The sequence below is a fragment of the Paraburkholderia sp. RL18-085-BIA-A genome (assembly GCF_046027075.1).
In the GTDB taxonomy this organism is placed as follows: domain Bacteria; phylum Pseudomonadota; class Gammaproteobacteria; order Burkholderiales; family Burkholderiaceae; genus Paraburkholderia.
In genome coordinates, this window is the sequence record NZ_JARESU010000012.1 from 57034 (window position 1) to 112410 (window position 55377).

The window sequence follows — 55377 nt, forward strand, 5'->3', positions numbered from 1 at the left end:
GGTCGAGCGCGGCGACGATGACGAAGTCGCGTATCGAGAGGTGGCGAAGCATGGAGGTCGTCTGATGAGCTTGAGAGTCAGGGTTCGGCAGCGGCGGCGCGTTGTCGTCGGCGTTCCAGCGTTGCTGCGCCGCTTAGGGCTTGAGGTCTTCTTCGTGCGACGGGTATTCGTTCCAATGCAGCTTTTTGCGCAGCGTGGCGTAGTGGCTGTAGCCGACCGGATGCAGCATTGGCACCGTATGACGCGAGCGGCGCACCTCGATCGTGTCGCTCAATTCCAGCGAGGTGAACGACTGCATGTCGAAATTAACGTTCACTTCGCGCCCGGAGACGATCTGGATGCTCACCTTCGAGTCGTCCGGCAGCACGATCGGGCGGTTCGACAAAGCATGCGGCGCGATCGGCACCAGCACGATGCCTTGCAATTGCGGATGCAAAATCGGCCCTTGCGACGACAGTGCGTAAGCGGTCGAGCCGGTTGGCGTGGCGACGATCAGACCGTCCGAGCGCTGGTTGTACATAAAGCGCCCATCTACCGAGACGTGCAGTTCCGCCATCCCTGAAAAGCCGCTGCGGTTGACCACTACGTCGTTGAAGGCCAGCGCGTGGTAGATCGGATTGCCGCCGCGCATGATGCGCGCTTCGAGCAGCACGCGTTCTTCGCGCTCGAAATTGCCGGACAGCATTTGCGGCACGATCACGCTCATGTCCGAGATCGGAATGTCGGTAATGAAGCCGAGCCGCCCGTGGTTGATGCCGATGAGCGGCGTACGGTACGGCGCGAGTTGGCGGCCTATGCCGAGCATCGTGCCGTCGCCGCCCAGCACCACCGCGACGTCGGCGCGCGCGCCGATCTCGGCGGGACGCAGCGCTGGATAGTCGGTGATGCCGATTTCGGCGGCGGTGTCGGCTTCGAACACGACCTCGAAGCCGCGCTTCGCGATGCACGACGCGAGCGCGGTCAACGGCTCGCCAATGCCTGGCGTGTTGTTGCGCCCAACTAGCGCGACGGTCTTGAACTGGCTGGTCACTTGCATGCCGGCATTACACCATAGGTAGGGCCCGAAAAGAACCGCAGACAGACCCGGTAGCGGGCCGGCGCACGCGGGCCGCCAGCGCATGCGACGATTATCGTTAGAATGGTGAAGCCTTGATGACATGTGCGCCGATTAAAGTGTGGCTGAGATGTGCCGGTCGACGTGCGCTGGCTGTGGTTCGCAGGATGCCAAGGATGGTGACCAGTGAGGCGCCGGGTCGAATGCCGGGCGCCTTGCCTGCGCCAGACCATGGACCCGGCGGCGCCCCGGCAAGCGGTCGCGTATCCAACAGGGCCAGGTACTGTTAGCGCTCGCGGTAGTTCCGTCATTGAGCTAAAATTTTCCGTCATGCTAGATCCTCGCGCACAAACCCTCCTCAAAACGCTGATTGAGCGCTACATCGCCGAAGGTCAGCCGGTCGGCTCGCGCACGCTGTCACGTTATTCGGGCCTCGAACTGAGCCCGGCGACCATCCGCAACGTGATGTCCGATCTCGAGGACCTGGGGCTCGTGATCAGTCCGCATACATCCGCGGGCCGCATTCCCACGCCGCGCGGCTACCGGCTGTTCGTGGACACGATGCTGACGGTGGAATCCGCCGCGGACGAAGAAGCCGTGATGCGCACCGTCAAAACCACGCTGCAGGCGGGCGAGCCGCAGAAAATCGTCGCCGCGGCGGCCAGCGTGCTGTCCAACCTGTCGCAGTTCGCCGGCGTGGTGCTCACGCCGCGGCGCAGCCATGTGTTCAAGCAGATCGAGTTCATGCGTTTGTCGGACAAGCGCATCCTGCTGATCATCGTGACGCCTGAAGGCGACGTACAGAACCGCATCATGGCGACCCAGCGCGATTTCTCGCCGTCGCAGCTGGTCGAGGCCTCCAATTACATCAACGCGCATTTCGCGGGTCTGTCGTTCGACGAGGTGCGCCGCCGCCTGCGCGAGGAAATCGACGAGCTGCGCGGCGACATGACCACGCTGATGCATGCCGCCGTCACGGCCAGCACGGACGAATCGGACACCGGTGAGACCGTGCTGATATCCGGCGAGCGCAACCTGCTCGAAGTCGCCGACCTGTCGTCGGACATGGCGCGCCTGCGCAAGCTGTTCGATGTGTTCGACCAAAAGACCAGTCTCCTTCAATTGCTCGACGTGTCGAGTCACGCGGCGGGCGTGCAGATTTTCATCGGCGGCGAGTCGAATCTCGTGCCGATCGAGGAGATGAGCGTCGTTACCGCGCCGTACGAGGTGAATGGCAAGATCGTCGGCACGCTCGGCGTGATTGGGCCCACCCGGATGGCCTACAACCGCGTGATTCCGATTGTCGACATTACCGCTCGCCTGCTTTCGCTGACTTTGAGCCAGCAGTAACGGTCTGTCGTCCCCGCCGCGGCAGGCCATGCCGAGCATGATGCGCGAGCGCGCGCAGCTTGCCAATCGGCCGAACGGCCAGGGGTGCGTGGCGGCCCCGGCCATGGACCGCGCCGCTATAATGAATCTCCACTGATCGACTCTCCGCGTGAAGCGGTGACTCCTGCTGCCTATGCGCTTCGACCTCGAGCGGCCTTCACAGAACGCCGCGTCACACCGCGTCGCCGTGCTGCTGATCAATCTCGGCACGCCCGACGCGCCGACGCCGCGCGCGGTCCGCCGCTATCTCGCGCAGTTCCTGTCCGATCCGCGCGTGGTCGAGATTCCGGCGCTGCCCTGGCAGATCATTCTGCGTCTGTTGATCCTGCCGTTTCGCGGCCGCAGCTCCGCGAAGAAGTACGCCGCGGTCTGGATGCCCGAAGGCTCGCCGCTGCGCGTCCATACGGAAAAGCAGGTGGAAGGCTTGCGCCACCTGCTGCAATTGAACGACTACACGGTGCTGGTCGACTACGCGATGCGTTACGGCACGCCGGGCATTCCGGCCATGCTGAACCAGCTGAAGCTGGCGGGCGCCGAGCGTGTGCTGCTGATGCCCATGTACCCGCAGTACTCGTCGTCGACCACGGCCACCGCGTTCGACGACGCCTTTTCGGCGCTCAAGCGCATGCGCAATCAGCCGGAAATCCGCACGGTGCGCCAGTACGCGGATCATCCGGCGTACATTGCGGCGCTCGCTGCCCAGGTGCATCACTATTGGCATCACCACGGCCGGCCGGACTTCGCGGCGGGCGACAAGCTGGTGCTCAGTTTTCACGGCGTGCCCAAGCGCACGCTGGACCTCGGTGACCCATACCACGAGCAATGCCAGCAGACCGGCGCATTGTTGATGCAGGCGCTGGAACTGACGCCGGTGGAATGCCGGATCACCTTCCAGTCGCGCTTCGGCAAGGCCGAATGGCTGCAGCCGTACACCGCGCCCACACTGAAAGAGCTGGGCGCGGCTGGCGTGCGGCGCGCCGACGTGTTCTGTCCTGGCTTTACCGCCGACTGCCTTGAAACAATTGAAGAAATCGGTATGGAAGTGCGCGACGAATTCCTGCATGCGGGCGGCAAGGAGTTTCACCGGATTGCCTGCGTGAACGCATCGCAGCCGTGGATTGCCGCGCTCGGCGAAATCGTCGCGGAGAATCTCCAGGGCTGGCCGGTGCAGGCGGCGCCTGTGCCGCACACCACAGGAGCTTGAACAGGCTCATGAACTATCGGATCTCAACCGAAGCCGGCGCGAAATTGCGCATCGACAAATGGCTGTGGGCGGCGCGCTTCTTCAAGACGCGCTCGCTTGCGGCAGACGCGGTCGACAAAGGGCATGTGCGCATCGGCGGGGCCAGCGTCAAGCCGGCCAAGGACGTGCGGGTCGGCGACCTGGTCGAGATCGAGATCGAACGGATCGTATGGCAGGTGCAAGTGCTGGGTGTGTGCGACGTGCGCGGCCCGGCCAGCGTCGCGCAAACGCTCTATGCGGAGACCGAGGAGAGCAAGCTGAAGCGACAGGTGGAGCACGAGCGGCGCAGGACATATCGCGAGCCGGCCGCCGAATTGCACGGCCGGCCGACCAAGCGCGACCGGCGCATCATCGACAGATTTTCGGGTGGGGACTGAATAGCTGTTCCATGGTCGCGTGCACGCCGCCGTACTCGGTAGTGTGATCGTTGACCGCTCCGGACATGCAGATGGTCGTGGTGCCCGCCACCAGTACCAGTGCGACCACCCCGATTGCAAAGGTCAGTTTCACGGTACTCCCTTCAGGACGATTCGGGACGAAACAGGCGAATCAGGTGAAATGGTTAAATCGGTAAGGAATACGTCAGATTAGGGTTAACGTGTCTTTTCCGATGCTTTATTGGAGCATAGGCCACTTGTTCGCCGCACTCAATCTCAATCTGATTGCGCGGCAAAAATGGTTGTAACGGCGCATTTCGGTCGCCCGCGGACGGTGCGAAAAGAACGCGGCGCGTCGCTTGAAACCGGTCTGTCCGGCCCCATCTGCCGTTTTGATATGCGGTTGCGCGCCAACGCGTAGGTCGCGATTTTGCAACGCACAAATCGCCGCATGCTTCATGCGCTGCCGTCACCGTTGGTTTTTACTTTTTAACGACTTTTCAGCGACATGGAAAACACGCAAGAGAACCCGACGAGCCAGAATCCCACGCCCGCGGACGAAACCGCGCGCCAGGCCGCCGAGGCCACGGCACCCCAGGACGCGGCTGCAAGCGCCGCCGCGGAGACGCCTGTCACCGCCGAGCAGGCCGCGCTGGCCGAAGCTCAGGCGAAGATTGCCGAGTTGCAGGAAAGCTTCCTGCGCGCGAAGGCGGAAACGGAAAACGTGCGCCGTCGCGCCCAGGAAGACGTCGCCAAGGCGCACAAGTTTGCCATCGAGAGCTTCGCGGAGCATCTGCTGCCGGTGGTCGACAGCCTCGAAGCGGCCGTCGCTCACTCGTCCGACGACCTGCAGAAGGTGCGCGAAGGCGTCGAACTGACGCTGCGTCAGTTGACCGGCGCGCTGGAGAAGGGCCGCGTCGTCGCCCTGAATCCGGTCGGCGAGAAGTTCGATCCACACCGTCATCAGGCCATTTCGATGGTGCCGGCCGATCAGGAGCCGAACACCGTCGTCGCCGTGCTGCAAAAGGGCTTCGTGATTGCCGATCGCGTGCTGCGTCCCGCGCTCGTGACCGTCGCCGCGCCGAAGTAACGCGGCACGAGGCTCCGTAAGCAATTTCATCGGGCACGCACAGCCGCACAGCCATGGCCAACATCCCCGTCGACGCCACCGCGTTTGCCGTCTTCGACATGCAGGAGTTGAGCGCCGAATCGTTCAACGCGGGCCTGGCCGGCGCCGGAGACGATCTGGCCGTGGTCTTTTTCTGGGGTCTCGACTGCTTCAATTGCGAGATCGCCAAGAAGGCCATGCTGGCGCAGCCGGACGCGATCCGTGCGCTCGGCCTGCGGTGGTTTCACAGCAATGTCTACGAGCATCGCGAATTAGGCCGGCGCTTCATGCTGCACGGCGTGCCCACCTGGTTCTTCTTTCACCGCGGCAAGCGGCTTGGTCGGGCAACCGGCTGGCACGGCCTTGGGCAGTTCGAGGCGGCGGTCGCCGCTGCGCGTGAAAAGATCCGCGCCGCCGCTGCCGCAGGCGGCGCGCAAGCAGATGGAACGGATGCAGGCAAAAGTTCGACCGATTGAAAAAAATTAAAGACCGCATCGCAAAAGAGGTCTTGAAAACGATGCGGACGCACTTATGTTGAGTGCAGGTAGGAATTGAGGGCGGATCGCCTGACCGCCGGATGGGCAAACAGGGCGATTCCCGCAGCGATCAAAGTTAGGAGATTAGTGAAAATGGGCAAAATTATCGGCATCGACCTCGGCACGACCAACTCGTGCGTGGCGATCATGGAAGGCAATTCGGTCAAGGTGATCGAGAACTCGGAAGGTGCGCGCACCACGCCGTCGATCATCGCTTACATGGAAGACGGCGAGATTCTCGTCGGCGCGCCTGCGAAGCGTCAGTCGGTCACGAACCCGAAGAACACGCTGTACGCGGTCAAGCGCCTGATCGGTCGTCGCTTCGAAGAAAAAGAAGTGCAGAAAGACATTGGCCTGATGCCGTACAAGATCATGAAGGCCGATAACGGCGACGCATGGGTCGAAGTGCGCGACCAGAAGCTGGCGCCGCCGCAAATCTCCGCAGAAGTGCTGCGCAAGATGAAGAGGACCGCTGAAGACTACCTCGGCGAGCCGGTCACCGAAGCGGTGATCACGGTTCCCGCGTACTTCAACGACAGCCAGCGTCAGGCAACCAAGGACGCAGGCCGCATCGCCGGTCTGGAAGTGAAGCGGATCATCAACGAACCGACCGCTGCTGCTTTGGCATTCGGTCTGGACAAGGCTGAAAAGGGCGACCGCAAGATCGCGGTGTATGACCTGGGCGGCGGTACGTTCGACGTGTCGATTATCGAAATCGCCGACGTCGACGGTGAAATGCAGTTCGAAGTGCTGTCCACGAACGGCGATACGTTCCTCGGCGGTGAAGACTTCGACCAGCGCATCATCGATTACATCATCGGCGAGTTCAAGAAGGAGCAGGGCGTCGATCTGTCGAAAGACGTGCTCGCGCTGCAACGCCTGAAGGAATCGGCTGAAAAGGCGAAGATCGAGCTGTCGTCGAGCCAGCAAACCGAAATCAACCTGCCGTACATTACGGCCGACGCATCGGGTCCGAAGCATTTGAACCTGAAGATCACGCGTGCGAAGCTGGAAGCGCTGGTTGAAGAGCTGATCGAACGCACGATCGAGCCGTGCCGCGTGGCGATCAAGGACGCGGGCGTGAAGGTCGGCGAAATCGACGACGTGATTCTGGTCGGCGGTATGACCCGTATGCCGAAGGTGCAGGAAAAGGTCAAGGAGTTCTTCGGCAAGGATCCGCGCCGTGACGTGAACCCGGACGAAGCCGTCGCCGTTGGCGCCGCGATTCAAGGTCAGGTTCTGTCGGGCGATCGCAAGGACGTTCTGCTGCTCGACGTGACCCCGTTGTCGCTCGGCATCGAAACGCTCGGCGGCGTGATGACGAAGATGATCAACAAGAACACCACGATCCCGACCAAGCACGCGCAGGTCTACTCGACGGCCGACGACAATCAGAGCGCCGTGACAATCAAGGTGTTCCAGGGCGAACGCGAAATGGCAGCGGGCAACAAGCTGCTCGGCGAGTTCAACCTGGAAGGCATTCCGCCGGCACCACGCGGCACGCCGCAGATCGAGGTGAGCTTCGACATCGACGCGAACGGCATTCTGCACGTCGGCGCGAAGGACAAGGCGACCGGCAAGGAAAACCGCATCACGATCAAGGCGAACTCGGGTCTGTCCGAAGCCGAAATCGAGAAGATGGTGAAGGACGCGGAAGCGAACGCGGAAGAAGATCACAAGCTGCGTGAGCTGGCCGATGCCCGCAACCAGGGCGACGCGCTGGTCCACAGCACGAAGAAGGCGCTCACCGAATACGGCGACAAGCTGGATTCCGGCGAGAAGGAAAAGATCGAAGCCGCGCTGAAGGATCTCGAAGAAACGCTGAAGAGCGGTTCGAGCGACAAGGCCGCGATCGAAGCCAAGATCGAAGTGGTGGCCACCGCCTCGCAGAAGATGGGCGAGAAGATGTACGCCGACATGCAGGCTGCGCAAGGTGCCGAAGCAGCCGCGGCAGGTGCGGCGGGTGCGGGTGCATCGGCGGCCGGCGCGAGCCAGCAGCAGGACGACGTGGTCGACGCCGAGTTCAAGGAAGTGAAGAAGGACTAAAGCCAGGTCGCATTTCGACCGTAAAGCCGCGCACAGCGATGTGCGCGGCCCGGCTGCACAAGGAACCACAAAGAAGGAACCGCGCCTCGTTGGGCGACACACGTGCAAGAGCGGTTATCACGCCTGGCGAGCCTTTTGGGGCTCTCCGGGCACATTTGTTTTATGGAGGGCGTTGTTTTGAACCGTGTCGAAACGGGTGAAAACAGCGGCCGGACGAGTCGTGAGACTCCAGCATTCAAGAGGAGCCACCGCGTCGCATTGCGCGAGTGGCGTTGAACCGATATGGCGAAACGGGATTACTACGAGGTTCTGGGCGTCGCAAAGAACGCGAGCGACGACGAAATCAAGAAGGCTTATCGCAAGCTCGCGATGAAGCACCACCCCGACCGCAATCCGGGCAACAAGGATGCGGAAGGGCATTTCAAAGAGGTGAAGGAAGCCTATGAAATGCTGTCGGACTCGCAAAAGCGTGCCGCGTACGATCAGTACGGTCACGCGGGCGTCGATCCGAACATGGGCGGTGCCGGTGCACAAGGCTTCGGCGGTTTTGCCGATGCGTTCGGCGATATTTTCGGCGACATCTTCGGCCAGGCGGCCGGGGGCGCCGCACGCGGCGGCGGACGTGCCGGCCCGCAGGTGTATCGCGGAGCCGATCTGCGCTACAGCATGGAAATCACGCTGGAACAGGCCGCGCACGGCTACGACACACAGATTCGCGTGCCGAGCTGGGTTTCGTGCGAAGTCTGTCACGGTTCGGGCGCGAAACCCGGCACCAAGCCGGAAACCTGCCCGACCTGTAGCGGCTCGGGTTCGGTGCGGATGTCGCAAGGCTTTTTCAGCATTCAGCAGACCTGCCCGAAGTGCCACGGCACCGGCACCTACATTCCCGAACCGTGTGGCCATTGCCACGGCGCGGGCAAGGTGAAGGAAACCAAGACGCTGGAAGTGAAGATTCCCGCAGGTATCGACGACGGCATGCGCATCCGCTCCGCCGGCAACGGTGAGCCGGGCATCAACGGCGGTCCCTCGGGCGATCTGTACGTCGAGATTCACATCAAGCAGCACTCGGTGTTCGAGCGCGACGGCGACGACCTGCATTGCCAGATGCCGATTCCGTTCACCACGGCGGCACTCGGCGGCGAAATCGAAGTGCCGACGCTCGCGGGCCGCGCCAGCTTCACCGTGCCGGAGGGTACGCAGTCGGGCAAGACGTTCCGTCTGCGTGGCAAGGGCATCAAGGGGCTGCGTTCGAGCATCGCCGGTGATTTGTACGTGCATGTGCAAGTCGAAACCCCGGTCAAGCTCACCGAGTCGCAGCGTGATCTGCTCAAGCAGTTCGAAAAGGCGCTGGTGGAAGGCGGCTCGCGGCATAGCCCGCAAAGCAAGAGCTGGTTCGATCGGGTGAAGAGCTTCTTCGATTAATAGCAGTTGGAAGTTGGCGGTGAGCATGACGACTGATAGGCGCGGCGCGGTGTTCGCGTTGCTCGACGATTGCGACGCGACGGCGGCGCGCCGTTCGAGTCGTCTGTACACGGGTTTCGTGCATGAACGGGTTTGCGCGGACGCCGCGCAACTCGAGGCCGTCTGCGACATCGTCGCGGCGGACATCCGGGGCGGCTTGCATGCCGTCGTGCTTGCCGACTATGAATTTGGCCGGACGCTTCTCGATATCAGGGCGGTCCGGTCTCCAAAAACGCAGCGTGGCAATGCCACGCTGCGTTTTTTATTGTTCGAGCGCTGCGACAAACATTCAAGCGAAGAGGTCGATGCGTGGCTCGCGGAAGACGACGAGGGGGCGGCCGAGCCGTCGGTGGCGGGCACGGCCAACGTCCGTGCGAGCGTCAATCCCGCGCAATTCAACGCGGCAATTGATGCGATTCATGCCGCGTTGTGCGCCGGCGATTCGTATCAGGTCAACTACACGTACCGGCTCAATTTCGACGTGTTCGGCTCGCCCACTGCGTTCTATCGGCGCCTGAGGGCTCGTCAGCCGGTTCCGTTCGGCGCGCTGATCGCATTGCCCGGCGATAACTGGGTGTTGTCGTGTTCGCCGGAGCTTTTCGTCGAGAAGCAGGGCGAGAGGCTGCGCGCGCGGCCGATGAAAGGCACCGCGCCGCGCTCGGAGGATCCCGTCGCGGATCGTGGCACTGCCGAGTTCCTTGGCAACGATCCGAAAAACCGCGCCGAAAACGTGATGATCGTCGATCTGTTGCGCAACGATCTGTCGCGCGTCGCGCAGACGGGGTCGGTCAAGGTGCCGGCGCTGTTCGCGGTCGAACCGTATGCGTCGGTCTGGCAGATGACGTCGACGGTGGAAGCGGCGTTGCGGCCGGGCACGTCGTTCGCGGGCATCCTGCGCGCGCTGTTTCCGTGCGGCTCGATCACCGGCGCGCCGAAGCATCGCACGATGCAGTTGATCGACGAGCTCGAGAGCACGCCGCGCGGGCTTTATACCGGCGCGATCGGGTGGCTCGATGCGCCTTCCGATGATGCGACGCATGCGGGCGCTAAAGGCCCGTTGGCAGATGCCACCGAAGCGCCAAAGGCTCCTGCCGCACCCACCACCTCAAACGAATCCCCCTGCGGCGACTTCTGCCTCTCTGTCGCAATCCGGACTTTGACGTTGAAGCGGTCCGAGCAAACTGGCGGGCTGAAAGGCGAGATGGGCATCGGCGCGGGCATCGTCCTCGATAGCGTGGCCGCCGACGAATACGCGGAGTGCAAATTGAAAGCGCGTTTCCTGACCGGCGCCGAACCGGGTTTCGAACTCTTCGAAACGATGTACGCGACTCGGGAAGAAGGCGTGCGGCATCTGCCGCGTCATCTCGAACGACTGTCTTCGAGCGCCGCCGCGCTCGGCTTCAAACTCGACGACATCAACGCGATTCGCGCGCAAATCGCCGCGAAGTGCGCGACGCTACCGACGCAAACTCCGTATCGCATGCGGCTTTCACTGAGCAAGGACGGCACGGTGCAAATCATCGCCGCAGTCCTGACACCGCTCGCGGACTCGATGGTCGGCGTGCTGCTCGGTCCCGACCTGGCCTTTCCCGCGACCGAGGCCGGCGACCCGCTGCTGCGCCACAAAACTACCCGCCGCGCAGACTACGACCGCGGCTGGCGCGAAGCTGAAGCGAAGGGCGCATTCGATACGCTGTTCTTCAACGAACGAGGTGAGTTGACCGAAGGCGGCCGGTCGAATGTGTTTGTGAAGCTGGCGGGGCGATGGTGGACGCCGCCGCTCGCGTCGGGCGTGCTGCCCGGTGTGATGCGCAGTGTGCTGCTCGAAGAAGCGTCGGACCTGCAAGCGGCTGAAAAAGTCCTGACGCAGGCGGACGTGCTGAACGCCGAAGCGCTGCTAATGTGCAACGCATTGCGCGGCGCACTGCCGGCGCGGATTGTCCGTTAGAACAGTGAAACGACCCGCACGCGTGGATCAGTAAGAAATAACCGCCCGCGTGCGCAAACACAAATCAGCGCCCGGCTAAACACCCAAGCGCTTGAAACTCATCAGAACGTGTGCTCCGGCCCGGGGAACGAACCGTCCTTCACCGCGCGCACATACGCTTCCACGGCGGCCAGAATGCTCGGCTGCCCCTGCATGAAGTCCTTTACGAAGCGCGGTCGCTTGCCGGGGAAAATCCCCAGCATGTCGTGCAGCACCAGCACCTGACCCGAGCAATCGAGACCCGCGCCGATCCCGATCGTCGGAATGCGCAACTGCTTCGTGACCTCGCTGGCGAGCTGCGTCGGAATTGCTTCCATCACGATCAGTTGCGCGCCGGCTGCCTGCATGGCGAGCGAGTCGCGCAGCAGTTGGCTCGCGCCCGCCTCGGTTTTGCCTTGCACCTTGAAGCCGCCGAACGCATGCACCGACTGCGGCGTGAGGCCGACGTGCGCGCACACCGGAATCGAGCGGTCGACCAGAAAGCGCACCGTATCCGCGAGCCATTCGCCGCCCTCGAGCTTCACCATCTGCGCGCCGGCGCGCATCAATTCCACCGAGCTTCTGAATGCGTCCTCCGGCGTGCCGTAGGTGCCGAACGGCAGATCGGCCACCACCAGCGCCGAGGTCCGCGCGCGCGCGACGCTGGCCGTGTGATACGCGATGTCGGCGAGCGACACCGGCAGCGTGGTCGTCTGGCCTTGCAGCACGTTGCCGAGCGAGTCGCCGATCAGCAGCACGTCGACGCTCGCGCGATCCAGCAGCGCGGCGAAGCTTGCGTCGTAACAGGTGAGCATGGCGATTCTTTCGCCGGCGTCGCGCATTGCCTGCAGTTTCGGCACGGTGATCGCGTTCCGGCTCGCTTCCTGCAAATAAGTCATGGGTCAATCCATTGGAAAAAGAGGTGGCCGCGCCGCTCAGAGCGACGTGCCTTTGACAAAGAATTCCTTGCGGCCGCGCATCGTTTCGATGCGTTCAGCGAGCAGCGCAAGGTCCGCGTCCGAGTCGAGCGGATTCAGGTGTTCGGCGTTGACCGTCAGCACCGGCGTGCGGTCGTAGTGATAGAAGAAGTCGTTGTACGCGTCGCACAGCGCGCGCAGATACGCGTCGGAAATCTGCAGCTCCATCGGCACGGCGCGCTTCTGGATCCGCGCGAACAGCACCTCGGGACTGGCCTGCAGATAGACCACGAAATCCGGCGCCGGCGCGCTGGTTTCGAGCCGCGCCGCGAGCGCGCGATACAGTTGCCACTCGTCTTCCGGCAAGGTCAGACGCGCGAAGATGTCGTTCTTCTGCGTCATGAAATCGGCGATGAGCGGCGTGCCCGAACCATACGCGGCGCTCACGTCCTGAGCCTGCTGCGCGCGCTGCAACGCGAAGTGCAGTTGCGTGGGCAATGCGTAACGCGCAGTGTCGCGATAAAAACGTTCGAGAAAGGGATTGTCCTGCGGCCGCTCGAAGAGTTCGTGCATCGACCAGCGCTGCGCGAGGCGCCGCGCCAGCGAAGTCTTGCCAACGCCGATCGGCCCTTCGATCGCGAGATAGCCGAACGGTGGGCGCAATTGCGGTGCGGTGACCGTGAGGGGCGGCGAACTCATTCGCACCGGCCTTTGTCGGCGCCGCCGGCGGCCAATGCATTGAGCATCGGACACTGACAGGGCGACTTCACCTTCTCGATGCGTTGATGGCTGACACCGGCGAGCAGTGCATCGGCACGGCCGTATTGCGGAATGACGAGCGCCGCGTCGATTTCGACGAGCGGCACCAGCGCGAATGCGCGTTCGACCAGGCGCGGATGCGGCACGATCAGGTCGGCTTCGTCGATCGACTGATCGCCGTACAACAGGATGTCCAGGTCGAGCGTGCGCGGTGCGTTGCGAAACGGCCGCTCGCGGCCGAACTGATGCTCGATCTTGTGGCACAGCGCCAGCAGATGCCGCACGGGAAGCGTCGTATCGAGCTTCACGACGCAGTTGAAATAGTCGTCACCGCCCGCGTCGATCGGGGCGGTGCGATACAGGCTCGATTTCGCGAGCACGGAGATGGTGTGCTGTTGTGCCAGGCACACCACTGCGTCTTTCAGGGTCTGGCGCGCGTCCCCGAGATTCGCGCCGAGGCCAAGATAAGCAACCGTCATGGCATAACTTCCTGCAACTATCGTTCGACGGCTTCAGCGAACGCTATGTCAGTCGTCGTGCGAGCCGTCGCGGCCCGCGTCGTTGTCTGTGCGTTCGGCTGGCGTGCCGCCCTCCATTCCGTCGCCCGCTTTGCGGTTTCTGGCGCCACTGCTGCGCCGCCGTCGTTTTCTGGGACTCCGGTCCTTCCCGCCCTGCGTGAGCAATGCCTCGCGCGCGGCGACGTCTCCTTCGATGAACTCCGTCCACCACGCACCGACCGACTCGTCGAGTTCGCCCGATTCGCAGCGCAACAGGAGGAAATCATACCCCGCTCTAAATCTTTGGTGTTCCAGCAGCTTCAACGCGCTTCTTCCCGAACGTTTTTCGAGGCGCAACTGCAGGCCCCAGATCTCGCGCATATCCGACGAGAAGCGCTTGTGGATCGCGAGTTTCTCGGTTTGCATGTCGAGCACTTCGTCCATCGCGCGATGCAGCGCGGGCACCGGATATTCACCGTCAGCTTCAAATTTCTGCCAGCGCTGCTGCACGTCGTGCCACAACAGCGTGGCGAACAGGAAGCCCGGCGATACCGGTTTGCCGGCGCGCACGCGGGCATCCGTATTGGTCAGCGCCAACGTGATGAATTTTTCGCCGGTGGGCTGCTCGAGCACCACGTCGAGCAGCGGCAGCAGGCCATGATGCAGGCCTTCGTGGCGCAAGCGCTTCAGGCAGGCGAGCGCGTGACCCGACAGCATCAGCTTGAGCATCTCGTCGAACAGACGCGCGGCGGGCACGTTGTTGATCAGATCGGCCATTTTGGCGATCGGCGCGCGGGTACTGTCTTCGATCTCGAACTCGAGCTTCGCGGCGAAACGCACCACGCGCAGCATACGCACCGGATCTTCGCGATAGCGCGTGGCCGGGTCGCCGATCATGCGCAGCAGACGCGCGCGCATGTCGGCCATGCCGTTGTGGTAGTCCAACACGGTTTGCGTGGCCGGATCGTAGTACATCGCGTTGACCGTGAAATCGCGGCGCGTGGCGTCTTCGTGCTGCTCGCCCCACACGTTGTCGCGCAGCACACGGCCGCTCGCGTCCACCGCGTGAGTGCGACGGTCGAGCTCGTCGCGCTTGAGGCGACGCGCCGGCGCGGCGTCTGCCGCGGGCGGATCGACCAGCGCGCGGAACGTTGAGGTTTCGATGATCTCCTGGCCGAACTGCACGTGCACGATCTGAAACCGCCGGCCGATGATGCGCGCGCGGCGGAACAGCTTCTGCACCTGTTCGGGGGTCGCGTCGGTGGCGACGTCGAAGTCTTTCGGCTTGATGCCGAGCAGCAGATCGCGCACCGCCCCGCCGACGATGAACGCGCGGTGCCCTGCCTGCTGCAAACCTTCGGTCACGCGAATCGCGTTCCTCGAGATCAACGCGGGATCGATGCCGTGCACGTCGTGCGGAATGATCACCGGCACGTCCGGGTCGGGCACGGCCTGGGCGGCCGCGCCGGCGCCGGCGGATTTGCGGCGCGGCTTGCTCGCGCCCGCGGTGGTGGACTTCGTGGGCGTGCGGGCGCTGCCGGTCGAGTCTGCTTCGGCTTCGGCGGGCAGCGTGTCGTCAGCGGGCGCCGCGTCCTGGCCGAATAGCTTGCGGATGAGTTTTTTGATCACGAGGGTTGAAAGAGTTCGAGGATGCGCCAGCCTTTGGCGTGCGCATGGGCGCGCAATGTGTCGTCCGGATTGGTCGCGATGGGGTCGGTGACTTTCTCGAGCAACGGAATGTCATTATGCGAATCGCTGTAGAAATAGCTGTGCTCGAAGTCGCTCCAGGTCTTGCCGAGCGACGCGAGCCACGCTTCGGTGCGGACGATCTTGCCTTCCTTGTAGCTCGGCGTGCCGGTGGGGCGGCCGGTGTATGGCCCGTGCGGATCGCCGTCGACGGTTTCCACTTCGCAGGCGATCAGCGTATCGACGCCGAAAGCCTGGGCGATCGGGCGCGTGATGAATTCGTTGGTCGCGGTAACCACGCAGCACAGGTCGCCGGCTTCACGGTGCTGCTTCACCAGTTCCAGCGCGGCCGGAAAGATGGCCGGCTTGATCACTTCGTGCATGTACTGCGCGTGAAGGTCAGCGAGTTGCGCGCGCGTGTACTTGGCGAGCGGCGTGAGCATGGCGATCAGATAGGCATGAATGTCGAGCTTGCCGGCTTTGTAGTCGGCGAAAAAGCGGTCGTTTTCACGGGCGAAATTTTCGCCGTCGACCATGCCTTGTTTCACCATGAAGCGGCCCCATTCGTGGTCGCTGTCGGTGGGAATGAGCGTGTGGTCGAGATCGAAGAGTGCGAGGTTAGCCATGGGGGCCTATTTTACTTGAAGCGGATGAAGCGGCGTGCGAACCTGCCGCCGAGCCTGATGAGCCGGGCGCGGCGCGCCGTTCGTCGACGTCGGGCGAAGCCAGCATGGTGCGCAACAGCGGCAGCGTGACCGCGCGCTTCTGTTCGAGCGAAAAGCGGTCGAGCGCGTCGAGCAGCGCCATCAGGCTCGGCATGTCGCGGCGAAAGTGCGTGAGCAGGTAGGCGGGCACGTCGTCGGCGAGCATGAGGCCGCGCTCGCGCGCCGCGTGCTTGAGTACCGCCGCCTTGCCTTCGTCCGGCAGCGGCGCGAGATGGAACACGAGGCCCCACCCGAGGCGGGTGCGCAGATCCTCGCGCACCGTCATGCCGATCGGCGGCGCATTGCCCGCGGCGACCAGCGCGCTGGTGGGATGCGCGCGCACTTCGTTGAACAGGTTGAATACGGCGATCTGCTGCGCGGCCGACAGCGCGTCGCAGTCGTCGATTGCGTACAGCGCGACGCGCGGGTCGAAGCTGAACGCGGCGAGGCTGCTCTGCGGACCGGCGAAGCGCGCATGGCCCGGCGGCGCTTCGTGCACGAGCGCTTGCAACAGGTGCGTGCGACCGCTGCCGGATTCGCCCCAGAGGTAGAAGGTGCGGTCGGCGACCGGTCCGGCGGCGAGCGCGTTGTCGAGCTCACGCAGTCGCGTGACCAGCTCCGCGTTCGCGCCGGCGAAGAAATTGTCGAATGTCGATGGCGGCGGGGTGCCGAGATCGAGCGTCAGTTGACGAAGCACAGTAGGTGAATGCCGAAAATGAGGCTAAGGCCGCAAGTGGCCCGGACCTCGGGCCCTGAAACGTCAGTAAGCAGTTAGTTGTTGTAAAGCGTGCTGGCCAGATAGCTTTGCCGCAACTCGCGGATCGCCACCGACAGGATCGCGCTGACCGGCAACGCGAGCAACACGCCGAAAAAGCCGAATAGCTGGCCGAACGCAAGCAACGCGAAGATGACCGCGAGCGGGTGCAGCCCGATCCGTTCGCCGACTAAACGCGGCGTCAGATAAAAGCTCTCGACGATCTGCGCGAAGCCGTAAATCAGCGCAACCGCACCGAAGCCGTACCAGTCGCCGAACTGCAGCAGCGCCGCGAGCAGCGCCAACACCAGACCGGTTGCGAAACCGAGGTACGGGATGAATACCGCGAGCCCCGTGAAAATGCCGACCGGCAACGCGATCTCGAAGCCGGCCAGACTCAGCGCGACGGAGTAGTACACCGCCAGCACCGCCATTACCAGCAATTGGCCGCGCAGGTATTGCGACAGCATCTGGTCCATGTCGCGCGCCAGTTTCAGCGTCTTGTCGAGCCAGCGGCGCGGCACCACGATCTGCAGGCGCGCGAGCATGCGGTTCCAGTCGAACAGCAGATAGAACAGCACGAGCGGCACCAGCACGAGGTTGCCGACCACCGTCATCATCAGATTGCCGCTGGTGCGCAGCGAGGTCCACGCATACCGCGCGACGGTTTGCGCGCTGCCTTCCAGCTGCCCCATCACGAGGTCGCGGATGCTGGCGAAATCGAGCGAGTCGGCCAGGCCTAGCATCGCCAGCTTGGGTTGCAGCCATGCGCTGACATGCGCGAAGAACACCGGCACCTGCTGGCGCAATTGCGGCCCTTCCTTCTGAATGACCGCGAGCACCAGCAGCACGAGCATGGTCATCAGCAGCGTGAAAAACAGGATCATCAGCAACGCGGCGAGGCCGCGCGGCACGCGCCGCCGCACCATCCATGCGACGCCCGGCTGCAAAATGTACGCGAGAATCGCGCCGAGCAGAAACGGCGTGAGGACCGGGCTGAGCAGCCACAGCAGGATGCCGACGCCCAGCGCGATAGCCAGCAATATGAAGGCGCGGCGCTGAACCGGAGTCGGAATCGGTGAGTTTTGTTGCAAAGTTGGTTTCCCAGGTGTCGTCGGAACCGGATGATTCAAATTCCAGCCAGTCGGCCAGCATCGGGTAAAATCGCATTTTACCGACCTTCGAGCTCTTCCCCATGAATCACCCGAAATCCGCCCAGCCTTCAACTGATTCGGCCCAAGGTTTGTCGTATCGCGACGCCGGCGTGGACATCGACGCGGGCGACGCCCTTGTCGACGCGATCAAGCCCTTTGCCAAAAAGACGATGCGCGACGGCGTGCTGGGTGGCATCGGCGGGTTCGGCGCGCTGTTCGAAGTGCCGAAGAAATACAAGGAGCCGGTGCTCGTGTCCGGCACCGACGGCGTCGGCACCAAGCTGCGCCTCGCGTTCCAGCTGAACAAGCACGACACCGTCGGCCAGGATCTGGTGGCGATGAGCGTGAACGACATTCTCGTGCAGGGCGCCGAGCCGCTGTTCTTCCTCGACTACTTCGCGTGCGGCAAGCTGGACGTCGGCACGGCGGCGACGGTCGTCAAGGGCATCGCTCATGGCTGTGAACTGTCGGGTTGCGCGCTGATCGGCGGCGAAACGGCGGAAATGCCGGGCATGTATCCGGACGGCGAGTACGACCTGGCCGGCTTCGCGGTTGGCGCGGTCGAAAAGAGCAAGATCATCGACGGCAGCACGATCGCCCCCGGCGACGTGGTGCTGGGCCTCGCGTCGAGCGGCATTCATTCGAACGGCTTTTCGCTGGTGCGCAAGATCATCGAGCGCGCGCAGCCTGACCTGAATGCGGATTTCGACGGCCGAACGCTTGCCGACGCGCTGATGGCGCCGACGCATATCTACGTGAAGCCGTTGCTCGCACTGATGCAGCAGATCACCGTGAAGGGCATGGCGCACATCACGGGCGGCGGGCTGGTCGAAAACATTCCGCGCGTTCTGCGTGAAGGCCTGACGGCCGAGCTGGATCATCGCGCATGGCCGATGCCGCCGCTGTTCACGTGGCTGCAAAAGCACGGCGGCGTCGCGGACGCGGAAATGCATCGCGTGTTCAACTGCGGGATCGGCATGGCGGTGGTGGTTTCGGCAGCCGACGCCGATGCGGCGATCGGCCTGTTGTCGGCGGCTGGCGAACTGGTCTGGAAGATCGGCGCGATTCGCGAGAGCGCGGCCGGTGAAGCGCAGACCATCGTGATCTAACGGTTGGTATATCCCGCGCGGCGTGCGAAACGCACAGCGCCGCGCGGGGTCGGTGCTTTAACGCGTCACGTCAAAAGCTTCACCTCAACGCTTCAAATCAACGCCTCGATCTGATCGAGCACCCGCGCGGTTGCGTGCGGATCGCAGCAGTCCACCACCACCCGCTCGGTCATGCTCCGCAGCCACGTGAGCTGCCGCTTGCACAACTGCCGGGTCGCAAAGACTCCCTTGTCACGCATGGTCGGATAATCGACCGCGCCATCCAGATACTCCCAGACCTGCCGATAGCCGACACATCGCATCGACGGCATCTCGGGCTGTAAGTCACCGCGTTCGCGCAACTTCACCACTTCATCGACGAAACCGCCGGCCAGCATCGCGTCGAAGCGCTTCTCGATGCGCGCGTGCAACACGCCGCGATCGGACGGCTCCAGCGCGATCGGCACGAAGCGCCACGCGGCGGCTTCGTCGCGCGGCCGCGCCGGGGCGGCCAGCAATGCTGACATCGCTTGCCCGGTCAGCAGAAAAACTTCAAGCGCGCGCTGAATGCGCTGCGAATCGTTTGGTGCGAGCCGCGCAGCCGTCACGGGATCGACCTCCGCGAGCCGCGCATGCATGGCCGGCCAGCCTTCGCGAGCGGCGTCGGCGTCGAGCGTCGCGCGCACGTCCGGGTCGGCCGCGGGCAGGTCGTTGAGCCCCTGCGTGAGCGCCTTGTAGTACAGCATGGTGCCGCCGACCAGCAACGGCAGCCGCCCGCGCGCGTGAATTTCGCCGGTCAGTCGCAGCGTATCGGCGCGAAACTGCGCGGCCGAATAGGCATCGGTCGGATCGACGATGTCGATCAGATGATGTGGCGCCACCGCGCGTTCTTCCGCCGTCGGCTTCGCGGTGCCGATATCCATCTCGCGATACACCAGCGCCGAGTCGACGCTGATGATTTCCACCGGCCGCCGCGCGGCCAGCGCCAGCGCGGCGGCGGTTTTACCGGAAGCGGTCGGGCCGAGCAGGCAGGGGATCGGTGTCGGGGATGGCCGTGACGTCATGGGCGAACCGGCGCGCGTCGAAACAAGGTCATCGAATGCATCGTCACTGCCCGCGCATGAACAGCCGATCGAGATCGGACAGCGTCAGTTGATACCACGTCGGACGCCCGTGGTTGCATTGATCGGCGCGCTCGGTCGCTTCCATCTGACGCAGCAGCGCGTTCATTTCGTCGAGCGTCAAACGACGGTTCGCGCGCACCGCGTGATGGCACGCGAGTGTGCCGAGCAGTTCGTGCTGACGCTCGGTCAGCACGCGCGAGCCGCCGAACGCGTGCAGGTCGGAAAGGACCGCGCGCGCCAGCGCCTGCAGATCGGCGTCTTTCAGCAACGCGGGCACGGCGCGGATCGCGAGCGTGGTCGGCGAGAGCACGGCGAGGTCGAAGCCGAGCGCGTCGAGCGTGTCGCGTTCTTCTTCCACCGTGCCGATTTCGATCGGATCGGCCGGCATGGTCTGCGGGATCAGCAGCGGCTGCACGGCGATCGCGCGATCGGCCAGCGCGTTCTTGAACTGCTCGTACAGAATGCGCTCGTGCGCGGCATGCATGTCCACGATCACCAGTCCGTGCGCATTTTGCGCGAGCACGTAGATGCCGTGAATCTGGCCGAGCGCGAAGCCGAGCGGTTGCTCGTCGGCGGCGTTGAACGTGGGCGCGCTATACGGCGCTGAAGCGTTATATGGCGACGGCGTTTCGGCGGCCGAGTCGCGTGCTTCGAAGAGCGTCGCGCCTTCGGCGGTGCCGGCGTTGGTGTCTTTGCGGCCGAACAGCGCGTCGTAGAACGCGAGCGGTTGGGCGACCGGCAGCGTGCCTTGCGTCATGCGCGCCTGGCGCATCCAGGTCGTGCCGGGCTGCGACGAGCCGAACCCGCCGCCCGGTCCGCGAGTCAGGCCACCTGCAAAACCGCTGGAGCCGATGCCTGGGCCAAAACCGGCGCCACCGCCGCCACCCGCGCCCGCACTTGCGCCCGCGCCGCCCAACGGCGTCGCACCGAACGAAGCCGGCCCGCCCGCCGCAGGCTCCAGGTGCGCCGCATGCCCGCCCGCCGTCGTTTCCGGCGATGCGCCCGCATGCCGCGCCAGCGCGCGCTGCACCGCGTGGAACACGAACTGGTGAATCGAGCGCGAGTCGCGAAAACGGACCTCGATCTTCGACGGATGCACGTTCACATCGACCCCTTCGGGCGGCAGATCGAGGAACAGCACGTACGACGGATAACGGTCGCCGTGCAGCACGTCTTCGTAGGCGGCGCGTACCGCGTGCGTGAGCAGCTTGTCACGCACGAAACGGCCGTTGACGAAGAAGTACTGCTGATCGGCGCGGCCGCGGCTCGCGGTCGGCAGCCCTGCGCAGCCGTAGACTGCCAGCGGTCCGGCGGATTCGTCGAGCGGCAGATGGGCCGTCGCGAAAGTGTCGCCGAGAATCTTCGCGACCCGCACCGGCGGCTCGCTCGCGTTCCAGTGTTCGACCGCCTTGCCGTTGTGCAGCACCGAAATCGCGACGTCCGGCCGCGCCAGTGCCGCGCGCCGGATCTGTTCGAGGCAGTGGCCGAGTTCGGTCTGCTCGCTTTTCAGGAATTTGCGGCGTGCTGGCGTGTTGAAGTACAACTCGCGGACTTCGATCGTCGTGCCCTGAGTGCCGGCCGCGGGGCTCAGCACGCCGGTTTGCGCGTCGACGCGCACGGCATGCGGCGCGTCTGCGGTGCGGCTCGTGATGGTCATTTGCGCTACCGACGCGATCGACGCCAACGCCTCGCCGCGGAACCCGAGCGTAGCGACCGCTTCCAGTTCGGCGAGCGAGCGGATCTTGCTGGTCGCGTGGCGCATCAGCGCGAGCGCCAGTTCGCTCTCGGGGATGCCGCAGCCGTCGTCGGTGATCGAGATGCGCTTGACGCCGCCTTCGTCGAGCAGAATGCGCAGCGTCTGCGCGCCGGCATCGAGCGCGTTTTCCAGCAGTTCCTTGACCACCGAGGCCGGCCGTTCGACCACTTCGCCGGCGGCGATCTGGCTGATGAGCTGATCGGGAAGGGGCTGGATCGCGCGCAACGGACGTGGCGCGGACGTGGCCGCGGCTGCTGGGACGGTGGCGGAGCCGTCAGGCGTTTCGGAGAATTCGGACATGGCGAAATTATAGCGATTCGGCACAGGGGTCCGCCGCCGCACACAGCGGCGGCAGATTTTTAATCGCAGCGGGGCACTTTCGGTATCATGACGCGGTCAATTTCCGGCTGCCGGCGTGTGCTTGCATGAGTTTGCGTGTGCTCGCCGCTGTCGTCGCAGGCCTGCCCGCAAGCCGTTTCGCCACACTCTCATTCGTTTAACAGAGGACGCTCCTTGGATACGCTGCTACATTTCGTCAACCTCGTCCTGCACATCGATAAGTTCCTCGGAGACTTCATTCACGTGTACGGCGCCTGGGTCTACGCGGTGCTGTTTCTGATCGTGTTCTGCGAAACCGGGCTGGTGATTCTGCCGTTTTTGCCCGGTGACTCGCTCCTGTTCATCGGCGGCGCTTTCTGCGCGACGGGCCAGTTGAACCTGGGTTTGCTGATCCTGCTCCTGCTGATTGCGGCGGTCACGGGCAACACCGTCAACTACATGATCGGGCGGGCCATTGGGCCACGGGTGTTCAATTCGCACATTCCTTTCCTCGAACGCTTCCTCGATCGCCGCGCGCTGCAGAAGACCCACGACTTCTATGAGAAGCACGGCGGCAAGACCATCGTGCTCGCGCGTTTCATTCCGGTGGTGCGGACCTTCGCGCCGTTCGTGGCTGGCGCATCGTCGATGACGGTGAGCCGGTTCCAGATGTTCAATATCATTGGCGCGTTGCTGTGGGTGTTGCTGCTCGTGCTTCTCGGCTACTTTTTCGGCAACATTCCGTTTATCCGCCAGTACCTGAATGTGATCGTGCTAGTGGGTATCGGCGCGGCCGTGGTGCCGGTTCTGCTCGGCGCACTGTGGAAGATGTTTCGCAAGGATGCCGCAAAGGCCGGCGGCCGCTGACGCGCCGGCGCGGCCGCTGATGCCGGAAGACGAAAAGGCGCCGCGAAATCTCGCGGCGCCTTTTCTATTTTGCGAAGCTTGAGTCTGCCGTGGCGAGCGGCTCCAAGTCGACGTCGCGGCGCAAACCTTCCTCCCTTCTAGTGCGTCGCGATCCCCGCCGCGTTCACTGAACCACGCGCGGCGCCAGCGGAGTTTCCGGCGTGGGATAGCCCGCGTCCTTGAATGTCTGAACGATCGCACGATTCGTGTCGAAATAGACCTGCCAATAATGGTCATTGGCCGTAAAGGGCCTCACGCATAGCAGCGGTCCTTCCGGCGTGAAGCTCAACACTTCGATGTCGGGCGCCGGGCTCTCGACCACGTTGGGAATCTGCACGACGGCCGCCCTCAACCGGTTCATCGCATCGGTCGGATCGACGCCGTTGGCGATCTTCGCGGTCAGCTCGACGCGCCGCACCGGCAACACACTGAAGTTCGAGATCGTGTCGGAGAATATCTTGTTGTTGCCGACGATGGTCGTCACGTTGTCCGGTGTCACGATCGTGGTGCCGAACAGCCCCAGTTCCGAGACCGTGCCGGTGACGCCGCCCGCGGTGACGAAATCGCCGACCTTGAACGGCCGCAGCACCTGCATGAACACGCCCGCAGCGAAATGGGCGAGCAGGCCGCCCCAAGCGGTGCCGATCGCGAGGCCGAGACCGGCGAGCAGCGCGGCGAACGAAGTCGTCTGGACACCGAACACCTGCAGGATCGCGAGGATCAGCAGCAGGTTCAGCAAGGCGCCGAGAATCGAGCCGAGATAGTGAGCCAGCGTGGGATCGACCCGGCCATGGCGTCCGAGCACCTTGCGCAGCAAGCCGGTGATCAGGCCGATGATCCAGCGGCCGACGATCCACAAGACGATTGCCCCGAGGACCTTGGTGCCGAGGTCGATGCCCCGGGTCATGATGAACACGCGTATGGTATCGAAATCCAAGATGTTCCTCGCTGGATAAGTTGCCTTCTACTGATTGAACGACGGTGGCGCAATACAGCGGCAAAATGCCCGACGACGGGCGCAAACGGTAACACTCGGCTTGGGGAGTTATAGGCGACGGCGCGCGCATGTGCAAGGACCGTTCCCGCTGACCGAGGGGCAGGCCAGGCGGGAAAGAGCGGGCGCTTTGGTGGTCGGGGTCAAGGGTGGGGCTCGCCGCGTTCGCGGTGCGCAGGGCGGTGTAATCGTGGCTTGGACGTGCGTTGTCGGCGTGGCCTTGGGGGTGCCAACTGGTTGCGCTTACATGCGCATTGGCTCACATGCGCAGATGCGATTCGGAATAGCGCGACGTGCGGATGACGAGCGCCTTGTCGGCGCGCATTCTCGTGGCGCGTTTGCGGCGTGCGAGGAACTGCCACGCGAAAGCGACGACGATAGAGAGCACATACGCGCCGGCACGCTGATAAAACGCGGCAGGCGCGCTGAATTGGCCGTAGCGGTTTTGTGAGTCGGCGAACACGAGGAAGGTCAGCGCCGCATCGAGTGCCAGCGCGGCACATACCAGTGCCGCGAACACTCGCGCGCCGTTGACTGCCGGGCCGGAGGTGAGCCGGTTGTACAGGCCGCATACGAGCAAAGCGGCCGCGAGTAACGCGAGGTTCGAGACGACATCGAACAGAAAATTGACCATATCGATTCAAAGAAAGCGCAGGGTGCCGCAGGGTTGCCGAAGCGTCTGCTGACGCGAGGTCCCGGTAGGGTCTCCCGGGGCGGCGGCGATCATTGCATATCTTTCTGTCTCGATAAATGGGCTTGTCTTGAAGGAGCTTGGGGGGATGCCGGTATGGTGGAGTGGTTGCGTGGAAAGGCTTGATCGTTCCCTGCGATGTAATGAATTGCGGTGTGGGAATGTGTCGGTGAAATCGTGAGGAATGCTGTAGAAGGAAATTGAGTGAGGAAAATTTCCCCACGTCCTTCGACGGAGAACGGGATGGAGTTTGTGCTGCCGAATACTGAATGGGCATAGCGCGTCGCGCGTCAGCGAATCATGTGCGAATGCGCATTCCTGCAACCAGTCTGGTTATATGCGATTGTGATGTAAGTCGCCTTCGCCGCCGACCGGCCGCTTAGAAGCGATACGAAATGCCGATCTGCAACGTCGGATACCATCGAAACGGCGACGCCTTATCGCGCAATTGCTGCAGCCCGGTATTTATGATCTGCTGACTCATCGCCGGTCCTGCAGCTTGAGAGAGCGCAGGTGAGAGCGTGTAGTAAGAGCGGGGGATGCCGTAGGCGACGCCCAGATCGACCACGAGGCCAAATCCCTTCGACGCCGGTCGCAGCCCGTAGCCCACGCCCAGATATGGCATCACAGGCGGGTACTTGACGGTGGCCGTCGCGTATTCGCCCGGAAAGGCGGGCGAGGCTACTCCGTTGAACACATAAACGCCGTTCGTCGGAACGGAGTTCCCGGAGACCTCGTTGTCCGTAATACGGACGCCGGCCGTGATGCGAAACCCGCTATTCGCCCACGGGAAAAAATCGCCGTACAGGCCGCCCTGACGCAGACGCAGATTGTCCTCATAGCGATTGCCGCCCACGGTGAAGTCGTGCGACAACTTGATCGCGTTGAAGTCCGCATGCACGCCGAATCTCGAATTGATGCTCAGCGCCGCGCCGACGCCGATGCCAAGCGTGCCGCCTTGGATGAATATTTCCTGGGCGTGCAACGTTTCGGTGGAGATTGCGGTGCCGACTACCCAGATTACTTTTATCGTCGTCTTCATGGGCCCCCTAAGCGGTTGGGCGGCGGGAGTGTTGTCCCTGCCCAGTCCTGTGGTCTTGTCTGGGGCGCTCTAAGGGCGCCACGAAAAGATCATGCTTGGGCAGGGCGCGGGCGGTCTGTGGGATGTCGAACTGTTTTGGGGAACGATCGAAAAGGACGCCAAAGCGTGAAGCGCATGGAAAGCGGCTTGCGAGGTTGATGCGTGCAAGCCTTGGGCTCTCTTGCCAGGCCTATGGAATTCGCCGCGGTCCGTGTGTGCGGTTTCGCACACCGGGCGGTTCATATAATTACGTAGCCCTGCGTAGGATTGCGATCTCCTGGATTGCTCTCCTCGATTGCACGACTTGACCCGGAGGCAATCGGACGGCTCATGGGCGCACAGTTGGAAATCGCGTCGAGCGAAAACATCCGCTCAGCGCCTAAACGGAAAACGGGCGCCGGAAAAGAAAAAGGGCTTGCGACGCTGACGCGTGCAAGCCCTTGAATCTTTTGGTAGGCCGTACGGGATTCGAACCTGTGACCAACGGATTAAAAGTCCGCTGCTCTACCAGCTGAGCTAACGACCCAAAAGAGAAGCGAAATTATAGCGACGGCCTCAATGGCTGTCAACACGTGAGACCGCTACAGCGATCGACACTTCAGATAGTGAAAAGCCCGGGCATCACTGCCCGGGCTTTTCAGCGAGAGGCGCGCGTGGCTATGACATCGGACACTGCGCGTTACTGCCAACAACTCAACCTTATGCGGCTACTTGATCTGCGACAGCTTGCTTTGAGCCGACTGCGCGACATCCGAACCGGCGTATTGCGCGACGATCTGCTCGAGCGTCTTTTTGGCCGCAGCCTTCTGACCTTGCTCGAGTTGATTGTTCGCAATCGCCAGCAGCGCTTCCGGCGCACGCGGATGCTGCGGGTAGTTCTTCACCACACCTTGCCAGACAGCCGTCGAGCCCTTGTAATCGCGCAGCGCATACAGCGCGTTGCCGAGCCAGTACTGCGCGGTCGGCTGGTAGGGGCTGTTCGGATACTTGGAGATGAAGCTGCGGAACGACGTCGCCGCGTTCTTGAAATCGCCGCTGCGGAACTGCTGCGAAGCCGCGTTGAACGAATCGGTTTCGCCCGGCTGCACCTCGCCCTGGACGCCGTCCACCGTCTGTTGCTGCGGCTCGAATTTCTTCAGACGCGTGTCCAGATCGGTGTAGTAGTCCTTCTGCTGTTTTTGCAGCGTGGAGAGTTGATTCGCCATGTCCTCGTTCTGCCCGCGCAGTGTCGCGACCTGCTGATTGAGCTGGTCCAGACGGTTGGACTGATCGAGGATCGTGCGTTGTGCGGCCGACAGCTGGCTCGACAAACTATCGGTCTTCGAGCGCAGATCGAGAATGGCCTGGCGGGCCTGATCGTCGTCGAAGATGCCTGCATGCGCGGGCACAGCCGCGAAGGCCGTGCCTGCGACGCAGGCCGCTGCGGCAAACCGCAGCCAGGAGAAACGATGCGTCATGCGGCTCATCATCTGTTGACTTACTGTTGATACACGAGGTCGGCGCGGCGGTTTTGTGCCCACGACGCTTCGTCATGACCCGTAGCTTGCGGCTTTTCCTTGCCGAGGCTCACGGCTTCCATTTGCGAGTCCGTCACGCCCATCAGCGACAGCGAACGGCGCACGGCTTCAGCACGCTTCTGGCCGAGTGCCAGGTTGTATTCGCTGGTGCCGCGTTCGTCGGTGTTGCCCTGAATCAGCACGTGACGCTGCGGATGGCTCTTCAGGTATTGCGCGTGTTGTTGCAGCAGCGACTGGTAGTCGTCCTTGACCGAGTAGCTGTCGAAATCGAAGTAGATACTGCGCTTGGCGAGCGGGCTGTTCGGATCGTTCAGCGGGTCGACGTTGACCTGCGCGACATCGTTCGGGTTCGGCTGCGTCGAGACCGCGCCGCCCTTGTTGGCGTTTTCATCGAGCTTGACGCCCGAGTGGCATGCGGCCAGCGCGCCGACCATCAGTACAGCAAATGCGAAACGAAGTTTGGACATCATTTTGGTTACTCTCCTTGTGTTATTGCATCAACGTTATTGCATAAACGGGCCCCAGGACGGCTCGCGTACGCTGCCGCCCTGAACAGACAGGACCTGCCGAGTGCGACCGTCGGTCGATACTGCGGCCAACACGCCACGGCCGTTCACCTGTGTGGCGTAAAGAATGTACTGACCGTTCGCCGCGAAGCTCGGCGATTCGTCATGTGTCGTGTCCGTCAGGCCCGTGGCGGTTCCGCCTTGCAGGTCCTGGATATAGAGCTTGAAGCCGCCGCCGACGCGCGAGATATATGCGAGCTGCTTGCCGTCCGGGCTGATGCGCGGGCTGGTGTTGTAGCTGCCCGTGAACGTGACGCGTTGCGCGGCGCCTGCGTTTTCGCCCTGGGCCGGCATCTTGTAGATTTGCGGCGCGCCGCCGCGGTCGCTGGTGAAATAGATCGACTGGCCGTCAGGAGAGTACGTCGGCTCGGTGTCGATCGAGCTGCCTTGCGTGAGACGACGCAGGCCGCTGCCGTCCGCATTGACGGCGAAGATCTGCGTGTTGCCGGTGCGCGAGAGCGCGACGGCGAGCGTGCGCCCATCCGGCGACCACGCCGGCGCACTGTTGTTGCCCTTCTGATCCGACACGACCACGCGACGGCCCGTGGGCAGGTCGTGGATGTAGACGATCGGCTTTTTCTTCTCGAACGAAACGTAAGCGACCTTGGTGCCGTCAGGCGACCATGCCGGCGAGATGATCGGCTCGGGGCTCGACAGCGCGATGTGCGCGTCCTGGCCGTCCGAGTCGGAGATCTGCAACTGATAACGGCCGCCCGTCTTGATGACGTACGACAGGCGCGTGGCGAACACGCCGCGGTTGCCCATCAGTTTCGCGTAGATATAGTCCGCGACCTTGTGCGCGCTCATGCGCAAGCCGCTTTCGGGGCTTACCAGCACGAGGCCGCCGAGGCTTTCGCCCTTGACGGTGTCGTACAGCTTGAAGCGCACTTCGTACTGGCCGTTCGGCAGGCGGTTCACGCTGCCCGCGACGAATGCGTTGGCGCCCTTGGCCTTCCAGGCGCCGAGGTCGACGGAATCCGACTCCGACACCGGCGTTGAGCCCGCGTCGATGTTCGTGAATTTGCCGCTGCGTTGCAGATCCTGACGCACGATTGTGCTGACCTGCTGCGGCGAGTTCGCTTCGTTGGCGAAATTCGCCGTGGCGATTGGAAACTGGGTGGAGCCGACGCCTGTCACGAGGACGTTCAGTTGTGCGTTGGCGGCGCCGCCAACGGCGATCAGGCACGATGCTACGAGTGTCCGCAGGCCTAGCTTGGTCATCAAACTCATGCTGTATGGATTCCCCAAAAACGGTTTTACTAACACTTCACAACAGCAGACAGACCGGAAAACGCCTATTTCGTTCCCGAGCACGCCGCGCCGGGCGGGGCACGGCGTCTGCTGTCATCGGACTGTCAAGATGCTGCAATCAACCTGCCGGACGCAGCGTAATCAGGAAGCTTTCCGGCGCCTTGCCATTGGTGTCCAGAGGCATTGGGTCGGAGCGCTGGACGGCCCGCAGTGCGGCGGCGTCCCACGCGGCGTTGCCGCTGCTACGGGAGACTGACGCGTTCAGCAAGGTGCCTGTCGGCGAGCAACGCACGGAGATCACGGTTTCCAGACCTTCGGTTTCGCCACCCCATGAGATGTTCGGGCGCACCGCGTGACGCACCTTGTCCGCGTAACCCGGCGATGCCGCTGTGCCACCCGAGCCGCTGCCCGTGCCGCTCTTGCCGAGCCCATTGCTGGTCGAGCCTGTGCCACCCGCCATGCCCTGCATCTGCGCGAGGCGCGCACGACGTTCGGCATCGACCTTCTTCGCTTGTGCCGCAGCGTCGGCTTGCGCCTTGGCCTTCGCCGCTTTCTGCGCGTCGGCCTTCTTCTGCGCTTCAGCTTCGGCTTGCTTCTGTTGCTGCTCCTGCTGCTGTTCTTTCAGCTGCTGTTGCTGTTCGGCCAATTGTTGTTGCTTCAGCTTTTCAGCCTGCTGCTGTTGTTGCTGCTGCTTCAGTTTGGCTGCCGCGGCCTTCTGCGCGGCGAGTTGCGCCGCCTGGTCCGCCGCCAGTTGCTGCTGGCGTTTCGCCTCGGCTTCCTGCTGTGCCTGCAGCTTCTGCTGACGCTGCTGTTCGGCCAGTTGCGCTTCGCGAGCCGCTTGCTGTTGCTGGCGCTTCTTTTCCTGCAGCGCGATGTCGGCCTGCTCGTCCCGCACCGGCGGGGCAGGCGCGACTGGCACCGGTGGCGGCGCCACAGGATGCGGAATCGCCGTGTCCGGCACCTCGGTCCACAGCTCGGCTTCAGCGCCTTCGGGCGTACTGTTTTGCCACTGAATGCCGTGATAGAGGAAGAACCCGAGCAGCGCATGCATCACCAGCGCGAACGCAAAGGCTCGCCCGGTGCCGCGTTCACGCGGTGGCTGGAGGGGGTATTCGGAGTTCTTGCGGATCATTGCGATTTGACGAGCAATCCAACGCGCTTGACGCCCTGGGCTTTCAGCTCGGACATCACGTTCATTACGACTTCGTACTTCACGGTTTTGTCGGCGGCGATGACGACAGGCTGATCAGGATGCGATTGCGCCCGGTCGGCGATGAAGCCGTTCAAGCCGGCCTTCGTCATGTTTTCCTGCTGCTGCGCGCCGGAATCGTCCTTGTACTTGACGCTCATATTGCCGTCCGCGCGAATATTCACGATGACCGGCGGGGTTTGCTGCTGCGGCGCGGCGCCGCCGACGGTCGGCAGATTGACGATCGACGGAGCGACGAGCGGCGCGGTCACCATGAAGATCACGAGCAGCACGAGCATCACGTCGATGTATGGCACGACGTTGATGTCGGCCATCGCGCGGCGCGAGCGCGAGCCGCGCATGCTGGAGGAGCGAGAGCCTGCCATCGTGGACTCCTTACTGTGCCTGGCGCTGCAGGATGTTCGAAAACTCTTCGATGAAGGTCTCGAAGCGGATCGCCAGACGGTCGATGTCGTGCGCGTAGCGGTTGTAGGCGACCACCGCCGGAATGGCGGCGAACAAGCCGATTGCCGTGGCCGTCAGTGCCTCGGCGATGCCCGGCGCGACATTCGCAAGCGTAGCCTGCTGAACGTTGGCGAGGCCGCGGAACGCATTCATGATCCCCCACACCGTGCCGAACAGACCAATATACGGGCTGACCGAACCGACCGACGCGAGAAACGCCAGATTGGCTTCGAGCACGTCCATTTCACGCTGGAACGCAGCTCGCATGGCGCGCCGCGCGCCGTCGAGAATTGCGCCCGGATCGTTCAGGCGCTTTTCCTTGCCCTTCAGGAATTCGCGCATGCCGGACTCGAAAATCCGCTCGAGCGCACCGATCGTGTGGCGATTGTTCGCGGCGCTCTGATAGAGCGCCTGCAGATCGCCGCCCGACCAGAAATCGCGTTCGAAGCGTTCAGTTTGCGCGCGCGCACGGCGGATCGCAAACCACTTGCGGAAGATGAAAGTCCATGACAGCAGCGACAGCAACAGCAGGAGGGCCATGACGGCCTGTGCCAGCAGGCTCGCGTTGAGTACTAGTGAAACGATCGACAGATCTTGTGTAGTGTTCATAAAGATTCGATTTAACGTCCCGGGACGGGGGCGTCCGACTGCAAGGTCGTTCGAAGCTTGCCGTTGGCAAAACGGAAGCGTCGGCGATTATCGCAAGCCGAACCATGCTTTGTGCTGCTTGATCGGTATGAGTTCACTGGTCCCCTAACAACGGGGTTCAGACTTCGTTCGTTGACACGCCGTCGTGGTTTACCCCCGGACCGCCCCGCAAGGCGGCCAGAACCGGCGGCGGAATCGCGGCCGGCCGCAGCGCAATGCGGTCGACGCAGCCAATCCGGATCGAACCGGTAGCAAGCAGCGTGCCTTCGCGCCACGCTTCCTGGGCGAAGTCTACCGAAGCCCTGCCAAGACGCTCGATCCGGCTGACGATTTTGACGACGTCGTCAAGCCGGGCCGGCGCCCGGTAATCGAGCGCGGTGCTGCGCACGATGAAAATCGCACCCGTTTCGTCCGCGAGGCGGCGCTGGTCGACGCCGCACGCGCGCAGCCATTCGGTGCGCGCGCGTTCGAAAAATTTCAGGTAGTTGGCGTAAAACACGATGCCGCCAGCATCGGTGTCTTCGTAGTACACGCGGATGGGCCACATGTACCCGATTTCGGTGCCAGGCTGGCTGGTCGACATATTCATGCGGCGCATTTTACCGGAACGCACAGTCCAGGGTCTGTTTCAAAGTGTGCGCCTTGTCTGGCGGGCGTCAGCCGCGATGAATCGTCAATCCGGCGAACGATTGGGCGACCGGCATCAGCTCGATCGTGTTGATGTTGACGTGGGCCGGGCGGGTGGCGATCCAGTAGATCGAATCCGCGATGTCTTCGGCCGTCAGCGGCTGGACGTTTTCGTACACCTTGCCGGCTTTTTCATCGTCGCCGCGAAAACGCACGTTCGAGAATTCGGTTCCGCCGCACAGGCCCGGTTCGATGTCGGTGACGCGCAGCGCGGTGCCGGCGAGGTCGGCCCGCAGGTTCAGACTGAACTGGCGCACGAATGCCTTGGTGGCGCCGTACACGTTGCCGCCCGCATAAGGCCAGCGGCCTGCCGCGGAGCCCAGATTGAAGATATGCCCGCGATTGCGTTCGACCATGCCGGGCAGCAGCGCATGCGTGACCTGCACGAGACCCGTGCAGTTGGTCTCGATCATCGTGTTCCATTCGTCGAGACTCGCCCTTTGCGCCGGCTCGACGCCGAGCGCGAGGCCGGCGTTGTTGACCAGCACGTCGATCGCGGCGAATTCGGCCGGCAGCGCGGCGGGCGCCGCTTCGACGGCGGCGCGGTCGCGCACGTCGAGTTCGTATGGCAGCAGCGCGTCGCCGAGTTCGTCGGCGAGTGCCTGCAGGCGGTCTTTGCGGCGCGCGGTGGCGACGACGCGATGGCCGCCTTTGACGAAGGCGCGAGCGATGGCGGCGCCGAATCCCGCGGACGCTCCGGTGACAAACACGATCATTGCAGTTCCCTGGTCGGAAAGAGAGAAAGGCCCCAAGCCTACTTCCAATGCGGCGCTGCGGCAAGGATGAACCAGCCGTATCAGCGGCTGCGGCAGTGGCGCGCCGCGGATGCCCGGCGCGTTGCCCCCGGGCGTTCGCACGCCGCGCGGGGTGGCGTTGCGACAGGTTCCACCGCTGTGACCGACGCGCACCGGGGCGCCGGCAAGCCGGTTGCCTATTCGACCCTCTTCCAATAAACTAACGCGCTCGACCCTGCGTGACTGGCGATAGAACCGATTCAACCAATCGGGTTCAAGGTGGAACAACCCACCGTGAAGCGCAGGGTGCCGTTTTGCCGTTCGCCTGGGCAGCCGTGATCCGCGCGCGTTTATCTGCGCTGACGGTGGCTGTCCTGCCTCGCGTGTGCGGCGACTCTCCGTTCGCCACGTCAGGGCTGGCTCAGCCGCCAGCAGCGCTGCGTACCCTCTACGCAAGATTCGGCGCATGATCCGGTCAACCTGAACACATTCAACGGAATCCGTATGTTTGACAGAGCCCAAAGCACCATCGCCAACGTCGATCCTGAACTCTGGAAGGTCATCGAGCAGGAAAACCGCCGTCAGGAAGAGCACATCGAACTGATCGCGTCGGAAAACTACACGAGCCCGGCTGTGATGGCTGCGCAGGGCTCGCAACTCACCAACAAGTACGCCGAAGGGTATCCGGGCAAGCGCTACTACGGCGGCTGCGAATACGTCGACGTGGCCGAACAGCTGGCGATCGACCGCGTGAAGCAACTGTTCGGCGCCGAGGCCGCCAACGTGCAGCCGAATTCCGGCTCGCAGGCGAACCAGGGCGTGTTCTTCGCGATGCTCAAACCGGGCGACACGATCATGGGCATGAGCCTCGCGCACGGTGGCCACTTGACCCATGGCTCGCCGGTCAACATGTCCGGCAAGTGGTTCAACGTGGTGAGCTACGGCCTGAACGAAGCCGAAGACATCGATTACGACGCCGCTGAGAAGCTTGCTCAGGAACACAAGCCGAAGCTGATCGTGGCCGGCGCGTCCGCCTTCGCGCTGCGCATCGACTTCGAACGCATGTCGAAAATCGCCAAGTCGGTCGGCGCGTACTTCATGGTCGACATGGCGCATTACGCCGGCCTGATCGCCGCGGGCGTCTACCCGAATCCGGTGCCGCACGCCGACTTCGTCACCACCACCACGCACAAGAGCCTGCGCGGTCCGCGCGGCGGCGTGATCCTGATGAAGGCCGAGTTCGAAAAGCAGATCAACTCGGCCATCTTCCCGGGCATCCAGGGCGGTCCGCTGATGCACGTGATCGCCGGCAAGGCTGTCGCGTTCAAGGAAGCGCTGTCGCCGGAATTCAAGGCATATCAGCAGCAAGTCGTCGAAAACGCGCGCGTGCTGGCTGAAACGCTGGTCAAGCGCGGTCTGCGCATCGTCTCGGGCCGCACCGAAAGCCACGTGATGCTGGTCGACCTGCGTGCGAAGAAGATCACCGGCAAGGCTGCGGAAGCGGCGCTCGGCGCGGCGCACATCACGGTCAACAAGAACGCGATTCCGAACGATCCGGAAAAGCCGTTCGTGACGAGCGGCGTGCGTCTCGGCTCGCCGGCCATGACCACGCGCGGCTTCGGCGTGAAGGAAGCCGAGCTGGTGGGTAATCTGATTGCCGACGTGCTGGACAACCCGGAAGACACCGCCACGATCGACCGTGTGCGCGCGCAGGTCGCCGAGTTGACCCAACGCTTCCCGGTTTACCGCTAAGCCGTCATGCATTGCCCCTTCTGCCGCCACGCCGATACGCAGGTCGTCGACTCGCGCGTATCCGAAGACGGCGCGACGATTCGCCGGCGCCGCCGCTGCCCGGCCTGCGACAAACGTTTCACGACGTATGAGCGGGTCGAGCTGGCGTTGCCGTCGGTCGTCAAGAAGGATGGCAGCCGCACGGAATTCGACCGCCGCAAGATTGTCGCGAGCATGCAACTGGCGCTGCGTAAGCGCCCGGTGGCTGCGGACGCGATCGACGCGGCGGTCGCCCGCATCGAGTACCAGTTGCTCGGCAGCGGTGAGCGCGAGGTCCGCAGCGAGCGGCTCGGCGAACTCGTCATGAACGAGTTGCGTGCGCTCGACACGATTGCCTATGTTCGTTTCGCTTCCGTCTACCGGCGCTTCGAAGACGTCTCCGAATTTGAAGACGTGATCGAAGAATTTCGCCGCGCTTCTTCTCCGCCCAAGCCTCCACGCAAGCGCTGAGCGCAGTCGCGCCGCGGGTTGCTTTTCTGTCTCCGTTGCTCCACGCGTTGTTTCTCGCATCAGTCTCTCCCCGTCTATGATGGTTCGTCGCGTGCATTCTTACGCGGGATAGTGTCCGAGTGCCACCTGGCCATCCGGCCGATTGCCGAGCCACTTTCAAGTCGCTAGATTGGCTGCATTCTTCGAAATGATCAGGGATGCAGATGAAATGCGATGTGGTTTGCCGGCCGCCGGATAGCGGCTTCACGCTTGTCGAAACGCTGGCCGTGATCGCGCTGCTAGCGGTGATCGCGGTGATGGCGACACCGTCATTCGTGGCGTGGCGCGTGCGCGATCAGGTCGACGCGCGTGCGAAGGCGTTGGCGTCAACGCTTGCCTATGCGCGCAGCGAGGCGCTGCGGCGCGGCGCACGCGTCACCGTGTGCAGGATCGATGCGGCGCGAGCGTGCCTTGCCTCGGGACAGCCGTGCGCCAGCGGCATCACCGACTGGTCCTGCGGCTGGGCCGTGCTGGCGGAGCGAGGCGGCATGCTGTCGCTGCTTCGCACGCAGCCGCTGCTCGCGGCGGTGAGCATCACAGGCGTGCAGACGAATCTCACGTTCACGCCGCCGGCGGGGCAACTGATCGGCACGTTTCGCAGTTTCGATGTCGCGCCGCAAGCACCAACCCAGGCGACGAAAGGGAACAATTGGCGACGCTGTATCCATATTGCCGCGGGTGGACGTGCGCGGATTTCCGAGGGTGCGTGCGGAGCGGCGTCATGATGCGGGGTTCGTCGAAGCTGCGCAGGCCTCGTTGCGCACTGAAGTGTCGCGGCAGTTCCCTGATCGAAGTGATGCTTGCGGTCGCGTTGATGGCGGTGACAGCGCTCGGCTTGATTGCCGGTCAGCTGTGGATCGCGCGCGAAGCCCGTGCGACGTCGATGCGCGAACAAGCGACGTGGATCGCCGACTCGGTGGCGGAAGCCACGTATGCGCCGGCCACCGTCGATGCCGCAACGAGGCAGTGGAATGCCCGTGCAAGCGTCCTCTTGCCCCAGGGCGAAGCCTCGGTGACAGGGAACGCTGGCGTGGCCGCTGCGCTCGTGACATGGACTTCCGTGCACGACATGCCGTCTCCCGATGATCCGATCGACAAACCGGAGTCTTGTGGCACAGCGGATGTTCCCGCCGGCTCCTCGTGCGTCGCGCTGGCGTTCGCACAATGATGCGGCGCCGGCATTTTGCTCGTGCTCATACGCTGCTCGAACTGGTGATCGCGATGGCGCTGGGACTGGTGGTGACGGCGGCCGCCGTGTCGCTCTATACGAACCAGCGACGCGCGTTCGAGTACGCGAGCAATGCGATGCGAATCCGCGATGCGGGTTTGACCGCGCTCACGCTCATCGGTCAGCAACTGCAAATGGCCGGCTTTACGCCCGCGGACATCGTGCGCTACGACGGTCCACCGCCGTTGTTCGGCTGTTCGGGCGGTCGGCCGACGGGCGCCGACGATAGCCTTGCGTGCACAAAGTTGTCGAGTGGCTCCGACGGCGTTGCGGTGCGCTACGTGGGAGACAGCGTGTCCACGTGGCAATCAACAAGCGGGCAGGCAACCGATTGCCTTGGACAATCCGTGACAGGCACCGCGGCCGTGCCCGCCGATCAGGGCGTGCTGATTGTCAACCGGTACTTCGCGAGTATCAGCGGATCGACCGGCGAGCCGGAGCTTTACTGCGAGGGCAATGGCAACGCGGGGTCCGCGCAGCCGCTCGTCGAAGGTGTCGAGAGCGTGCGGATCAAGTACTGGCTGGCCGGAGCTCCTGATGCGATAGCCGCGTCGGCGGTGCCTGTCGATCAATGGGCGGAGATCGTCGCCGTCGATCTCTGCGTGCTCGTGCGCGGCGCGCCACAGGCGCAGCGTTCACGCTATGTCGATTGCGACGGCGTGAGCGTGCTCGGTGCCGACTTGCGACCGCGGCAGGCGTTCTCGCGGCGAGTGGCGTTGCGCAATCAGACGGAGGTTGCTTTGTGACGATGCGCCCAGAAATTATCAGGCAGCGCCGTATGCATGAGCGGTACCGTCGACGTCACGGCGAGCCGCCACACTTACGTGGCCTCGATCGCGTGGGTCATGCTTCACGCGCTCGTCATCGCGGCGTTGTTCTGCCGATTGTGCTGCTGATGTCGGCCATGATGCTGGCGACCTCGGCAATCTGGTTCGAAACGTCGCTTGCGGCGACGCGTGCGGCTGCCAACGTGCGCGACTATTTACAAGCTTTCCACGCCGCGGATTCGGCGCTGACTTTGTGCGCGCGCAGTGTCGTCGCGGCCGGGGCTGACGCTGGCGTGTCGGAAGCGACGCAGGCCGCGTCCGGCGAACCGGTTCAGTGGAAACTCGAAACCGCATTTGAAGCGGGCGCGATTACGCCGGTCGCGCAATGGCCCGGATCGCTCCGCGCCCCGCAATGCCTGACCGAGGCCTGGCGTTTAGCGACCCGTGCCGATGCTCGGGCTTACTTGCTGACGTCGCGCGGCTTCGGCCGGACGAGCGACTCGCAGGTATGGCTGCAGATGGAACTGGTGATCGACGGCGAGACGATCGAACGTCATTGGCGGCGCGTCGTCGCCAGGCCATTTTGATGGGAGGCGCATGACGAGGCTGCGCACATCGGCGTTTACGCTGCTTGAACTAGTGATCGCGTTGGCGATAGCGGCCACGCTGGCCGCATTTGCCGTGCCGTCCTATCGCAACCACGTAGCGCGAACGCATCGTATCGACGCGGCGTCCGCGCTGTATCGGGCGGCGCAATTCGTCGAGGGAGCGGCAAGCGACGGCGTGCCGGCATTGCCGCCGGGACTGGACCAGGCGCCGCAATTCGGTAGCGCGATATATCGGTTGCGTGTACTGCCGGCTGACGACACAAACGGCGGCTATTCGATAGAAGCGACGCCAGGTGAATCTGGCCCAATGCGCGATGATCCGTGCGGCACATTTACACTCGACGCGACAGGACAGCGGGGCAACAGAAGCGATGTGAACGGTGTGACACCGGCAAGCAATGAATGCTGGAATATGACTTAGCGACTTAGCGACTTAGCGACTTAGCGCGGCCCGGCGACCAGCCGACTCACCGCGCCGCAGCCGCCTACGCAACTGCCTCAATACCCGCTATTCGTCGATTCAGCCTGCACGCGAGAAGCGGCATCGACAGCGGAATCGCGCTTCATCTGCTGCCAGATCCGATACGCTTCCCAGGCGGCAAGCCCAAGGCTGCCCCATTTGAGGGCTGGCTTCGCGCCCGCTACGACGGTCGCGCGCAACGGCTTGGCGAGCAGCAAGGACGCGATCGAGCTGATGAACGGGTACTGTTTGAGCAGAGCGCCGACGGTTCCCGCATTGATGACGCTCGCCTTCGACCCTTTGCCCACCCGCATCCCGCCGAAGCCCGGCAGGACGAATTTCAGCCAGCTGAAGCGCGTGACCGCCTGCCGCAAGTCGAAAGTCGCCTGAACCAGTTCTATGCGTTCGACGTCTGCTCGCACTAGCAGTAATTCCTTGCGAAGCGCTCGCAGGTGCGGCGCGCTCAACTCTTTGCTCTGGTGGCGCGTGTTACGGAATGCGGTATCGGAACGGGTCTGGCTCATGGCATGTCGGCTGCGGTAGAGGTGGGACGGCTAATGACGCTGCGAACGGACGCTGCAAAAACGGACTCTGCGACAAGGCTCTGCAAATCGCCTGAGACTCTTCCTCGACGAAGTCAACGAAGAAGGTGCCGGGCGCCGAACGCACGCCCCTTACGTCCGCTGTCTCAAGGCTTGCGAAACGCGTCGCGGTCTTTTTCGAATTCGGCGATGGTGGCTTCGAACACCATCGGCGCATTGCGTAACCCGCTGCGAGCCTTCAGCGCACATGCGAGCCCCGCAATCGCATAGAACGCGGTGATGCCGGCGAGTGCCTGCCATCGGTAGGTGTCCCAGAAGGCGATGGCAATCAACGCGGTGAGGGCGATCAGCGCCATGGTGGCAAGCATCATGGCGGCAAGGCCGAGGAACAGCACACCGAGCAGACGGTCTTTCTCTTCGGCGAGTTCGATGCCGACCAGTTCAAGCCGCGTCTGCAAAATGGCAAACACGGAACCGATAATGCGGCGCAACGGACTTTGTTCTCCGCGCTGCGATTGTGTTTCGATCGTCATGGCTGTGGGCGTTGCGCGTAGAGGCGCGTGCGAACATGCGCGCCAAGAGAAGCGGACCGGCCAGGCATGCGCCGGTCAACTCGATTCACTGATGCGCCGGACCCGATTCGTCCGACGGACGCACCAGCGTTACTTGCGGTTGATCAGCAGGCCCAGCAGCACGCCGGCGCCCGCGGCAATGCCGATGGACGCCCATGGATGCTCATGGACGTAATCGTCGGTGGCACGCGCAGCCTTCTTGCCTTTTTCGACAACCACGACCTGTACGTCAGCCGCCTTTTCCTTAGCCTGCTTCAGACGCGTAAGCGCCGTTTCGCGCAGTTCCGAAGCGCGCTCGCCGGTGGCGCTCGCGGCCTGTTTCAGCAGATCTTCAGCGTCCGCGAGGACGGTTTTGATATCCGACATCAATCTCTCCTTGTTGACTTCCGACATTGACAGCTCCCCTTTCGTCTCACGCCACGCGTGAATCGTAACCAAAGAAACGGCCGCTGGCGAGCGCAGTGCCCGGTTTGACTCCAACAATCGCATGAACCGTTCCCGACTGGACAAGGCATGGAATCCTCCCTTAAGGGGCAATCCAGCCAAAGTTTGCTTAAGATGGAGTTGATCTGTCCCGCAAAGTTTCCACCAAACGGGTGAAAATTACAAAAACGCATAAGGTAGTGATGCGATGTTCGTTCGGGAATGCGGCTGTTGCCGTATGCTTCGAATTTTTAAACCTGCGGGCAAACACTCGCGGCAGACCGTAAGGAGATGTACTGATGAGTTTACGTCTTGGCGATATCGCGCCGGATTTCGAGCAGGAGTCGAGTGTCGGCCGGATCAGGTTCCATGAATGGCTGGGAGACGGTTGGGGCGTGCTGTTCTCGCATCCCGCTGACTTCACGCCGGTCTGCACTACCGAACTCGGGTTGACCGCCAAGCTCGCCGGCGAGTTCGACAAGCGCAATGTGAAGACGATCGCGTTGTCGGTCGACAGCACGGAGTCGCACAAGGAGTGGATCAAGGACATTAACGAGACGCAGGCCGCCAATGTCGGCTTCCCGATTCTCGCGGACGGCGATCGCAAGGTGGCCGAGTTGTACGACATGATCCATCCGAACGCGCACGAGACGCTCACGGTCCGCTCGCTGTTCGTCATCGATCCGAAGAAGAAGGTGCGCCTGATCATTACGTACCCGGCCAGCACCGGCCGCAACTTCGACGAAGTGCTGCGCGTGATCGACTCGCTGCAACTCACCGACAATCACTCGGTCGCGACGCCGGGCAACTGGAAGCAGGGTGATGACGTGGTGATCGTCCCGTCGCTGAAGGACGAGGAAGTCATCAAGCAGAAATTCCCGAAGGGCTACAAGGCACTGCGTCCGTACCTGCGCATGACGCCGCAGCCGAACAAGTAAGGGGCTATCGAGCCGCGAAGCGGGTGATTGATTGCAACGCGCAACGTGGCGGCTTGACGTGAGAAAGGCCGGTTCGAATGAACCGGCCTTTCCTTTTTCACATGGTCCGCATCGAGCGGCGAGCTTGCGCCGCAACCCGCGCATCAGCGAGGCATCAGCCCGGCATCAGAAAAACGCCTGAATACCCGTTTGCGCGCGCCCGAGAATCAGCGCGTGAATATCGTGCGTGCCTTCATAGGTGTTCACCACTTCCAGGTTCACCAGATGACGGGCGATCCCGAACTCGTCCGAGATGCCGTTGCCGCCGAGCATGTCGCGCGCGAGCCGTGCAATGTCCAGCGCCTTGCCGCATGAATTGCGCTTCATGATCGACGTGATTTCGACGGCCGCTGTGCCTTCGTCCTTCATGCGGCCGAGGCGCAGCACGCCTTGCAGGCCAAGGGTGATTTCGGTCTGCATGTCGGCCAGTTTCTTCTGGATCAACTGGTTCGCGGCGAGCGGCCGGCCGAACTGCTTGCGATCCAGCACGTACTGACGCGCGGTGTGCCAGCACGCTTCGGCGGCGCCGAGCGCGCCCCAGGCGATTCCGTAGCGCGCCGAATTCAGACACGTGAACGGACCGCGCAGGCCGCCGACGTTCGGCAAGCGGTTCTCTTCCGGCACGAACACTTCGTCGAGCACGATCTCGCCGGTGATCGAAGCGCGCAGACCGACCTTGCTATGGATGGTCGGCGCCGACAGCCCCTTCCAGCCCTTCTCGAGAATGAAGCCGCGAATCGAATCCTTGCCGTCTTCCTCGAGCTTCGCCCACACGACGAACACGTCGGCGATCGGCGAATTGGTGATCCACATCTTCGAACCCGACAGGGAATAGCCGCCGTCGACTTTCTTCGCCCGCGTGACCATGCTGCCCGGATCGGAGCCGTGGTTCGGTTCGGTCAGGCCGAAGCAGCCGATCCATTCGCCGGTGGCGAGCTTCGGCAGGTATTTCTGCTTCTGCGCGTCGGAGCCGAATTCGTTGATCGGCACCATCACCAGCGACGACTGCACCGACATCATCGACCGGTAGCCGGAATCGACGCGCTCCACCTCACGCGCGATCAATCCGTACGCAACATAGTTCAGACCGGGACCGCCGTATTGCTCGGGAATCGTCGGGCCGAGCAGGCCGAGTTCGCCCATTTCGCGAAAAATCTCGATGTCGGTTTTCTCGTGACGGAACGCTTCGAGCACGCGTGGTTGCAGCTTGTCCTGCGCGTAGGCCGCAGCGGCGTCGCGCACCATGCGTTCGTCTTCAGTGAGCTGCTGATCCAGCAGCAACGGGTCTTCCCAGTGAAACTGCGCGGCCTCGGCCATGACGTATCTCCTGATTTCTTGCTCGATCCAAGCTTGACTTAAGTTCCGCTGTGCGAAACAATGTTTTGCAAACGACACCCGAGTGTACCACCCTATGACGCACGCAACCACTTTCTCCGAACCCATCGACGAGCGCAAATTCGTCGCCGCTCTCGCGCGCGGGCTAGATTTGCTGCGCGCGTTCAAGCCTGGCGAGACCATGCTCGGCAATCGCGATTTCGTCGAGCGCACCGGCTTGCCGAAGGCGACCGTGAACCGTCTCGCCTACACGTTGACCGTGCTCGGTTATCTGCGCCTGGACGAATCGCTCGGCAAATATGCGCTCGACGCCGGCGTGCTGTCACTCGGTTTCGCGCTGCTGTCGGGCACCGACACGCTCGAACTTGCGCGTCCGCATATGCGCGTGTTCGCGCGCGAGGTGGGCGCGGCGGTCTCGCTGGGGTGCCGCGACGGGCTCGACATGATCTATCTGGAGACGATCCGCAGCGAGACCGCGCTGACGCTCGGCCTCGCATCCGGTTCGAAACTGTCGATGCTGACGAGTTCGATGGGGCGCGCCTACCTGGCCGTGCAGCCGGCCGATGCGCGCGCCGCGTTGCTGGCCGAACTCAGGAAGGCAGCAGGGAAAGTGGGCGCGGCGCTGGTGGCCGACGCCGAAGCGGAGATCGACGCGTTCGCCACCGAGCGCTGCTGCTATTCGTTTCGCGCGTGGCACGACGACGTGAACGCGGTCGCGGTGCCATTTCGCGAGCCGCGCGAAGGGCGCTGGCTGGTGCTCAGTTGCAGCGGGCCGGCGTCGTCGATGGGAGAGGACGTGTTTCGCGAGAACGTCGCGCCGCGTCTGAAGACGCTCGCGCGGCGGCTGGGCGAACCAGGTTGAAGCGGGGTGCGCGCTGTCAAACCGCCCGGTCGTGATAATGCGCGTTGAACAGCGGCCCTTGCACGAAGCGCACGTCGTACTGTTGCAGTGCGACGAACTGCGGCTCGTCCATCACGCGATTGAAAATCAGCGGAATCCGCAACCGGTTCGCATAGCCGACTAGCGCCTTCACCATCGCTTCGCGCAACGCCGCCGCGGCATCCATCTTGATGAAGTCGAGCCGCGCCGTTTCCGACACCGACAGAATCTGCCCCGCATTGGACAGATTGCCCGCTACCTTGAACCCGTAGTGCTGGTAGCTCTTGGTCAGATAGCCGAGAAAGGTCTTGTGAGCGACCGCCGCCGCCGGCAACTCGATCACCACCCGCGACGGGTTCAAGCCGAACGACATCAGCACGGTCGAGAAATGCCGGCCGTGGTCGTATTTCACGCTCTTGAGCAGACGCTCATGCACGCGCAGAAACAGCAGCCCATGCCGCTGCGCGCCGAAGAAATTGATCGCGTGCAGCGCGCGCGACATGCGGTCCAGCGCGACCAGTTCCTGATCTGCGCCGCAGCGGTCGAACGGATCGAACACTTCGAACGGCGCCGCGCCCAGTTGATGGGTGACGGCCTGAAACCCGAGTTCATCGCCGAACCGGTCCACGCCCTCGGCCCCCGATGACAGCGACTGCGCCAGCGCATGTACGCTGATGTCGAAGATCGGCTCGTAGGCGCTGGCGAGTTCCATTCCGTCGAATTGCGCGAGCGCGATGTCGTTGTGCACGCCTTGTCCCATCACCAGGTGTTCGCCCAGAAACGGATGGCCGGCGGCGCGGGCAATGAGGTCGGGGATGGTCGGCGGAATCATGAACGCGAATGAATGGCGACAGGGAGGGCGCACCCGGCGCCCGGCAACGCGACTGGATTGCCGCGTCCTTCGATGGTAGCAGTCCGCAATCCGCGCACATGAACAAAATGCTCATAACGTTATCGGCCGAACGCTGATGGGGCGGCCCGGCGCGCGGTTTTACGGCCTGAGTTCAGGGTATACGTTAATTTTACTATTCGTAATTCATTTTACTATACGTAAATCTCGTCGCAAGTGAAGAGCGCAGTTGCGCTCGTGCCTGCGCTCGCTGGCGCCACGTGGCGACACATCCGTGTGGATCGCGGCCCGTGCGAATCGAAAGATCGAGTACCAATGGAGAACCTTTGCATGGATACCCCAACCCGTACGCCGTCGCCCGCCAGCTCGCGACTCGAAATCGAGCCGGGCTATCAGTCGGGCTTCGCGAACGAATTCGCGACTGAGGCGCTGCCCGGCGCGCTGCCGGAAGGCCGCAACTCGCCGCAACGCGCGGCCTATGGTCTGTATGCCGAGCAGTTGTCGGGCACCGCGTTCACCGCGCCGCGCGGCCACAATCGCCGCTCGTGGCTGTACCGGATTCGTCCGGCGGCCGTGCACAAGCCGTTCACGCCGCTGCCTTCCGGGCGGCTCGTCGCCAATTTCGCCGAGGTGCCGCCGACCCCGCCGAACCAGCTGCGCTGGGACGCGCTGCCGATGCCGGCCGAGCCGACTGATTTCATCGACGGCTGGGTGACGATGGCGGGCAATGGCGCGGCCGAAGCGATGAACGGCTGCGCTATCCATCTGTACGCGGCGAACCGCTCGATGCAGGATCGCTTCTTTTATAGCGCCGACGGCGAATTGTTGATCGTGCCGCAGGAAGGCCGCCTCGACATCGCGACCGAAATGGGCCGCCTCGAAATCGGGCCGTTCGAGATCGCGGTGATCCCACGCGGCGTGCGCTTTGCCGTGAGCCTGCCGGACGACGCGGCGCGCGGCTACATCTGCGAGAACTTCGGCGCGCTGCTGCGCTTGCCGGATCTCGGGCCAATCGGCTCGAACGGCCTCGCCAATCCGCGGGACTTCCTCACGCCGCACGCCGCCTATGAAGACCGTGAAGGCGATTTTGAACTCGTCGCGAAGATGAACGGCCAGTTGTGGCGCGCGGACATCGGCCATTCGCCGCTCGACGTGGTCGCTTGGCATGGCAACTACGCGCCGTACAAGTACGACTTGCGGCGCTTCAACACGATCGGCTCGATCAGCTTCGACCATCCGGACCCGTCGATCTTTCTGGTGCTGCAATCGCAAAGCGACACGCCGGGCGTCGATTCGATCGATTTCGTGATCTTCCCGCCGCGCTGGCTCGCTGCCGAAGATACGTTCCGTCCGCCCTGGTTCCATCGCAACGTCGCGAGCGAGTTCATGGGTCTCGTGCACGGTGTGTACGACGCGAAGGCCGAAGGCTTCGTGCCGGGCGGCGCGAGTCTGCACAACTGCATGTCGGGTCACGGCCCGGACGCCGACACGTTCGAGAAAGCCTCGCACAGCGATACGTCGACGCCGAAGAAAGTCGGCGACACGATGGCCTTCATGTTCGAGACGCGCACGCTGATCAAGCCCACCCGTTTCGCGCTCGAAACCGCGCAATTGCAGGCGCATTACTACGAGTGCTGGCAAGGTCTCAAGAAACACTTCAACCCGGAGCAACGATGAGCGCAATGAGCGATCTCCAGGCGACGCTCGATCCGTCGCGCAAGAGCTGGGTCGAGTCGGCCAACGATTCGACCAACGATTTTTCGATCCAGAATCTGCCGTTCGGCATTTTCAGCGACCGGCACAACGACGCGCGCCGCGTGGGCGTGGCGATCGGCGACCAGATCGTCGACCTCGCTGCGTTGCAGACGGCGGGTTTGCTGAACGTGTCCGCGAAGACCGAGGTTTTCGCGCGCGACACGCTGAACGATTTCATCGCGCTCGGCCGCGACGCCTGGCGCAGCGTGCGCATCCAGTTGAGCGAGTTGCTGGCACGCGACACCGCGACGCTGCGCGACGATGCCACGTTGCGCGCCAGAACGCTGGTGCGCCAGGCCGACGCGCAATTGCATCTGCCGGTGCAGATTCCGGGCTATACCGACTTCTATTCGTCGAAGGAACACGCGACCAATGTCGGCTCGATGTTTCGTGATCCGAAGAATGCGCTGCTGCCGAACTGGCTGGAGATTCCGATCGGTTACAACGGACGCGCGTCGTCGGTAGTGGTGAGCGGCACGCCGGTGCGCCGTCCCAACGGTCAGTTGAAGCTGCCGGATCAGGAGCGTCCGGTGTTCGGCGCGTGCCGCAAGCTGGATATCGAACTGGAAACGGGTTTCGTGATCGGCGCGGGCAATGCGCTGGGCGAGCCGATTGCCTGTGCGAATGCCGAAGCGCACATCTTCGGCATGGTGCTGCTGAACGACTGGAGCGCGCGCGACATCCAGCAATGGGAATACGTGCCGCTCGGCCCGTTCAACGCGAAGACCTTTGCGACCACGATCTCGCCGTGGATCGTGACGCTCGACGCACTCGAACCGTTTCGCGTCGCGCAGCCGGTTCAGGAGCCGCAGCCGCTCGCGTACCTGCGCCACGACGGCGCGCATGCGTTCGACATCCACCTCGAAGTCACGCTGCGCCCGCAACAGGCGAAGCAGGCGAGCACGATCTCGCGGACCAACTTCAGGCACATGTACTGGACGATGGCGCAGCAACTCGCGCATCACACGGTATCGGGCTGCAATACGAGAGTGGGCGACCTGATGGGCTCGGGCACGATCAGCGGTCCCACCGACGATTCGTACGGCAGCCTGCTGGAATTGACCTGGAACGGCAAGAAGCCGCTGGAGTTGGACGAAGGCGGCACGCGCACGTTTATCGAGGACGGTGACGAGTTGACGCTTGCCGGCTGGTGCCAGGGCGATGGGTATCGCGTGGGCTTCGGCGCGTGCGCGGGTGAGATTCTGCCGGCGCAGCGCTAGGCGGCGAATGAAGAGGACCGGCCGGCACCTGTGCCGGCCTTTTTTATTCAACGTGGCAGGCGGCCGGGCGGCGAGTGCGCCGGGCGCTCGTGTTGTCGAATGGACCGAAGGCTTCCGCCGTGCCCGATCGGTAGAGCCTTGCAAGCGTCGTCGTCCATTGCTGCGCGTGCTGCACGCGCCAGGAGCGCCGGACCATTTACCCCTTCAGCAAGCCGAACACCGCGACGCCGTTCGTCGTCCCGACATAAACCTTGCCGTTGGCGATCATCGGCGTGATGAACTTGTTGCCCGCGCCGAACTGATCGCGGGTGCCCATCTGGTTGCTGTTGTATAGCTCGACGGCGAGATTGGCCGGATCGAACGCGTGCAGCGCCGCCGTGGTGCCGTTTTCCGTGGCCCACACGATGCCGTTCGCCGAGCCGTTGGCGGAGATGCTGGGTGTCGTGCCGGGATAGGCGAATGCCATCGTGGTCTGCGCGGTCGGCGTCGTCGACAGCAATGCGTTGGTCACCGTAAACGCCTTCAGGTTGTCGCCCACCGAGCCGAAATAGACCCTCCCGTTGAAGTATGCGGGCATGCCGAACTCTCCGCCGTGCATCGTCTCCTGAATCTCCTGATAGATGTTGTTGCTCGCGGCATTGAATTTGCCCATCGAGTCGCGGTTCAGCACGTAGATGATGTCGTCCTTGCCCGTGCCGAGCGTGAGGTGCTGGACGACGCCGTTTGCATCGGTGAGATCGGGCAGCACGAGCGCGCCGCCGGAACCGAGGTCTTGGTCGGCATTGGACTCCTGAACGGTGTTCGACATCGCGAAGTAATCAGCGACGGCGAGTCCGCTTGTCGTGCCCAGTTTCAAGAATGAATTGCCGAAGTTGCCTTGCGCGGGAAAGCTATTCGAGTTCAACGTGGTGTCGAATGTGCCGTTGCCGCCCATCAGGTAGATCGACGTGCCGTCCGACGCGGGCCCGGCTCCGCTCATCCAGATTGCGCCGCCCGAACCGTTCGGCGTGAGGTTGAGCACGCTGGTCTGCTGCAAGGTGTCGGCGCTATAGGCCATGATCCAGCCCGTATAGGCGCCGAGGTCGCAATGCGAGGTCCAGGTCGTATAGATCACGCCGCCAAGGAGCAGCAAGCCCGCACGCTCCGCATACGCCGCCGGCGCGAACACGACGTGGCCGTTCGAACTGTTCGCGCCGTTGCCGGGGTAGGTGGCGGCCACTTCCGTTGGTCCGTTCAGCAGTTCCGCGCCGCTCGCGAGGTCGAGCGCGTGCACGCGTTGATGGTAGCCGCCGCTCGCGTCTTTCGACATCGCGACAAGATAGATCGTGCCGTGCGCGCCGCGTGAGCGGTCGATCACCGGCGTTGACGTGATGCCGATCTCCTTCGTGATCTGGCCGCAACCGAGGTCGTCGCTCGGCGTTTCGTTTTTGCCGAGCGTGCTGACCTGCCAGAGCTGCGTGCCGCTGTCGGCGTCGAGTGCGTACACGCTGTCGTGTTCGGTCACGACGTACAGCACGTTGTGGGTGCCGCCCGCGATCGCCAGCGACTCGACAAAGAGGGGTTGCGCGTCGACCTTGCCGTCGGCGGCGAAAAAGCCGACCTTGCCGAACGTCGTCGCGTTGACGTTGGCGGGCGTCAGAATGGTCTCGTTGAGATTCTGGCCGGTGCGGCCGATGTCGTTGTGATAGGTGAGGACGTCATGGGTGATGGCCATCGCCGTGCCGTCCGACGACATGCCCGCGCTGCCGCTGCCCGAACCTGTTGCGCCGCTGCCTCCCGTCGCCGTTCCCGCGCCCGATGCACCCGACGCCCCCGATGCGCCGCCGCTGCTCGCTGCGCCGCTCGTTCCTCCGCTTCCGTTGTCGCCTCCGCCACCACCGCAATCGGCGAACAACATCGCGCTCAGCAGGATCAATGCGCCTAGCAGATAGAAGCGGCGCGGGGTGTGCAGAGTTGGCATGGCGGACTCCCCCATTGCATACGGCGGCGCCATGAGGCATGGGCCGTTCAGCGAAGGGCCGTGCAATGTGGATTCAAGATTAGCATCAGGCGTGTTGGCCGCAAAACGGCATTTGAGCGCGCAACCGTCAGCCGATAACCCGCAGCGGCGCGCGGCGCTTTTCCCACCAGACGGCGGCGAGAAACGCCAGTGCTGCGAAGAGCAGCACGCCGACCATCGCGTCGTTGCCCATGCTCTTCATCAGCGCGCCGGCCACCAGTGGGCCGCCGAAACTGGCCGCGCTCCACGACGCGCCGACCAGCGAACTCGCCGACACCAGCGCGACGCCGCGAAAGCGTTCGCCGCACGCGACCAGCGACAACGTGTAGATCGCGCCCGCAGCCGCTCCGATCACGTATAGCAAAGGCCAGCATAGCCACGGCGACCTGATCGCCCAAGGCAGCAACGGCAGCAGTGCCGCGACGACCACCCCGCAGCCGATATGCACGCGCTCGCGGCCGAGCCGGTCGGCGAGCCAGCCGATCGGAAACTGCATCGTCGTATCGCCGAGCAGCAGCGCGGATGCGAACAGCACCGCCACCTCGCTCGCGATGCCGTGCGACATCGCGAAGAGCGGCAGCAACGACAGCGCGATCGTATCGAACAGCGCGAAGAAGCCCGTGCCGATCACGAGCGCGGGCATCTGCGGCAACACACGACGCCAACTGCCGTGCTCGGCATGTTCATCGCCGGAAGCTTGCGGGGTGGTGCGGATGCTCGCGAGCATGGGCAGCGCCAGCAGGAAAATCGCGCCGCAAAGCAGGAAGCGCCAGTGCGTGAGGCCGGCGATCTGGCTCACCAGCACGGGGCCCGACATCTGGAACAACGTGAAGTTGGTCGCGTAGATCGCGATCACGCGTGCGCGCGAGGCGTCGTCGGCCAACTGGTTGACCCACGCTTCGCCGATCGTGAACAGCAGCATCAACGCGGCGCCGCACAGCACGCGCAACAGCGCCCACAGCCACAGGTTCGACGTAAGTTGCATCAGCGCGGTCGCGAACGCGACCACCAGCACCGCGCCGACGATCACCTGTCGGCCGCCGAAGCGCGTCGCGATCCAGCCGGCCAGCGGCACGACGACGAGACCACCGCCCGCTTGCGCGGCGGTCAACAGGCCGACCACGTCGGTGCCGTAGCCGGCTTGCGTCAGCGCGAGGGCGGTAAGGGGCAGCGTGGCGCCGCTGCCGAGTCCGACGACGGCGACGCTGAGGATCAGAGCGAGGAAATCGCGGGTGAGGATGACTCTCATCGGCCGAGATGCTACTACGGCTGACGGGGCGTGGGCACTGTTGCGGGGTTTGGTGGACGCGCTAACGAGCGCGTCGCAAAGAGGCGAGTCCGTGATATGACAGACGTTAGCCCGCCACTGCCATCCGCTGCGCGCGCCGATCGATCGACACCGACCACAGCGTCAGCATCAACGCGCCGATCGAAGTCGCCACGCCGACCCACGGCAGCGTCGTGAGCGGCGCGCCCGCGCCGATCGCCATCCCGCCGAGCCACGCGCCAGTCGCGTTGCCAAGATTGAACGCCCCCTGGTTCAACGTCGACGCCAGATTCGGCGCATGACTCGCGCGATCGACGATCAGCATCTGCAGCGGCGGCACGATCGCGAAGGCCAGGATGCCCCACACGAAGATCGTGATCATCGCGGGAATCTGCGCGTGCATCGTGCCGGCGAAGATGGTCAGGATCACGACGATCGCCAGCAGGAACGCCACCAGCGACGGCATCAGCCGCCAGTCGGCGAGCTTGCCCCCGAGCGTGCTGCCAACCGTCAGCCCCAGGCCGAACAGCAGCAACACCAGCGTCACCGCGTGCGGCGTAAAGCCGGCCACGTCTTCGAGAATCGGCGTGATGTACGTGAAGGTGGAAAAGAGGCTGGCCGACGCGAGCACGCTGATGCCGAGCACCATCAGCACTTGCGGGTTCTTGAGCACGCTGAATTCGTGCACGAGGCTCGCCTTCTGCATCTCGATCTTCGCCGGCAGGCACACGGCGAGCGCTGCCGCCGCGGCGATGCCGATGCCCGTCACCGCCCAGAAGGTCGCCCGCCAGCCCACGGCCTGGCCGAGCGCCGTGCCGAGCGGCACGCCCAGCACGTTGGCGAGCGTGAGGCCGGTGAACATCAGCGCAATGGCCTGCGCGCGGCGGTTCGGCGCGACGAGTCCCGCCGCCACCACCGAACCGATTCCGAAGAACGCCCCGTGGCAGAACGCCGTGACGATGCGCGCGGCCATCAGCACCGCGTAGCCCGGCGCAATCGCGCACAGCAGATTGCCGACGATGAAGACGCCGATCAGGCTCATCAACGCCTTCTTGCGCGGCATGTTGGCGACCGCGATCGCGACGATCGGCGCGCCGATCGTGACGCCGAGCGCATAGGCCGATACCAGCATGCCGGCAGCCGGAATCGACACGGACAGATCGCGCGCGACATCGGGTAGCAGCCCCATGATCACGAATTCGGTGGTACCGATTCCAAACGCGGCAACGGCAAGGGCGAGCAGGGGCAAAGGCATGGTGGCGGAGCGTGAATCGGCGCGACGGGAAGCGTCGTGCGGCAGGCGCGCGTTTTCGGGACGAGAACGCCCGCGCCATGCGAGGGCAAAACAGTAGGGGATTCTACCTAAGTCAAAACCATGTTGCTGGGCGTCAGGGAAGCTGTTGTTTTTTGCTGAAAGGGGCGGCGCGGGGCCATCACTATTGAGCGGTGCGACGGACGCGCGGGTTAGCGGACGCGCGGGCCGCCACGACGCGGATCAAGGTCGATCAGGCTGGATCGCACGGGTCCAACGTGTCGCCATGCCGGCCCGCGCCACTAGCAAACCGGGCGGCGCCGGCTACGCCTTCTTCGAACACCGCCCGATAGCCGCCTGCACCTTCACGCCGCAGCGCTTCCCCGAAATCGTCGAGCGTGCTGTTTTCCAGTGCCGAGCGGCGGTCGGCCAGCAGCGCCGCTTGAGGAAAGGCGGCGAGTTCGGCGGCCAGCTGTTCGGCTGCCGCGCGCGCCGTGCCCTTCGTGACGACGCGATTCGCGAGACCCATCGCGAGCGCTTCCTTGGCGTTCACCGCACGGCCGGTGAGGATCAGGTCCAGCGCTTGCGACAGTCCGATCAGACGCGGCAGCCGGATCGTGCCACCGTCGATCAGCGGTATCCCGACGCGCCGGCAGAACACGCCGAGCACCGCATCGTCCTCGACGACGCGCAGATCGCACAGCGCCGCCAGTTCCAGGCCGCCCGCCACCGCGTAGCCCGCAATCGCCGCGATCACCGGCTTGCTGAACGCCATGCGCGTCGGTCCCATCGGACCGGGGCCGCTGCCGTCGGCGTGCAGTTCGTTGCGGCGCGTGTCGTCAGCGAGCGCACTGAGGTCCGCGCCGGCGCAGAAGGTGCCGCCCGCGCCGAACAGCACCGCCGCGCGCCATGCCGGCTCTGCCTCGAAGCGGCTGAACGCGGCGCGCAACGCATCCGCGACAGGCCGGTCGACTGCATTGCGCCGCTCCGGACGCTCCAGCACGATGGTGGCGACGCCCGTGTCCGTGTTGGCTTCGATGCGCACGTGTTCATTGACATTTTGCAGGTCTATCATCGTCTGTATTCCTGAAAAGCTCGCCTGGACAATTAGCTTGAAGTTCGGCGTCCGCGCATCCGTGCGGGGCGCTCATGCAGCGTGCTCATGCAGAAGAACTAAACCGGGGGGCTGACATGCTTCTTTCACAATCGGCTCGTAGCGTTAGCGCTCTATTCATGCGCTGGCGCCTGTTCGTCAGCTTAGCGAGCCTGCCTTTGCCCTTGTCCAACTCATCGTCGGCCGCCGGGCCGGCTAGTCCCCAGGAGGGACTTCCTTCGGGGCGCGCCGAAACGGTCTGGATGGTGCCGCTGCACGATCATCCATGGTACGACCACGTGCGCCTGAAACGCGTCTTCGTCACCGACGGCACGCGCCACCAGGTTGTGCTGGTCGACGTACGCAAGCTGCTCGCCTGCGCGAATCGCGACAACACCGACTATGTATTGAAGCCGGTGCCCGAGTGGCACTCGGGCAAGGTGCGCGGCATCCGCGAGTTCCTCGACCCCGACAGTCCACGCATTCCGCAGATGCCGTACGTGACGATCTCGACGCGTCGCGCGTCGGGTTTGTTAGGCTGGCTGGGTCTGGAGCGCGAAGGCGTGGTGGCGTTTCGCAACGGCCAGCACCGCGCGCGCTATCTGGCCGAAGCGGGCGCGCGCTGGTGTCCGGTGGAAGTGCACGAGCGCGAGGCGGCGCTGCTGCGCGAAATCTGCGGCGCGGCCGACGACGCCCGCACCGTGGTCCGCGCGGTCCCGCTCGGCCGCGAGGGCGACGCATAGCGTCTGAAGCCTGGCGCTTCTCGCCCGCCGTTTCTCGCTTGCTGCCTCAGACCTGCCCGGCGGCGCGCACCGCGTTGCGCGGTGCGCGTGCCTGCCATGCCGCGACGTTGCCGAGCGTGGTCTGGGCGATCTCGTTCATCGCTTCGCGCGTGAAGAACGCCTGGTGCGCGGTCACGATCACGTTCGGGAACATCAACAGACGCGCGAGCACGTCGTCCTGCAACGGCAGATTCGAGTGATCCTCGAAAAAGATACCGCCTTCTTCCTCGTACACGTCGAGCCCCAGATTGCCGAGCTGGCCGTCCTTCAACGCGCCGACCAGCGCATTGGCTTCGACGAGACCACCCCGGCCGGTGTTGACCAGCATCGCGCCGCGCTTCATTTTCGCGAGCGCGGCGCCGTCGATCAGATGGTAGGTGGACGGCAACAGCGGGCAGTGCAGGCTGACCACGTCGGATTCGGCGAGCAGCGTGTCGAGCGGCACGTAGCGCGCGCCGAGCGCGAGCAGGTCGTCGGCGGGCGTGCCCGGATCGTGCGCGAGCACCTGCATGCCGAAGCCCGCCATGATGCGCCCGAACACGCGGCCGATCATGCCGGTGCCGATCACGCCCACGGTCTTGCCGTGCAGATCGAAGCCGAGCAGCCCATGCAGCGAGAAGTCGCCTTCGCGGGTGCGCGCGACCGCGCGCGGCAGCCGCCGGTTCAGCGCCAGAATCAGGCCGACCGCATGTTCGGCGACCGCATGCGGCGAGTAGGCCGGCACCCGGACGACCGGCATGCCCAGGTGCTCGGCCGCCGCGAGGTCGACGTGATTGAAGCCCGCGGAACGCAGCGCGATCAGGCGGGCGCCGCCCGCATGGAGCCGCGCCAGCACGTCGGCGTCGACGCTGTCGTTGACGAACGGGCACACCACTTCGCAGCCTTGCGCGAGCACCGCGGTATCGGCGTCGAGGTGCGATTCCTGAAAGTGCAGTTCGTAGCCGTGCGCGGCGTTGGCTTCGGTGAACGTATCGCTGTCGTATTGGCGGGTGCTGAACAGGATCATGCGCATGTCGGACTCCGAAGGAGAGTGCCTACGTGACGACACGGACTCATCGCGCGGCAGGCGGGCGGATCAGTATAAATTACCCGTTCACGGTAATTACGGCGTGGCGCAATGCATAGCGCCAATATGCACGTTTTACCGAAGATCGTGCTTCCGGAAAGTCGATTCGCTGTAATAAAAAATAACGTTGACAGCCGTGCCGAACTGCAATATTGGTTCAAAAAAGCAGTGTTCAAAAAAGGATGTTGAATCAATGCTGTAAGAAACTGGCCATCAGCAGATTATGTCTTTTTCACGGCGGTAGGCAACATCGCGAGGGAAAAGTGACTGTCGAATTAATGGAACCACGTTCCCGAATCGGCGCAGCGGCGCGGTGCGCCCGCGATGCCGGCCACTGCGGCATCGCCTTGCCATAGGCCGCTCAGCCGGCGTTTCACCTGTCTGCGCCGTGGGCCAGGGACAGGTAATGGCTCGATTCAGGCCCGACTGATTGGGTCAGTCTGATTTTATTCGCTTCATGCGGTTTTCGGCCTTTTGCAAATAACCTCGTTAATCGGCGAGCCAACATGATCAGTGAATTGCTGAGATCGCAACCGGAAATCGCGCTGTTTGCAAGCCTTGCAATCGGATATTTTATTGGTTCGTTTCGCGTGGGCCCGATTCAGCTCGGCGGCGTGTGCGGCACGTTGATCGTGTCGTTGATATTGGGTCAAACCGGCGTGCGGCTGGCGCCCGATCTGAAGAACATTGCGTTCGCGCTGTTCATCTTCGCATTGGGCTTCACCGGCGGTCCGCAATTCTTCGCCAACATCGGCCGGGGCTGGCGCTACGGCGTGCTGTCGGTGGTCGAGATCGTCTCCGTGCTGGTGCTGATCCTCATCGCGGTAAGCGTCCTGAAGCTCGATATCGGCACGGCGGCCGGCTTGCTGGCCGGCGCGGCGACCGAGTCGGCGGTGATCGGCACGGCTTCGGAAGCGATCGCGAAGCTCGGTCTCGGCGATGCGGAGACACTGCGCCTGCAGGCCAACATCGTGACCGCATACAGCGTGAGCTACCTGTTCGGCCTGATCACCATCGTTCTGTTCACGAGCCAGTTCGCGCCGCTCCTGCTGCGTATCAATCTGCGCGACGAAGCCGAGCGCGTGTGGCGCAAGCTCGGCGGCGCCGGCGCGTTCAGCGAGGGGCAGCGCGCGGCCGCGCCGGCGTTGGTGGGCCGCGCGTTTCGCGTCGGCGCGGCGGCCGGCGTCACGGTTTTCGCGTTCGAGCAGCAGCACGGCTTCAATCTCACCATCGAGCGGATTCAGCGCGACGGCGCGAATCTGCCGGTCGAGCCGCAACTGCGTCTCGCGGCGGGCGATCTGGTCCTGGTGGCCGGGCGGCGCGCGGCGGTCGTCGAGGCGGCGGGCAGTCTCGGC

Annotated in this window: 56 protein-coding genes, 1 tRNA gene and 1 riboswitch (2 of these 58 cut by a window edge); of the genes, 23 read left to right on the top strand and 34 right to left on the bottom strand. The window is 63.7% G+C overall.

The features are described from left to right. Nucleotides 1-52, bottom strand: the 5' portion of a protein-coding gene (recN, locus tag P0D89_RS11225; protein ID WP_408376555.1) for a DNA repair protein RecN. 1619 nt of this gene lie to the left of the window's left edge; only the first 52 of its 1671 coding nucleotides appear in the window; the start codon lies at nucleotides 50-52; its stop codon lies beyond the left edge, outside the window. 81 nt (nucleotides 53-133) lie between these two features. Continuing rightward, on the bottom strand, nucleotides 134-1036 hold the full coding sequence (locus P0D89_RS11230; RefSeq protein ID WP_408376556.1) for an NAD kinase: 903 nt from the start codon (nucleotides 1034-1036) through the stop codon (nucleotides 134-136). Nucleotides 1037-1384: 348 nt separating this feature from the next. Between P0D89_RS11230 and hrcA the strand changes: the two genes are divergently transcribed. From hrcA to P0D89_RS11245, 3 genes are all read left to right on the top strand, one after another. Next, complete coding sequence (gene hrcA / locus P0D89_RS11235; protein WP_367838965.1) at nucleotides 1385-2404, top strand: heat-inducible transcriptional repressor HrcA; 1020 nt, start codon at nucleotides 1385-1387, stop codon at nucleotides 2402-2404. Nucleotides 2405-2576: 172 nt separating this feature from the next. Then, complete coding sequence (gene hemH / locus P0D89_RS11240; RefSeq protein WP_408355280.1) at nucleotides 2577-3647, top strand: ferrochelatase; 1071 nt, start codon at nucleotides 2577-2579, stop codon at nucleotides 3645-3647. A gap of 8 nt (nucleotides 3648-3655) precedes the next feature. Next, nucleotides 3656-4063, top strand: coding sequence for an RNA-binding S4 domain-containing protein (locus P0D89_RS11245; RefSeq protein WP_408355283.1), 408 nt, complete (start codon nucleotides 3656-3658; stop codon nucleotides 4061-4063). On the opposite strand, the gene P0D89_RS11250 is transcribed toward P0D89_RS11245, so the two are convergent. After that, the gene (locus P0D89_RS11250) at nucleotides 4035-4196 is read right to left on the bottom strand and encodes a hypothetical protein (protein WP_408355287.1); all 162 of its coding nucleotides are present in this window, start codon (nucleotides 4194-4196) and stop codon (nucleotides 4035-4037) included. The two genes, P0D89_RS11245 and P0D89_RS11250, sit on opposite strands and share 29 nt — an antisense overlap. Before the next feature lie 375 nt (nucleotides 4197-4571). Here P0D89_RS11250 and grpE point away from each other — a divergent pair, with 375 nt between their 5' ends. The 5 genes from grpE (at nucleotide 4572) to P0D89_RS11275 (ending at nucleotide 11162) form a co-directional block, all read left to right on the top strand. After that, a complete protein-coding gene (grpE, locus tag P0D89_RS11255) occupies nucleotides 4572-5153 on the top strand; it encodes a nucleotide exchange factor GrpE (protein WP_408355290.1) in 582 nt (193 codons plus the stop codon). A gap of 53 nt (nucleotides 5154-5206) precedes the next feature. Further along, on the top strand, nucleotides 5207-5647 hold the full coding sequence (locus tag P0D89_RS11260; RefSeq protein ID WP_408376557.1) for a thioredoxin family protein: 441 nt from the start codon (nucleotides 5207-5209) through the stop codon (nucleotides 5645-5647). A gap of 153 nt (nucleotides 5648-5800) precedes the next feature. Then, nucleotides 5801-7753: a molecular chaperone DnaK gene (dnaK, locus tag P0D89_RS11265; protein WP_408376558.1), complete on the top strand. Its 1953-nt coding sequence runs from the start codon at nucleotides 5801-5803 to the stop codon at nucleotides 7751-7753. Between the two features lie 282 nt (nucleotides 7754-8035). Beyond that, nucleotides 8036-9175: a molecular chaperone DnaJ gene (gene dnaJ, locus P0D89_RS11270; protein WP_408355299.1), complete on the top strand. Its 1140-nt coding sequence runs from the start codon at nucleotides 8036-8038 to the stop codon at nucleotides 9173-9175. Between the two features lie 25 nt (nucleotides 9176-9200). After that, nucleotides 9201-11162 (top strand): chorismate-binding protein, encoded by a 1962-nt coding sequence (locus P0D89_RS11275; RefSeq protein WP_408376559.1) that lies wholly within the window; start codon nucleotides 9201-9203, stop codon nucleotides 11160-11162. A gap of 101 nt (nucleotides 11163-11263) precedes the next feature. Here P0D89_RS11275 and panB read toward each other — a convergent pair whose 3' ends face one another. The 7 genes from panB to P0D89_RS11310 form a co-directional block, all read right to left on the bottom strand. Continuing rightward, nucleotides 11264-12079, bottom strand: coding sequence for a 3-methyl-2-oxobutanoate hydroxymethyltransferase (gene panB, locus P0D89_RS11280; protein ID WP_408376560.1), 816 nt, complete (start codon nucleotides 12077-12079; stop codon nucleotides 11264-11266). Nucleotides 12080-12115: 36 nt separating this feature from the next. Then, nucleotides 12116-12796 (bottom strand): deoxynucleoside kinase, encoded by a 681-nt coding sequence (locus tag P0D89_RS11285; RefSeq protein WP_408355308.1) that lies wholly within the window; start codon nucleotides 12794-12796, stop codon nucleotides 12116-12118. Further along, nucleotides 12793-13335, bottom strand: coding sequence for a 2-amino-4-hydroxy-6-hydroxymethyldihydropteridine diphosphokinase (gene folK, locus P0D89_RS11290; RefSeq protein WP_408376561.1), 543 nt, complete (start codon nucleotides 13333-13335; stop codon nucleotides 12793-12795). The genes P0D89_RS11285 and folK overlap by 4 nt, the downstream gene beginning before the upstream one ends. 48 nt (nucleotides 13336-13383) lie before the next feature. After that, nucleotides 13384-14982 (bottom strand): polynucleotide adenylyltransferase PcnB, encoded by a 1599-nt coding sequence (gene pcnB / locus P0D89_RS11295; protein ID WP_408376562.1) that lies wholly within the window; start codon nucleotides 14980-14982, stop codon nucleotides 13384-13386. Beyond that, nucleotides 14979-15665: a histidinol-phosphatase gene (locus P0D89_RS11300; RefSeq protein ID WP_408376563.1), complete on the bottom strand. Its 687-nt coding sequence runs from the start codon at nucleotides 15663-15665 to the stop codon at nucleotides 14979-14981. The genes pcnB and P0D89_RS11300 overlap by 4 nt, the downstream gene beginning before the upstream one ends. Next, nucleotides 15658-16440, bottom strand: coding sequence for a DnaA regulatory inactivator Hda (hda, locus tag P0D89_RS11305; protein WP_408355320.1), 783 nt, complete (start codon nucleotides 16438-16440; stop codon nucleotides 15658-15660). Before hda ends, P0D89_RS11300 begins: the two co-directional genes overlap by 8 nt. Nucleotides 16441-16514: 74 nt before the next feature. After that, on the bottom strand, nucleotides 16515-17591 hold the full coding sequence (locus tag P0D89_RS11310; RefSeq protein ID WP_408376564.1) for an AI-2E family transporter: 1077 nt from the start codon (nucleotides 17589-17591) through the stop codon (nucleotides 16515-16517). Between the two features lie 101 nt (nucleotides 17592-17692). On the opposite strand from P0D89_RS11310, the gene purM reads away from it, so the two are divergent. Next, entirely contained in the window at nucleotides 17693-18760 is a 1068-nt protein-coding gene (gene purM / locus P0D89_RS11315; RefSeq protein WP_408376565.1) for a phosphoribosylformylglycinamidine cyclo-ligase, read from the top strand. Between the two features lie 92 nt (nucleotides 18761-18852). On the opposite strand, the gene miaA is transcribed toward purM, so the two are convergent. Further along, nucleotides 18853-19803, bottom strand: a complete 951-nt coding sequence (miaA, locus tag P0D89_RS11320; protein ID WP_408355329.1) for a tRNA (adenosine(37)-N6)-dimethylallyltransferase MiaA — start codon at nucleotides 19801-19803, stop codon at nucleotides 18853-18855. Between the two features lie 43 nt (nucleotides 19804-19846). Beyond that, nucleotides 19847-21919, bottom strand: coding sequence for a DNA mismatch repair endonuclease MutL (mutL, locus tag P0D89_RS11325; protein ID WP_408376566.1), 2073 nt, complete (start codon nucleotides 21917-21919; stop codon nucleotides 19847-19849). Between the two features lie 213 nt (nucleotides 21920-22132). Here mutL and P0D89_RS11330 point away from each other — a divergent pair, with 213 nt between their 5' ends. Continuing rightward, complete coding sequence (locus tag P0D89_RS11330; RefSeq protein WP_408355335.1) at nucleotides 22133-22804, top strand: DedA family protein; 672 nt, start codon at nucleotides 22133-22135, stop codon at nucleotides 22802-22804. 163 nt (nucleotides 22805-22967) lie between these two features. Here P0D89_RS11330 and P0D89_RS11335 read toward each other — a convergent pair whose 3' ends face one another. The 12 genes from P0D89_RS11335 to ydfG form a co-directional block, all read right to left on the bottom strand. Next, the gene (locus P0D89_RS11335) at nucleotides 22968-23780 is read right to left on the bottom strand and encodes a mechanosensitive ion channel family protein (RefSeq protein ID WP_408355338.1); all 813 of its coding nucleotides are present in this window, start codon (nucleotides 23778-23780) and stop codon (nucleotides 22968-22970) included. Nucleotides 23781-24096: 316 nt separating this feature from the next. Then, nucleotides 24097-24471, bottom strand: coding sequence for a hypothetical protein (locus P0D89_RS11340; RefSeq protein ID WP_408376567.1), 375 nt, complete (start codon nucleotides 24469-24471; stop codon nucleotides 24097-24099). A gap of 436 nt (nucleotides 24472-24907) precedes the next feature. Beyond that, complete coding sequence (locus tag P0D89_RS11345) at nucleotides 24908-25570, bottom strand: hypothetical protein (RefSeq protein ID WP_408376568.1); 663 nt, start codon at nucleotides 25568-25570, stop codon at nucleotides 24908-24910. A gap of 489 nt (nucleotides 25571-26059) precedes the next feature. Then, a tRNA-Lys gene (locus tag P0D89_RS11350) sits at nucleotides 26060-26135 on the bottom strand. A 181-nt stretch (nucleotides 26136-26316) separates the two neighbouring features. Beyond that, nucleotides 26317-27066 carry a tol-pal system protein YbgF gene (ybgF, locus tag P0D89_RS11355; RefSeq protein ID WP_408355347.1) on the bottom strand — a complete coding sequence of 250 codons (750 nt, stop codon included), beginning with the start codon at nucleotides 27064-27066 and terminating at the stop codon, nucleotides 26317-26319. A gap of 20 nt (nucleotides 27067-27086) precedes the next feature. Further along, complete coding sequence (gene pal / locus P0D89_RS11360; protein ID WP_408376569.1) at nucleotides 27087-27596, bottom strand: peptidoglycan-associated lipoprotein Pal; 510 nt, start codon at nucleotides 27594-27596, stop codon at nucleotides 27087-27089. Between the two features lie 33 nt (nucleotides 27597-27629). Further along, complete coding sequence (gene tolB / locus P0D89_RS11365; RefSeq protein ID WP_408355353.1) at nucleotides 27630-28922, bottom strand: Tol-Pal system beta propeller repeat protein TolB; 1293 nt, start codon at nucleotides 28920-28922, stop codon at nucleotides 27630-27632. 139 nt (nucleotides 28923-29061) lie between these two features. After that, the gene (tolA, locus tag P0D89_RS11370; RefSeq protein WP_408376570.1) at nucleotides 29062-30075 is read right to left on the bottom strand and encodes a cell envelope integrity protein TolA; all 1014 of its coding nucleotides are present in this window, start codon (nucleotides 30073-30075) and stop codon (nucleotides 29062-29064) included. Continuing rightward, complete coding sequence (gene tolR, locus P0D89_RS11375; RefSeq protein ID WP_149672952.1) at nucleotides 30072-30518, bottom strand: protein TolR; 447 nt, start codon at nucleotides 30516-30518, stop codon at nucleotides 30072-30074. Before tolR ends, tolA begins: the two co-directional genes overlap by 4 nt. Before the next feature lie 10 nt (nucleotides 30519-30528). Further along, nucleotides 30529-31206 (bottom strand): protein TolQ, encoded by a 678-nt coding sequence (gene tolQ, locus P0D89_RS11380; RefSeq protein ID WP_007179119.1) that lies wholly within the window; start codon nucleotides 31204-31206, stop codon nucleotides 30529-30531. Between the two features lie 157 nt (nucleotides 31207-31363). Further along, the gene (gene ybgC, locus P0D89_RS11385; RefSeq protein ID WP_408376614.1) at nucleotides 31364-31843 is read right to left on the bottom strand and encodes a tol-pal system-associated acyl-CoA thioesterase; all 480 of its coding nucleotides are present in this window, start codon (nucleotides 31841-31843) and stop codon (nucleotides 31364-31366) included. Between the two features lie 58 nt (nucleotides 31844-31901). Continuing rightward, on the bottom strand, nucleotides 31902-32648 hold the full coding sequence (gene ydfG / locus P0D89_RS11390; protein WP_408355365.1) for a bifunctional NADP-dependent 3-hydroxy acid dehydrogenase/3-hydroxypropionate dehydrogenase YdfG: 747 nt from the start codon (nucleotides 32646-32648) through the stop codon (nucleotides 31902-31904). A 247-nt stretch (nucleotides 32649-32895) separates the two neighbouring features. Next, a riboswitch (ZMP/ZTP riboswitch) is annotated at nucleotides 32896-33004 on the top strand. A gap of 166 nt (nucleotides 33005-33170) precedes the next feature. Between ydfG and glyA the strand changes: the two genes are divergently transcribed. The 7 genes from glyA (at nucleotide 33171) to P0D89_RS11425 (ending at nucleotide 37970) form a co-directional block, all read left to right on the top strand. After that, nucleotides 33171-34418 carry a serine hydroxymethyltransferase gene (glyA, locus tag P0D89_RS11395; RefSeq protein ID WP_408355368.1) on the top strand — a complete coding sequence of 416 codons (1248 nt, stop codon included), beginning with the start codon at nucleotides 33171-33173 and terminating at the stop codon, nucleotides 34416-34418. Between the two features lie 6 nt (nucleotides 34419-34424). Then, a complete protein-coding gene (gene nrdR / locus P0D89_RS11400) occupies nucleotides 34425-34907 on the top strand; it encodes a transcriptional regulator NrdR (RefSeq protein ID WP_091796645.1) in 483 nt (160 codons plus the stop codon). Nucleotides 34908-35104: 197 nt separating this feature from the next. After that, the gene (locus P0D89_RS11405; RefSeq protein WP_408355371.1) at nucleotides 35105-35671 is read left to right on the top strand and encodes a GspH/FimT family pseudopilin; all 567 of its coding nucleotides are present in this window, start codon (nucleotides 35105-35107) and stop codon (nucleotides 35669-35671) included. Beyond that, complete coding sequence (locus P0D89_RS11410) at nucleotides 35668-36114, top strand: type IV pilus modification PilV family protein (protein WP_408355374.1); 447 nt, start codon at nucleotides 35668-35670, stop codon at nucleotides 36112-36114. The genes P0D89_RS11405 and P0D89_RS11410 overlap by 4 nt, the downstream gene beginning before the upstream one ends. Continuing rightward, entirely contained in the window at nucleotides 36114-36920 is an 807-nt protein-coding gene (locus tag P0D89_RS11415) for a PilW family protein (protein WP_408355552.1), read from the top strand. The genes P0D89_RS11410 and P0D89_RS11415 overlap by 1 nt, the downstream gene beginning before the upstream one ends. Before the next feature lie 149 nt (nucleotides 36921-37069). Next, nucleotides 37070-37528 carry a pilus assembly PilX family protein gene (locus P0D89_RS11420; protein WP_408376615.1) on the top strand — a complete coding sequence of 153 codons (459 nt, stop codon included), beginning with the start codon at nucleotides 37070-37072 and terminating at the stop codon, nucleotides 37526-37528. Nucleotides 37529-37538: 10 nt separating this feature from the next. Further along, nucleotides 37539-37970: a type IV pilin protein gene (locus P0D89_RS11425; RefSeq protein ID WP_408376571.1), complete on the top strand. Its 432-nt coding sequence runs from the start codon at nucleotides 37539-37541 to the stop codon at nucleotides 37968-37970. A 77-nt stretch (nucleotides 37971-38047) separates the two neighbouring features. Here P0D89_RS11425 and P0D89_RS11430 read toward each other — a convergent pair whose 3' ends face one another. The 3 genes from P0D89_RS11430 to P0D89_RS11440 all read right to left on the bottom strand — a co-directional run bounded on the left by P0D89_RS11430 (nucleotide 38048) and on the right by P0D89_RS11440 (nucleotide 39516). Further along, nucleotides 38048-38533: a DUF3318 domain-containing protein gene (locus P0D89_RS11430; RefSeq protein WP_408355380.1), complete on the bottom strand. Its 486-nt coding sequence runs from the start codon at nucleotides 38531-38533 to the stop codon at nucleotides 38048-38050. 164 nt (nucleotides 38534-38697) lie between these two features. Beyond that, a complete protein-coding gene (locus P0D89_RS11435; protein WP_408355383.1) occupies nucleotides 38698-39084 on the bottom strand; it encodes a phage holin family protein in 387 nt (128 codons plus the stop codon). 129 nt (nucleotides 39085-39213) lie between these two features. Beyond that, a complete protein-coding gene (locus P0D89_RS11440) occupies nucleotides 39214-39516 on the bottom strand; it encodes an ElaB/YgaM/YqjD family protein (protein WP_028198798.1) in 303 nt (100 codons plus the stop codon). A 329-nt stretch (nucleotides 39517-39845) separates the two neighbouring features. Between P0D89_RS11440 and P0D89_RS11445 the strand changes: the two genes are divergently transcribed. After that, nucleotides 39846-40484: a peroxiredoxin gene (locus P0D89_RS11445; protein ID WP_408355386.1), complete on the top strand. Its 639-nt coding sequence runs from the start codon at nucleotides 39846-39848 to the stop codon at nucleotides 40482-40484. Between the two features lie 165 nt (nucleotides 40485-40649). On the opposite strand, the gene P0D89_RS11450 is transcribed toward P0D89_RS11445, so the two are convergent. After that, entirely contained in the window at nucleotides 40650-41840 is a 1191-nt protein-coding gene (locus tag P0D89_RS11450; RefSeq protein WP_408355389.1) for an acyl-CoA dehydrogenase, read from the bottom strand. A 94-nt stretch (nucleotides 41841-41934) separates the two neighbouring features. Between P0D89_RS11450 and P0D89_RS11455 the strand changes: the two genes are divergently transcribed. Then, on the top strand, nucleotides 41935-42720 hold the full coding sequence (locus P0D89_RS11455) for an IclR family transcriptional regulator (protein ID WP_408355392.1): 786 nt from the start codon (nucleotides 41935-41937) through the stop codon (nucleotides 42718-42720). 16 nt (nucleotides 42721-42736) lie between these two features. Here the strand turns inward: P0D89_RS11455 and P0D89_RS11460 are convergent, their stop codons facing one another. Beyond that, nucleotides 42737-43570 carry an EAL domain-containing protein gene (locus P0D89_RS11460; protein ID WP_408355395.1) on the bottom strand — a complete coding sequence of 278 codons (834 nt, stop codon included), beginning with the start codon at nucleotides 43568-43570 and terminating at the stop codon, nucleotides 42737-42739. A gap of 348 nt (nucleotides 43571-43918) precedes the next feature. Here P0D89_RS11460 and hmgA point away from each other — a divergent pair, with 348 nt between their 5' ends. Both hmgA and fahA read left to right on the top strand, forming a co-directional pair. Continuing rightward, nucleotides 43919-45265 (top strand): homogentisate 1,2-dioxygenase, encoded by a 1347-nt coding sequence (gene hmgA, locus P0D89_RS11465; RefSeq protein WP_408376572.1) that lies wholly within the window; start codon nucleotides 43919-43921, stop codon nucleotides 45263-45265. Continuing rightward, nucleotides 45262-46563: a fumarylacetoacetase gene (fahA, locus tag P0D89_RS11470; protein ID WP_408376573.1), complete on the top strand. Its 1302-nt coding sequence runs from the start codon at nucleotides 45262-45264 to the stop codon at nucleotides 46561-46563. Before hmgA ends, fahA begins: the two co-directional genes overlap by 4 nt. 196 nt (nucleotides 46564-46759) lie before the next feature. On the opposite strand, the gene P0D89_RS11475 is transcribed toward fahA, so the two are convergent. The 4 genes from P0D89_RS11475 to P0D89_RS11490 all read right to left on the bottom strand — a co-directional run bounded on the left by P0D89_RS11475 (nucleotide 46760) and on the right by P0D89_RS11490 (nucleotide 52156). Then, the gene (locus tag P0D89_RS11475; RefSeq protein WP_408376574.1) at nucleotides 46760-48523 is read right to left on the bottom strand and encodes a pyrrolo-quinoline quinone; all 1764 of its coding nucleotides are present in this window, start codon (nucleotides 48521-48523) and stop codon (nucleotides 46760-46762) included. 127 nt (nucleotides 48524-48650) lie between these two features. Beyond that, entirely contained in the window at nucleotides 48651-49811 is a 1161-nt protein-coding gene (locus P0D89_RS11480; protein WP_408376575.1) for an MFS transporter, read from the bottom strand. 106 nt (nucleotides 49812-49917) lie between these two features. Then, the gene (locus P0D89_RS11485; RefSeq protein WP_408376576.1) at nucleotides 49918-51084 is read right to left on the bottom strand and encodes an MFS transporter; all 1167 of its coding nucleotides are present in this window, start codon (nucleotides 51082-51084) and stop codon (nucleotides 49918-49920) included. A gap of 250 nt (nucleotides 51085-51334) precedes the next feature. Next, nucleotides 51335-52156 carry a crotonase/enoyl-CoA hydratase family protein gene (locus P0D89_RS11490; RefSeq protein WP_408376577.1) on the bottom strand — a complete coding sequence of 274 codons (822 nt, stop codon included), beginning with the start codon at nucleotides 52154-52156 and terminating at the stop codon, nucleotides 51335-51337. A 116-nt stretch (nucleotides 52157-52272) separates the two neighbouring features. Between P0D89_RS11490 and P0D89_RS11495 the strand changes: the two genes are divergently transcribed. Continuing rightward, nucleotides 52273-52917 carry a plasmid fertility inhibition factor family protein gene (locus P0D89_RS11495; RefSeq protein ID WP_408376578.1) on the top strand — a complete coding sequence of 215 codons (645 nt, stop codon included), beginning with the start codon at nucleotides 52273-52275 and terminating at the stop codon, nucleotides 52915-52917. Nucleotides 52918-52963: 46 nt separating this feature from the next. Here the strand turns inward: P0D89_RS11495 and P0D89_RS11500 are convergent, their stop codons facing one another. Further along, nucleotides 52964-53968 (bottom strand): 2-hydroxyacid dehydrogenase, encoded by a 1005-nt coding sequence (locus P0D89_RS11500; protein WP_408376579.1) that lies wholly within the window; start codon nucleotides 53966-53968, stop codon nucleotides 52964-52966. A 560-nt stretch (nucleotides 53969-54528) separates the two neighbouring features. Between P0D89_RS11500 and aspT the strand changes: the two genes are divergently transcribed. After that, nucleotides 54529-55377, top strand: partial view of an aspartate-alanine antiporter gene (gene aspT / locus P0D89_RS11505; RefSeq protein WP_408376580.1) — the 5' portion only. 834 nt of this gene lie beyond the right edge of the window; only the first 849 of its 1683 coding nucleotides appear in the window; the start codon lies at nucleotides 54529-54531; its stop codon lies off the right edge, out of view.

Bases quoted from the DNA above. Each gene is read 5' to 3' on its own strand.
- P0D89_RS11230 (WP_408376556.1), bottom strand. From the start codon at position 1,036: ATGCAAGTGACCAGCCAGTTCAAGACCGTCGCGCTAGTTGGGCGCAAC.
- hrcA (WP_367838965.1), top strand. From the start codon at position 1,385: ATGCTAGATCCTCGCGCACAAACCCTCCTCAAAACGCTGATTGAGCGC.
- hemH (WP_408355280.1), top strand. From the start codon at position 2,577: ATGCGCTTCGACCTCGAGCGGCCTTCACAGAACGCCGCGTCACACCGC.
- P0D89_RS11245 (WP_408355283.1), top strand. From the start codon at position 3,656: ATGAACTATCGGATCTCAACCGAAGCCGGCGCGAAATTGCGCATCGAC.
- grpE (WP_408355290.1), top strand. From the start codon at position 4,572: ATGGAAAACACGCAAGAGAACCCGACGAGCCAGAATCCCACGCCCGCG.
- P0D89_RS11260 (WP_408376557.1), top strand. From the start codon at position 5,207: ATGGCCAACATCCCCGTCGACGCCACCGCGTTTGCCGTCTTCGACATG.
- dnaK (WP_408376558.1), top strand. From the start codon at position 5,801: ATGGGCAAAATTATCGGCATCGACCTCGGCACGACCAACTCGTGCGTG.
- dnaJ (WP_408355299.1), top strand. From the start codon at position 8,036: ATGGCGAAACGGGATTACTACGAGGTTCTGGGCGTCGCAAAGAACGCG.
- P0D89_RS11275 (WP_408376559.1), top strand. From the start codon at position 9,201: ATGACGACTGATAGGCGCGGCGCGGTGTTCGCGTTGCTCGACGATTGC.
- panB (WP_408376560.1), bottom strand. From the start codon at position 12,079: ATGACTTATTTGCAGGAAGCGAGCCGGAACGCGATCACCGTGCCGAAA.
- P0D89_RS11285 (WP_408355308.1), bottom strand. From the start codon at position 12,796: ATGAGTTCGCCGCCCCTCACGGTCACCGCACCGCAATTGCGCCCACCG.
- folK (WP_408376561.1), bottom strand. From the start codon at position 13,335: ATGACGGTTGCTTATCTTGGCCTCGGCGCGAATCTCGGGGACGCGCGC.
- P0D89_RS11300 (WP_408376563.1), bottom strand. From the start codon at position 15,665: ATGGCTAACCTCGCACTCTTCGATCTCGACCACACGCTCATTCCCACC.
- purM (WP_408376565.1), top strand. From the start codon at position 17,693: ATGAATCACCCGAAATCCGCCCAGCCTTCAACTGATTCGGCCCAAGGT.
- miaA (WP_408355329.1), bottom strand. From the start codon at position 19,803: ATGACGTCACGGCCATCCCCGACACCGATCCCCTGCCTGCTCGGCCCG.
- mutL (WP_408376566.1), bottom strand. From the start codon at position 21,919: ATGTCCGAATTCTCCGAAACGCCTGACGGCTCCGCCACCGTCCCAGCA.
- P0D89_RS11340 (WP_408376567.1), bottom strand. From the start codon at position 24,471: ATGGTCAATTTTCTGTTCGATGTCGTCTCGAACCTCGCGTTACTCGCG.
- P0D89_RS11345 (WP_408376568.1), bottom strand. From the start codon at position 25,570: ATGAAGACGACGATAAAAGTAATCTGGGTAGTCGGCACCGCAATCTCC.
- ybgF (WP_408355347.1), bottom strand. From the start codon at position 27,066: ATGACGCATCGTTTCTCCTGGCTGCGGTTTGCCGCAGCGGCCTGCGTC.
- pal (WP_408376569.1), bottom strand. From the start codon at position 27,596: ATGATGTCCAAACTTCGTTTCGCATTTGCTGTACTGATGGTCGGCGCG.
- tolB (WP_408355353.1), bottom strand. From the start codon at position 28,922: ATGAGTTTGATGACCAAGCTAGGCCTGCGGACACTCGTAGCATCGTGC.
- tolA (WP_408376570.1), bottom strand. From the start codon at position 30,075: ATGATCCGCAAGAACTCCGAATACCCCCTCCAGCCACCGCGTGAACGC.
- tolR (WP_149672952.1), bottom strand. From the start codon at position 30,518: ATGGCAGGCTCTCGCTCCTCCAGCATGCGCGGCTCGCGCTCGCGCCGC.
- tolQ (WP_007179119.1), bottom strand. From the start codon at position 31,206: ATGAACACTACACAAGATCTGTCGATCGTTTCACTAGTACTCAACGCG.
- ybgC (WP_408376614.1), bottom strand. From the start codon at position 31,843: ATGCGCCGCATGAATATGTCGACCAGCCAGCCTGGCACCGAAATCGGG.
- ydfG (WP_408355365.1), bottom strand. From the start codon at position 32,648: ATGATCGTGTTTGTCACCGGAGCGTCCGCGGGATTCGGCGCCGCCATC.
- glyA (WP_408355368.1), top strand. From the start codon at position 33,171: ATGTTTGACAGAGCCCAAAGCACCATCGCCAACGTCGATCCTGAACTC.
- nrdR (WP_091796645.1), top strand. From the start codon at position 34,425: ATGCATTGCCCCTTCTGCCGCCACGCCGATACGCAGGTCGTCGACTCG.
- P0D89_RS11405 (WP_408355371.1), top strand. From the start codon at position 35,105: ATGCAGATGAAATGCGATGTGGTTTGCCGGCCGCCGGATAGCGGCTTC.
- P0D89_RS11410 (WP_408355374.1), top strand. From the start codon at position 35,668: ATGATGCGGGGTTCGTCGAAGCTGCGCAGGCCTCGTTGCGCACTGAAG.
- P0D89_RS11415 (WP_408355552.1), top strand. From the start codon at position 36,114: ATGCGGCGCCGGCATTTTGCTCGTGCTCATACGCTGCTCGAACTGGTG.
- P0D89_RS11420 (WP_408376615.1), top strand. From the start codon at position 37,070: ATGTCGGCCATGATGCTGGCGACCTCGGCAATCTGGTTCGAAACGTCG.
- P0D89_RS11425 (WP_408376571.1), top strand. From the start codon at position 37,539: ATGACGAGGCTGCGCACATCGGCGTTTACGCTGCTTGAACTAGTGATC.
- P0D89_RS11430 (WP_408355380.1), bottom strand. From the start codon at position 38,533: ATGAGCCAGACCCGTTCCGATACCGCATTCCGTAACACGCGCCACCAG.
- P0D89_RS11435 (WP_408355383.1), bottom strand. From the start codon at position 39,084: ATGACGATCGAAACACAATCGCAGCGCGGAGAACAAAGTCCGTTGCGC.
- P0D89_RS11440 (WP_028198798.1), bottom strand. From the start codon at position 39,516: ATGTCGGAAGTCAACAAGGAGAGATTGATGTCGGATATCAAAACCGTC.
- P0D89_RS11445 (WP_408355386.1), top strand. From the start codon at position 39,846: ATGAGTTTACGTCTTGGCGATATCGCGCCGGATTTCGAGCAGGAGTCG.
- P0D89_RS11450 (WP_408355389.1), bottom strand. From the start codon at position 41,840: ATGGCCGAGGCCGCGCAGTTTCACTGGGAAGACCCGTTGCTGCTGGAT.
- P0D89_RS11455 (WP_408355392.1), top strand. From the start codon at position 41,935: ATGACGCACGCAACCACTTTCTCCGAACCCATCGACGAGCGCAAATTC.
- P0D89_RS11460 (WP_408355395.1), bottom strand. From the start codon at position 43,570: ATGATTCCGCCGACCATCCCCGACCTCATTGCCCGCGCCGCCGGCCAT.
- hmgA (WP_408376572.1), top strand. From the start codon at position 43,919: ATGGATACCCCAACCCGTACGCCGTCGCCCGCCAGCTCGCGACTCGAA.
- fahA (WP_408376573.1), top strand. From the start codon at position 45,262: ATGAGCGCAATGAGCGATCTCCAGGCGACGCTCGATCCGTCGCGCAAG.
- P0D89_RS11475 (WP_408376574.1), bottom strand. From the start codon at position 48,523: ATGCCAACTCTGCACACCCCGCGCCGCTTCTATCTGCTAGGCGCATTG.
- P0D89_RS11480 (WP_408376575.1), bottom strand. From the start codon at position 49,811: ATGAGAGTCATCCTCACCCGCGATTTCCTCGCTCTGATCCTCAGCGTC.
- P0D89_RS11485 (WP_408376576.1), bottom strand. From the start codon at position 51,084: ATGCCTTTGCCCCTGCTCGCCCTTGCCGTTGCCGCGTTTGGAATCGGT.
- P0D89_RS11490 (WP_408376577.1), bottom strand. From the start codon at position 52,156: ATGATAGACCTGCAAAATGTCAATGAACACGTGCGCATCGAAGCCAAC.
- P0D89_RS11495 (WP_408376578.1), top strand. From the start codon at position 52,273: ATGCTTCTTTCACAATCGGCTCGTAGCGTTAGCGCTCTATTCATGCGC.
- P0D89_RS11500 (WP_408376579.1), bottom strand. From the start codon at position 53,968: ATGCGCATGATCCTGTTCAGCACCCGCCAATACGACAGCGATACGTTC.